The 57,671-nt window shown below is 70.5% G+C and carries 43 protein-coding genes and 3 rRNA genes (2 of these 46 only partly in view); 37 read left to right on the forward strand and 9 right to left on the reverse strand.

Features of this window, described 5'->3' with window-relative positions; translation table 11 throughout:
- Positions 1 to 3,062, reverse strand: partial view of a type VII secretion protein EccCa gene (eccCa, locus tag FHR36_RS17230; RefSeq protein WP_253798122.1) — the 5' portion only. The gene continues 886 nt to the left of window position 1, outside the view; only the first 3,062 of its 3,948 coding nucleotides appear in the window; its start codon is at positions 3,060 to 3,062; the stop codon falls past the left edge of the window.
- Positions 3,063 to 3,391: 329 nt separating this feature from the next.
- Between eccCa and eccD the strand changes: the two genes are divergently transcribed.
- The 17 genes from eccD to FHR36_RS17310 all read left to right on the forward strand — a co-directional run bounded on the left by eccD (position 3,392) and on the right by FHR36_RS17310 (position 23,736).
- Positions 3,392 to 4,846, forward strand: coding sequence for a type VII secretion integral membrane protein EccD (gene eccD, locus FHR36_RS17235; protein ID WP_253798124.1), 1,455 nt, complete (start codon positions 3,392 to 3,394; stop codon positions 4,844 to 4,846).
- Positions 4,847 to 4,933: 87 nt separating this feature from the next.
- Entirely contained in the window at positions 4,934 to 5,224 is a 291-nt protein-coding gene (gene rpsO / locus FHR36_RS17240) for a 30S ribosomal protein S15 (protein WP_030462697.1), read from the forward strand.
- A gap of 368 nt (positions 5,225 to 5,592) precedes the next feature.
- Positions 5,593 to 7,800, forward strand: coding sequence for a polyribonucleotide nucleotidyltransferase (locus tag FHR36_RS17245; RefSeq protein WP_253798126.1), 2,208 nt, complete (start codon positions 5,593 to 5,595; stop codon positions 7,798 to 7,800).
- A 114-nt stretch (positions 7,801 to 7,914) separates the two neighbouring features.
- Positions 7,915 to 9,282: a M16 family metallopeptidase gene (locus FHR36_RS17250; RefSeq protein ID WP_253798128.1), complete on the forward strand. Its 1,368-nt coding sequence runs from the start codon at positions 7,915 to 7,917 to the stop codon at positions 9,280 to 9,282.
- Positions 9,283 to 9,296: 14 nt separating this feature from the next.
- Positions 9,297 to 10,043 (forward strand): 4-hydroxy-tetrahydrodipicolinate reductase, encoded by a 747-nt coding sequence (gene dapB, locus FHR36_RS17255; RefSeq protein ID WP_253798130.1) that lies wholly within the window; start codon positions 9,297 to 9,299, stop codon positions 10,041 to 10,043.
- Position 10,044: 1 nt separating this feature from the next.
- Complete coding sequence (locus FHR36_RS17260) at positions 10,045 to 10,506, forward strand: tetratricopeptide repeat protein (protein WP_253798132.1); 462 nt, start codon at positions 10,045 to 10,047, stop codon at positions 10,504 to 10,506.
- Positions 10,503 to 11,234 carry an FAD-dependent thymidylate synthase gene (thyX, locus tag FHR36_RS17265; RefSeq protein WP_253798134.1) on the forward strand — a complete coding sequence of 244 codons (732 nt, stop codon included), beginning with the start codon at positions 10,503 to 10,505 and terminating at the stop codon, positions 11,232 to 11,234. The genes FHR36_RS17260 and thyX overlap by 4 nt, the downstream gene beginning before the upstream one ends.
- Before the next feature lie 217 nt (positions 11,235 to 11,451).
- Positions 11,452 to 12,351: a 4-hydroxy-tetrahydrodipicolinate synthase gene (gene dapA / locus FHR36_RS17270; protein ID WP_253798136.1), complete on the forward strand. Its 900-nt coding sequence runs from the start codon at positions 11,452 to 11,454 to the stop codon at positions 12,349 to 12,351.
- Between the two features lie 165 nt (positions 12,352 to 12,516).
- Positions 12,517 to 14,202: a ribonuclease J gene (locus FHR36_RS17275; protein WP_253798138.1), complete on the forward strand. Its 1,686-nt coding sequence runs from the start codon at positions 12,517 to 12,519 to the stop codon at positions 14,200 to 14,202.
- A 446-nt stretch (positions 14,203 to 14,648) separates the two neighbouring features.
- Positions 14,649 to 16,165, forward strand: a 16S ribosomal RNA gene (locus FHR36_RS17280).
- Between the two features lie 258 nt (positions 16,166 to 16,423).
- Positions 16,424 to 19,529: ribosomal RNA gene (locus tag FHR36_RS17285) — 23S ribosomal RNA — on the forward strand.
- A gap of 71 nt (positions 19,530 to 19,600) precedes the next feature.
- A 5S ribosomal RNA gene (gene rrf, locus FHR36_RS17290) occupies positions 19,601 to 19,717 on the forward strand.
- Together the 16S, 23S and 5S rRNA genes form the textbook arrangement of a ribosomal RNA operon.
- Positions 19,718 to 19,862: 145 nt before the next feature.
- Positions 19,863 to 19,949: a putative leader peptide gene (locus FHR36_RS40305; protein WP_407660842.1), complete on the forward strand. Its 87-nt coding sequence runs from the start codon at positions 19,863 to 19,865 to the stop codon at positions 19,947 to 19,949.
- Positions 19,950 to 20,141: 192 nt separating this feature from the next.
- Positions 20,142 to 21,155 (forward strand): ABC transporter substrate-binding protein, encoded by a 1,014-nt coding sequence (locus FHR36_RS17295; RefSeq protein WP_253798140.1) that lies wholly within the window; start codon positions 20,142 to 20,144, stop codon positions 21,153 to 21,155.
- Positions 21,152 to 21,958, forward strand: coding sequence for an ABC transporter ATP-binding protein (locus FHR36_RS17300; protein WP_253798142.1), 807 nt, complete (start codon positions 21,152 to 21,154; stop codon positions 21,956 to 21,958). The genes FHR36_RS17295 and FHR36_RS17300 overlap by 4 nt, the downstream gene beginning before the upstream one ends.
- Positions 21,955 to 22,809: an ABC transporter permease gene (locus FHR36_RS17305; protein ID WP_253798145.1), complete on the forward strand. Its 855-nt coding sequence runs from the start codon at positions 21,955 to 21,957 to the stop codon at positions 22,807 to 22,809. The genes FHR36_RS17300 and FHR36_RS17305 overlap by 4 nt, the downstream gene beginning before the upstream one ends.
- Before the next feature lie 39 nt (positions 22,810 to 22,848).
- On the forward strand, positions 22,849 to 23,736 hold the full coding sequence (locus FHR36_RS17310) for a TauD/TfdA dioxygenase family protein (protein WP_253798147.1): 888 nt from the start codon (positions 22,849 to 22,851) through the stop codon (positions 23,734 to 23,736).
- A gap of 82 nt (positions 23,737 to 23,818) precedes the next feature.
- Here the strand turns inward: FHR36_RS17310 and FHR36_RS17315 are convergent, their stop codons facing one another.
- The 3 genes from FHR36_RS17315 to FHR36_RS17325 form a co-directional block, all read right to left on the reverse strand.
- Positions 23,819 to 24,652, reverse strand: a complete 834-nt coding sequence (locus FHR36_RS17315; protein ID WP_253798148.1) for a patatin-like phospholipase family protein — start codon at positions 24,650 to 24,652, stop codon at positions 23,819 to 23,821.
- Positions 24,653 to 24,723: 71 nt separating this feature from the next.
- On the reverse strand, positions 24,724 to 26,040 hold the full coding sequence (locus FHR36_RS17320; RefSeq protein WP_253798150.1) for an LLM class flavin-dependent oxidoreductase: 1,317 nt from the start codon (positions 26,038 to 26,040) through the stop codon (positions 24,724 to 24,726).
- A gap of 56 nt (positions 26,041 to 26,096) precedes the next feature.
- A complete protein-coding gene (locus tag FHR36_RS17325; protein ID WP_253798152.1) occupies positions 26,097 to 27,311 on the reverse strand; it encodes an ROK family transcriptional regulator in 1,215 nt (404 codons plus the stop codon).
- A gap of 141 nt (positions 27,312 to 27,452) precedes the next feature.
- On the opposite strand from FHR36_RS17325, the gene FHR36_RS17330 reads away from it, so the two are divergent.
- From FHR36_RS17330 to FHR36_RS17345, 4 genes are all read left to right on the forward strand, one after another.
- The gene (locus FHR36_RS17330; RefSeq protein ID WP_253798154.1) at positions 27,453 to 30,032 is read left to right on the forward strand and encodes an ATP-binding protein; all 2,580 of its coding nucleotides are present in this window, start codon (positions 27,453 to 27,455) and stop codon (positions 30,030 to 30,032) included.
- On the forward strand, positions 30,029 to 30,709 hold the full coding sequence (locus FHR36_RS17335) for a response regulator (protein ID WP_253798156.1): 681 nt from the start codon (positions 30,029 to 30,031) through the stop codon (positions 30,707 to 30,709). The genes FHR36_RS17330 and FHR36_RS17335 overlap by 4 nt, the downstream gene beginning before the upstream one ends.
- Before the next feature lie 86 nt (positions 30,710 to 30,795).
- Entirely contained in the window at positions 30,796 to 31,206 is a 411-nt protein-coding gene (locus tag FHR36_RS17340; RefSeq protein WP_253798157.1) for an OB-fold nucleic acid binding domain-containing protein, read from the forward strand.
- Complete coding sequence (locus FHR36_RS17345; RefSeq protein ID WP_253798159.1) at positions 31,203 to 31,961, forward strand: DUF3159 domain-containing protein; 759 nt, start codon at positions 31,203 to 31,205, stop codon at positions 31,959 to 31,961. Before FHR36_RS17340 ends, FHR36_RS17345 begins: the two co-directional genes overlap by 4 nt.
- Before the next feature lie 58 nt (positions 31,962 to 32,019).
- Here the strand turns inward: FHR36_RS17345 and FHR36_RS17350 are convergent, their stop codons facing one another.
- Both FHR36_RS17350 and FHR36_RS17355 read right to left on the reverse strand, forming a co-directional pair.
- Positions 32,020 to 32,679: a potassium channel family protein gene (locus tag FHR36_RS17350; protein ID WP_253798161.1), complete on the reverse strand. Its 660-nt coding sequence runs from the start codon at positions 32,677 to 32,679 to the stop codon at positions 32,020 to 32,022.
- Positions 32,679 to 33,347 carry a potassium channel family protein gene (locus FHR36_RS17355; protein ID WP_253798163.1) on the reverse strand — a complete coding sequence of 223 codons (669 nt, stop codon included), beginning with the start codon at positions 33,345 to 33,347 and terminating at the stop codon, positions 32,679 to 32,681. Before FHR36_RS17355 ends, FHR36_RS17350 begins: the two co-directional genes overlap by 1 nt.
- Positions 33,348 to 33,591: 244 nt before the next feature.
- Here FHR36_RS17355 and FHR36_RS17360 point away from each other — a divergent pair, with 244 nt between their 5' ends.
- The 8 genes from FHR36_RS17360 to FHR36_RS17395 all read left to right on the forward strand — a co-directional run bounded on the left by FHR36_RS17360 (position 33,592) and on the right by FHR36_RS17395 (position 42,392).
- Positions 33,592 to 35,712: an APC family permease gene (locus tag FHR36_RS17360; RefSeq protein ID WP_253798165.1), complete on the forward strand. Its 2,121-nt coding sequence runs from the start codon at positions 33,592 to 33,594 to the stop codon at positions 35,710 to 35,712.
- A 479-nt stretch (positions 35,713 to 36,191) separates the two neighbouring features.
- Entirely contained in the window at positions 36,192 to 37,529 is a 1,338-nt protein-coding gene (locus FHR36_RS17365; protein ID WP_253799364.1) for a class I SAM-dependent RNA methyltransferase, read from the forward strand.
- Positions 37,530 to 37,756: 227 nt separating this feature from the next.
- On the forward strand, positions 37,757 to 37,999 hold the full coding sequence (locus tag FHR36_RS17370; protein WP_253798167.1) for a toxin-antitoxin system HicB family antitoxin: 243 nt from the start codon (positions 37,757 to 37,759) through the stop codon (positions 37,997 to 37,999).
- Complete coding sequence (locus FHR36_RS17375; RefSeq protein ID WP_253798168.1) at positions 37,996 to 38,427, forward strand: fic family toxin-antitoxin system, toxin component; 432 nt, start codon at positions 37,996 to 37,998, stop codon at positions 38,425 to 38,427. Before FHR36_RS17370 ends, FHR36_RS17375 begins: the two co-directional genes overlap by 4 nt.
- 115 nt (positions 38,428 to 38,542) lie before the next feature.
- Positions 38,543 to 39,379, forward strand: a complete 837-nt coding sequence (locus FHR36_RS17380; protein ID WP_253798170.1) for a putative RNA methyltransferase — start codon at positions 38,543 to 38,545, stop codon at positions 39,377 to 39,379.
- 116 nt (positions 39,380 to 39,495) lie between these two features.
- Entirely contained in the window at positions 39,496 to 40,875 is a 1,380-nt protein-coding gene (locus FHR36_RS17385; protein WP_253798172.1) for an AAA family ATPase, read from the forward strand.
- Positions 40,872 to 41,198: a nucleotide pyrophosphohydrolase gene (locus FHR36_RS17390; RefSeq protein ID WP_253798174.1), complete on the forward strand. Its 327-nt coding sequence runs from the start codon at positions 40,872 to 40,874 to the stop codon at positions 41,196 to 41,198. Before FHR36_RS17385 ends, FHR36_RS17390 begins: the two co-directional genes overlap by 4 nt.
- A gap of 165 nt (positions 41,199 to 41,363) precedes the next feature.
- Complete coding sequence (locus FHR36_RS17395; RefSeq protein ID WP_253798176.1) at positions 41,364 to 42,392, forward strand: DUF6099 family protein; 1,029 nt, start codon at positions 41,364 to 41,366, stop codon at positions 42,390 to 42,392.
- A 301-nt stretch (positions 42,393 to 42,693) separates the two neighbouring features.
- Here the strand turns inward: FHR36_RS17395 and dapD are convergent, their stop codons facing one another.
- Positions 42,694 to 43,686 (reverse strand): 2,3,4,5-tetrahydropyridine-2,6-dicarboxylate N-succinyltransferase, encoded by a 993-nt coding sequence (gene dapD, locus FHR36_RS17400; RefSeq protein WP_253798178.1) that lies wholly within the window; start codon positions 43,684 to 43,686, stop codon positions 42,694 to 42,696.
- Positions 43,687 to 43,788: 102 nt separating this feature from the next.
- Here dapD and FHR36_RS17405 point away from each other — a divergent pair, with 102 nt between their 5' ends.
- From FHR36_RS17405 to argF, 3 genes are all read left to right on the forward strand, one after another.
- Positions 43,789 to 45,492: a 3' terminal RNA ribose 2'-O-methyltransferase Hen1 gene (locus FHR36_RS17405; RefSeq protein WP_253798180.1), complete on the forward strand. Its 1,704-nt coding sequence runs from the start codon at positions 43,789 to 43,791 to the stop codon at positions 45,490 to 45,492.
- Entirely contained in the window at positions 45,489 to 48,119 is a 2,631-nt protein-coding gene (locus FHR36_RS17410; RefSeq protein WP_253798182.1) for a polynucleotide kinase-phosphatase, read from the forward strand. Before FHR36_RS17405 ends, FHR36_RS17410 begins: the two co-directional genes overlap by 4 nt.
- Positions 48,120 to 48,212: 93 nt before the next feature.
- Positions 48,213 to 49,214 carry an ornithine carbamoyltransferase gene (gene argF / locus FHR36_RS17415; RefSeq protein WP_253798184.1) on the forward strand — a complete coding sequence of 334 codons (1,002 nt, stop codon included), beginning with the start codon at positions 48,213 to 48,215 and terminating at the stop codon, positions 49,212 to 49,214.
- Positions 49,215 to 49,257: 43 nt separating this feature from the next.
- On the opposite strand, the gene FHR36_RS17420 is transcribed toward argF, so the two are convergent.
- Both FHR36_RS17420 and FHR36_RS17425 read right to left on the reverse strand, forming a co-directional pair.
- Positions 49,258 to 49,803: a superoxide dismutase family protein gene (locus tag FHR36_RS17420; protein WP_253798186.1), complete on the reverse strand. Its 546-nt coding sequence runs from the start codon at positions 49,801 to 49,803 to the stop codon at positions 49,258 to 49,260.
- A gap of 235 nt (positions 49,804 to 50,038) precedes the next feature.
- The gene (locus FHR36_RS17425) at positions 50,039 to 50,440 is read right to left on the reverse strand and encodes a type II toxin-antitoxin system VapC family toxin (protein WP_253798188.1); all 402 of its coding nucleotides are present in this window, start codon (positions 50,438 to 50,440) and stop codon (positions 50,039 to 50,041) included.
- Positions 50,441 to 50,793: 353 nt separating this feature from the next.
- On the opposite strand from FHR36_RS17425, the gene acnA reads away from it, so the two are divergent.
- From acnA to FHR36_RS17450, 5 genes are all read left to right on the forward strand, one after another.
- On the forward strand, positions 50,794 to 53,439 hold the full coding sequence (gene acnA / locus FHR36_RS17430) for an aconitate hydratase AcnA (RefSeq protein WP_253798190.1): 2,646 nt from the start codon (positions 50,794 to 50,796) through the stop codon (positions 53,437 to 53,439).
- Positions 53,440 to 53,508: 69 nt separating this feature from the next.
- Positions 53,509 to 54,138, forward strand: a complete 630-nt coding sequence (locus FHR36_RS17435) for a maleylpyruvate isomerase family mycothiol-dependent enzyme (RefSeq protein WP_253798193.1) — start codon at positions 53,509 to 53,511, stop codon at positions 54,136 to 54,138.
- Between the two features lie 142 nt (positions 54,139 to 54,280).
- Positions 54,281 to 55,582, forward strand: a complete 1,302-nt coding sequence (locus tag FHR36_RS17440; RefSeq protein WP_253798195.1) for a glycoside hydrolase family 18 protein — start codon at positions 54,281 to 54,283, stop codon at positions 55,580 to 55,582.
- Between the two features lie 381 nt (positions 55,583 to 55,963).
- Entirely contained in the window at positions 55,964 to 57,373 is a 1,410-nt protein-coding gene (gene ngcE, locus FHR36_RS17445) for an N-acetylglucosamine/diacetylchitobiose ABC transporter substrate-binding protein (protein ID WP_253798197.1), read from the forward strand.
- 79 nt (positions 57,374 to 57,452) lie between these two features.
- Positions 57,453 to 57,671, forward strand: partial view of a carbohydrate ABC transporter permease gene (locus FHR36_RS17450; protein WP_253799365.1) — the start only. It continues 714 nt past the right edge of the window; 219 of the gene's 933 nt are visible here — the first part of the coding sequence; the start codon lies at positions 57,453 to 57,455; its stop codon lies beyond the right edge, outside the window.

Here is a 57,671-nt window from a genome sequence, read left to right on the forward strand (position 1 = left end):
CCGGTGGTCAGACCGCGGCCGGGCACCGGCGGCACGTTGACCGCGACCTTGCGGTCGATCTCGGACTCCATCGAGTCACCGAGCTTGAGCTCGACGCGGTTCTGCAGCAGGTCCTTCAGCGCCGGGCGGACCTCGGCGTAGCGGGCCGCCGTGACGATCACGTGGACGCCGTAGCCGAGACCGCGCTGGGCGATGTCGGCGATGACCGGCTCCAGGACCTCGAACTCCTGCTTGAAGGTCAGCCAGCCGTCGATGAGGAGGAAGACGTCGCCGAACTGCTCGTCCGGCAGCTGACCGGCCGCCCGGCGGGTGCGGTACGTGGTGATGGTGTCGATCCCGGCCGCGCGGAACAGCTCCTCACGGCGGTTGAGCACGCCGTGCACCTCGCTGATCATGCGGCGGACCTTCTCGACGTCCAGACGTCCGGCCACCCCGCCGACGTGCGGCAGGTCGGCCAGCGAGCCGAAGCCGCCGCCGCCGAAGTCGAGCAGGTAGAACTGCGTCTCCACCGGGGTGTGGGTGACCGCGAAGCCGGCCACCATGGTGCGCACCAGGGTGGACTTGCCGGACCGCGGACCACCGACGATCAGACCGTGACCGGCGGCGCCGGAGTAGTCCAGCTCCATGATGTCGCGGCGCTGGTCGCGCGGCTTGTCGACGATGCCGACCGGCACCACCAGGCCGCCGTTCTTGCCGTGCGGCGAGGTGAGGCCGCGGTCCGCGGTCACCTGCAGCGGCGGCACCAGCTGGTCGATGCTGGGCGCGGCCTCCAGCGGCGGCAGCCACACCTGGTGGGCCGGCGGGCCCTGGCCGATCATGCGCTGCACGAAGACGTCCAGCATGGTGTCGAGCAGCGAGTCGTCGATCTCGGGCGCCTCCTCCACGACCTCCTCGATCACCGGCTCGATGACCGGCACCTCGGAGGCGGTGAACAGGACGGGCTGCACGGTGACGGTCCGCCCGCCGATCGCCCGCTGCTGGCCCGGCGGCCGGTACGGACCGGACACGTACGCGGCCCGGAACCGCTCCATCACGTCGGAGCCGAACTTCAGGTAGCCGACACCCGGGATGGGCGGCAGGTGGTACGCGTCCGGGACGCCGATCGCGGCGCGCGACTCGGCGGCCGAGAAGGTGCGCAGACCCAGGCGGTAGGAGAGGAAGGTGTCCAGACCGCGGAGCTTGCCCTCCTCCAGGCGCTGCGAGGCGAGCAGCATGTGCATACCGAGCGAACGGCCGATGCGGCCGATCTGGATGAACAGGTCGATGAAGTCCGGCTTCGCGGTGAGCAGCTCGGAGAACTCGTCGATGATCATCAGCAGCGAGGGCAGCGGGTCCAGCGCGGCACCGGCCGCACGCGCCCGCTCGTACTCGTTGATGTTGGCGTAGTTGCCCGCCGCGCGGAGCAGCTCCTGCCGGCGGTTCATCTCGCCCTCGATCGCGTCGCGCATGCGGTCGATCAGGGTGGCTTCGCCCTCGAGGTTGGTGATCACGGCCGCGGTGTGCGGCATCTCCGCCATACCGGCGAAGGTGGCACCACCCTTGAAGTCGGCGAGGACCAGGTTGAGCACCTCGGACGAGTGGGTGACCGCCAGCGCCAGCACGATGGTGCGCAGCACCTCGGACTTGCCGGAACCGGTGGCGCCGACGCACATGCCGTGCGGGCCCATGCCCTGCAGCGAGGCTTCCTTGATGTCCAGCCAGACGTACTCGCCGTTCTGGCCGACACCCAGCGGTACCTTGAGCTTCTCGGCGATCGGCTTCGGCCGCCAGTGCCGGGCCGGGTCGAACGAGCCCGGGTCGCCGGTGTGCATCATCTCGGTGAAGTCCATCGAGACCAGCGACGGGTCGCCGTCGTCCCCGCCGGCCGAGGCGCGGAACGGGGCGAGCTGGCGGGCCAGCGCCTCCGACTGCCAGCCGGAGAGCGTGTCCGGCTTGCCGGGGTAGGACGCGCCGGACGCGGCCTCCAGCAGCAGCTCGTTCTTGCCGACGGTGACCACCAGGTGGCCGTTGGGCTCGTCCAGGTCACCCGGGACGACCTCGATCACGGTCACGCCCTGGACGCCCTCCGCGCCGGCCAGCAGCGAGTCGTGCGGGACGCCCGCACCATCCATGATCACCACGATGTGCGGCTGGTCCGGGGTGGGGACCGAGTCGCGGGAGAAGCCCTTGCGGCCGGCCAGCTCGTTGGCCAGCAGCTCCTCCAGATCTCCGAGTTCGGTGGCGATGAGGCGGCGGCTGCCCGCGCCGTCGTTCTCCTTGCGGTGCTGGGTGTGCGGCAGCCACTTGGCCCACTCCCACTCGTCCACCGCACCCGGCGCGGCGGCCACCGCGATCATCAGGTCCTCGGGCGAATGCAGGGTGGCCAGCTGGGCGAGCATCGCCCGCACATTGCCGTACACCGAGTCCGGGTCGCCGCAGACCGTGATGTGGTAGAAGGCGCGCAGCGAGACCGCCAGCGGCAGGTCCTGCAGCGTGCCATGGGTCTTGATGAAGGTGCCCATCGCCTCGGCGCAGAGCGGCTCCAGCTCGTCCATCGGAGCGGTCTGCGGCGCCACCAGCGGGGTGGACAGCTGCAGCGGGCCCTGGCCCACCCGGATCTGGGCGAAGTCCGGGTCGGACGGGCGGCGCTCCCACAGCCGGCGGCCCTCGGCCACGATCGACCACAGCTGGTCCGGCTCCGGGTGGGTGAACAGCAGCGCCCCGCGCTGGCGTTCGGCCGTGCGGCGGACCTCACGGCGCTTCTGCTGCAGGTACTTCAGGTAGTCCCGGCGCTCGTCCGCCGTACCGGCGCTGCCGCCCTTGCGGGCCCGGACGATCTGCGCCACCGCCATCGCGGCAGTGGACGCGACCATCAGCACACCCATCATCTTCATCGGACCCTGGGCACCAGGGGAGAAGAAGAAGGCCGCGGACCCGCCCATGCCGAGCAGCGGCAGCAGGGACATCATCCAGTCCTCGCTGCCCGAGCGAGGCAGCTCCGGCGGCGGCACCAACTCCACCGGCTGGTCCGGCACCGGGGGCGGGTACGCCCGGGGTGGACGTTTGACCGTCACGACACTCATGCTTGCCCTCACGCATCTGGATACGTACGGGTGAGGGCGCCCCGTGTGATGACGCCGCCCCCGCTCCGCCGACCGCAGGCGCGGGGAGCCGTCGCATCGTGCCGCCCCCGTTACGCCTTGCGCAGGGGCAGATCCTACTGCGCACGGTCGGCCGTGCACCCACGGGGGCGGTGGCGAACCCGCCTTGGCTGTCGTGTGCACCGGGACGGTAGGGTAACGCCGCGCCAACTCTCGGTCGGACCGTGTCAGTTCCGGTCCGGTCCGGGCAGCGGGGTTCCAACGGGTCGCAAGCTGACCCATCGACAACAGCAACGAGGGGGAGAGGGCCGGTGAGCAACAACGCAACGACCGGTTTCTGCCGGGTCACCGTGGTGGCTCCGGACAGCCGGATCGACGTCGCCCTGCCGGAGGACGTCCCACTCGCGGACATCTACCCCGAGGTCCTGCGACTCACCGGACAGACCCAGGTCGACGGCACGCCCACCGGGTTCCACCTGGTGCGGCGCGACGGCACGGTGCTCGACAGCGGACTGCCGCTGGTCGCCCAACAGGTCCGCGACGGCGACCTGCTGAGCCTGCGTCCGTTCGCCGAGTCGCTGCCGCCCGCGGTGTACGACGACGTGGCCGACGCGATCGCCTCCGCGGTCGAGGCCGACCGCCGGTTCTGGAGCGCCGACCTGATGCGCTCCTTCGGCCTGATCGGCGCCGCGGTCCTGCTGGTGCTGCTCGGCTTCGCGCTCTGGTTCTCGGACCTGCGGCACGACATGCACAGCCTGCCCGGCATCCTGTCCGGCGTGACCGCGATCGTCCTGGTCGCCTACGCCGGCGTGCGGGCCCGGGTCTACGACGACCACACCGCCGCCCTGGCCCTCGGCCTCGGCGCGCTGCCGCACACCCTGATCGCCGGCTCCGGCGTCATCCCGGTCGCCCACCTCGGCGACGGCCCCGGCCGGCTGCAGTTCCTGGTCGGCTGCGTCGCCGTCCTGGTCGTCTCGGTGCTGCTGGTCGGCCTGCTGCCGGAGAAGGACTCGGTCTTCGTCGCCGCCGCCTTCCTGGCCGCCGCCGGCACCCTGGCGACCTTCACGGCCGTCCTGATGCCGGGCACCTCCGCCACCAACATCGCCGCCGTCACCGGTGTCGGCGCGGTCGCCGCGATCGGCTTCCTGCCCGCCCTGTCCGCCCGCTTCGCCCGGCTGCCCGTCGGCTTCAGCGCCCCCGGCCAGACCCGTACCCGCGGCAGCAGCTACAGCGAGGAGACCGACCGCTCCGAGGTCGCCCAGTACGAGCGGATCGCCGCCCAGGCCCGCCGCGGCCACGAGGTGCTGGTCGGCCTGGTCGGCGGCTGCGCCGCGACCATCGTCGGCGCCTGCGCGGTGCTCGGCTTCAGCGACCGGTCGCTCGGCGAGCTGCTGGCGCTGGCGATCGGCCTGGCGACCATGCTGCGCGCCCGACTGTTCCGCTACACCGCCCAGGTCTTCGCGCTCACCATCGCGGGCCTGGTCGGCCTCGGGCTGCTGATCCTCGGCCTGTCGCTGAACACCCCGAAGTTCCTGCTGACCGCCGGCACCACCGCGGCCGACCTGCGGACGGTCTGGCTGGCCGCCTCGATCGCGCTCGGCGCCGCGGTGCTCACCGGCATCGCGCTGATCGTGCCGAAGCTCGGCGTCTCGCCGTTCTGGGGCCGCATCCTGGACATGGTCGACAGCCTGACGCTGATCGCCCTGGTGCCGCTGACCCTGGCGGTGCTCGACGTGTACGACCTGGTACGCGGCGTGGCCCCCTGATCCACCCTGGTACCCTTGGTCAGTCCGAGTTCTGTCAGATCCTGTGCCGTCTACCAGGGTCACTCGGCCAAACCCGAAGGAGATGCTGTGGCTCTCGCCGCTGACGTCAAGAAGCAGATCATCGCCGAGTTCGGCCAGAAGGAGGGCGACACCGGTTCCCCCGAGGTCCAGGTGGCCATGCTCTCCCGCCGTATCTCGGACCTGACCGAGCACCTCAAGTTCCACAAGCACGACCACCACTCGCGTCGTGGTCTGCTGATCCTGGTCGGTCAGCGCCGCCGGCTGCTGCAGTACCTGGCCAAGAAGGACATCGAGCGCTTCCGTACCCTGGTCGACCGCCTCGGCATCCGTCGCGGTGCCGCGGGTGGCGCCCGCTGAGACCGCACGTGGGGCGGCTCCCCTTCCCGGGGGAGCCGCCCTTCGGCGCATTCGCCCACCGGGCATTTCCAGCGCGGAGACGCGCGGCGTAATGCCGTGCTCGGTAGGGTGTGAATTTGTAAGGTAAAGGGCATGCCCGCCCTTGCGGGCCAGAAGGCTTCAAACGGAAGCCGCCCGCACCCGGGAGCGTCCACACGCGACCGCCGACCGGAAGGCCGAGAGGCGCCGGTCCTCGGTAGTGGCCGCCGGGAATCCCGTCAGGGGACGACCCGGAGGCTTCGATCGAAGACCGGCCCAGCTGCCCGGGCCACAGGTAGGCAAGCGCAGGGGCGCTCCGCGGGACACGTACGAAAGAGGAGATCTTCCAGGTGGAAGAGAACGTGTTCTACGCCGAGGCCGTCATCGACAACGGCAGCTTCGGCACCCGTACCATCCGCTTCGAGACCGGCCGCCTGGCCCGTCAGGCCGCCGGCTCCGCCGTGGCCTACCTGGACGACGACACCATGGTGCTGTCGGCCACCAGCGCCTCCAAGCAGCCGAAGGAGCACTTCGACTTCTTCCCGCTGACGGTGGACGTCGAGGAGCGGATGTACGCCGCGGGCCGGATCCCCGGCTCGTTCTTCCGTCGCGAGGGCCGGCCCTCCGAGGACGCGATCCTCACCTGCCGCCTGATCGACCGCCCGCTGCGCCCGTCCTTCGTCAAGGGCCTGCGCAACGAGATCCAGGTCGTCGTCACCGTGATGGCGCTCAACCCGGACCACCTGTACGACGTCGTGGCGATCAACGCCGCGTCCGCGTCCACCCAGCTGGCCGGCCTGCCGTTCTCCGGCCCGATCGGCGGCGTCCGCGTCGCGCTGATCAAGGGCCAGTGGGTGGCGTTCCCGACCCACTCCGAGCTCGAGGACGCCGTCTTCGACATGGTCGTGGCCGGCCGCGCGCTGCCGGACGGCGACGTCGCGATCATGATGGTCGAGGCCGAGGCCACCACCCAGACGATCAAGCTCGTCGAGGGCGGCGCCGAGGCGCCGACCGAGGAGGTTGTGGCCGCCGGCCTCGAGGCCGCCAAGCCGTTCATCAAGGTCCTCTGCGCCGCCCAGGCCCAGCTGGCCGCCCAGGCCGCCAAGCCGACCGGCGAGTTCCCGGTCTTCCTGGACTACCAGGACGACGTGCTCGCCGCCCTGACCACCGCGGTCAAGGACGAGCTGGCCCAGGCGCTCACCATCGCCGGCAAGCAGGAGCGCCAGAACGAGCTGGACCGCATCAAGGCGATCGCCGCCGACAAGCTGCTCCCGGAGTTCGAGGGCCGCGAGAAGGAGATCAGCGCCGCCTACAACGCGCTGACCAAGAAGATCGTCCGCGAGCGCGTCATCAAGGACAAGGTCCGCATCGACGGCCGCGGTGTCACCGACATCCGCACCCTGGCCGCCGAGGTCGAGGCCATCCCGCGCGTCCACGGCTCGGCCCTGTTCGAGCGCGGCGAGACCCAGATCCTGGGCGTCACCACGCTGAACATGCTGCGCATGGAGCAGCAGCTCGACACCCTCTCCCCGGAGACCCGTCGGCGCTACATGCACAACTACAACTTCCCGCCGTACTCGGTCGGCGAGACCGGCCGCGTCGGTTCGCCGAAGCGCCGCGAGATCGGCCACGGCGCGCTGGCCGAGCGGGCGATCCTGCCCGTGCTGCCGACCCGCGAGGAGTTCCCCTACGCGATCCGCCAGGTCTCCGAGGCGCTCGGCTCCAACGGCTCCACCTCGATGGGCTCGGTCTGCGCCTCCACCATGTCGCTGCTGAACGCCGGTGTGCCGCTGAAGGCCGCCGTCGCCGGTATCGCCATGGGCCTGATCTCCCAGGAGATCGACGGTGAGACCCACTACGTGACCCTCACCGACATCCTCGGCGCCGAGGACGCGTACGGCGACATGGACTTCAAGGTCGCCGGTACCCGCGGCTTCATCACCGCCCTCCAGCTGGACACCAAGCTGAACGGCATCCCGGCGTCGGTGCTGGCCGCCGCGCTGAAGCAGGCCAAGGACGCCCGCCTGCACATCCTCGACGTGATGAACGAGGCCATCGACACTCCGGACGAGATGTCGCAGTACGCCCCGCGCATCATCACGATCAAGATCCCGGTGGACAAGATCGGTGAGGTCATCGGCCCCAAGGGCAAGATGATCAACCAGATCCAGGAGGACACCGGCGCCGAGATCACGATCGAGGACGACGGCACCATCTACATCGGTGCCTCCGACGGTCCGGCCGCCGAGGCCGCCCGCACCACGATCAACCAGATCGCCAACCCGACCATGCCGGAGGTCGGCGAGCGCTACCTGGGCACCGTGGTGAAGACCACGACCTTCGGTGCGTTCGTGTCGCTGATGCCGGGCAAGGACGGTCTGCTGCACATCTCGCAGATCCGCAAGCTGGCCGGTGGCAAGCGCGTGGAGAACGTCGAGGACGTGCTCGCGGTCGGCGCCAAGGTGCAGGTCGAGATCGCCGAGATCGACCCGCGCGGCAAGCTGTCGCTCGTCCCGGTGATCGAGGGCGAGGAGAGCGGCGAGACCGCCGCCGAGTAATGCGCTGAGCGCACCGACAGGGGCGCGAGGAACTGCGCGACCAGCCCGGCATCCCGCCACGGCTGGTCGGGCGCGCAGTTCCTCGCGCCCCTGGGCACTGCATGGCGAGCTTGTATGGAGGAAACCCCCGTGGCCCAAGTCCCGGCCGCGCGCCAGCGCCCCGGCACCACCCGGACCCTGCTGAAGGGCGTCGACGGCGCCGGAACCGTCCGCCGCACCGTCCTGCCCGGCGGCCTGCGCGTCGTCACCGAGACCCTGCCCACGGTGCGCTCCGCCACCTTCGGCATCTGGGTCGGCGTCGGCTCCCGGGACGAGACCCCGGTGCTGAACGGCGCCACGCACTACCTGGAGCACCTGCTCTTCAAGGGCACCGCCCGGCGCGGGGCGCTGGAGATCTCGGCCGCCCTGGACGCGGTCGGCGGCGAGATGAACGCGTTCACCGCCAAGGAGAACACCTGCTACTACGCGCGGGTGCTCGACACCGACCTGCCGCTGGCCATCGACGTGGTCTGCGACATGCTCACCGGCTCGCTGATCCGCCCTGAGGACGTGGAGGCCGAACGCGGCGTCATCCTCGAGGAGATGGCGATGGCCGAGGACGACCCGGGCGACGTGGTCCACGACCTGTTCGCCCGGACGATCTTCGGCAGCGGTCCGCTCGGCCGCCCGATCCTCGGCACCCAGGAGACCGTCACCGCGCTCACCCGGGACCAGATCGCCGGCTTCTACCACCGCCGCTACCGCCCCGAGAACCTGGTCGTCGCGGCCGCCGGCAACCTCGACCACCGCGCCGTGGTCAAGCTGGTCGAGCAGGCCTTCGCACCCGTCCTGGCCAAGTCCACCGGCCACCCCGCCGAGGTCCGCCAGGGCGTCAAGGCGGTCCGTACGGCCGGCCAGGTCGCCGTCCTCAACCGGCCCACCGAGCAGGCCCACCTGGTCCTCGGCACCCCCGGCGTGCCCCGGCACGACGAGCGCCGCTGGGCCATGGGCGTGCTCAACGCCGCCCTCGGCGGCGGCATGAGCTCCCGCCTCTTCCAGGAGGTCCGGGAGAAGCGCGGCCTGGCCTACTCGGTCTACTCCTACTCCTCCTCCTACGCCGACACCGGCCTCTTCGGCATCTACGCCGGCTGCCAGCCCAAGCGGGTCGAGGAGGTGCTCAAGATCTGCCGCGAGGAGCTCGCCCGGGTGGTCGAGGAGGGCATCACCGAGGAGGAGCTGCACCGCGCCATCGGCCAGCTCTCCGGCTCCACCGTGCTCGGCATGGAGGACACCGGCTCGCTGATGAACCGCATCGGCAAGGCCGAGATCTCCTACGGCCACCACCTCTCGGTGGACGAGATGCTGGAGAAGATGGCCGCGGTGACCCTGGACGACGTCCACGCCGTCGCCCGTGATGTGCTGGGTGCCCACCGGCCCTCGCTGGCCCTGATCGGTCCGATCACCGACCGGCGCGCCGCCAAGCTCGCCGACCTGCTGGTCTGAAGGGAAAACTCGACATGACGCTGCGTGTCGCCGTGATCGGCGCCAAGGGCCGGATCGGTGCCGAGGCGGTCCGGGCGGTCGAGGCCGCCCCCGACCTGGAGCTGGTCGCCGCCCTCGGGCGCGACTCCAAGCTCGGCGAACTCGTCGACGCGCGCGTCGACGTCGCCGTGGAACTCACCCACCCCGACTCGGTGATGGGCAACCTGGAGTACTGCCTGGCCAACGGCATCCACGTGGTCACCGGCACCACCGGCTGGACCGACGAGCGCCTGGCCACCGTCCGCGGCTGGCTGGCCGCCGCGCCCGCCACCGGCCTGCTGATCGCGCCGAACTTCTCCATCGGCGCCGTCCTCGGCATGCAGTTCGCCCAGAAGGCGGCCCGGTACTTCGAGTCGGTCGAGGTGGTCGAACTCCACCACGACCGCAAGGCCGACGCTCCCAGCGGCACCGCCACCCGCACCGCGCAGCTGATCGCCGCCGCCCGCGAGGAGGCCGGGCGCCCGCGCCAGCAGGACCCGACCACCCACGAGCTGCCCGGCGCCCGCGGCGCCGACGTGGACGGCGTCCCGGTGCACGCGGTCCGGCTGCGCGGCCTGCTGGCCCACCAGGAAGTCCTGTTCGGCGACACCGGCGAGACCCTGACCATCCGGCACGACTCGCTGCACCACAGCTGCTTCATGCCGGGCATCCTGTTGGGCGTCCGGAAGATCGGCGACCACCCGGGCCTCACCTTCGGTCTCGAGCACTTCCTGGACCTCTGAGATGACCTCGCGCACCGGCTTCTTCATCCTCGGCGGCGCCCTGCTGCTGGTCTCCCTGATCTGCATAGGGGAGGGCGTCCAACTGGTCGCCACCGGCAAGCCGCTCGGCATCGGCATGGGCCTCTCGGCCTTCGTCATCCCCCCGATCGGCGTCTGGTTCCTCCGCCAGACCGTCCGCTTCGGCCGGGCCAGCGAGCGCCTCGCCAAGCAGCTGGAGGCCGAGGGCGGCCTGCCCGTCGACGAGCTGAAGCGCACCGGCGGCGGCCGGATCGACCGGGCCTCCGCCGACGCCGTCTTCGCCCGCCGCAAGGCCGAGGCCGAGGCCGACCCGGGCGACTGGCGCAACTTCTTCCGCCTGGCCGTCGCCTACGCGGACGCCGGCGACACCCCGCGCGCCCGCAAGGCCATGCAGCACGCGATCAAGCTGCACGGCACCACCGAACCCGCAAGGAGCACCGCGTGACCGAGGAACCGACGACTCCGACCTTCCGCAGCGACGTCACGGTCGACCTGGTCCGCAGCGCCGCGGCCGACTCGGACGTCATCTGGGCCGCCCGGGTCTCCACCTCCGGCGAGCAGTCCCTCGAGGCGCTCCAGCAGGACCCGGAGAAGTCCAAGGGCCTGATCAACTACCTGATGCGGGACCGTCACGGCACCCCCTTCGAGCACAACTCGATGACCTTCTTCATCAGCGCGCCGATCTTCGTCTTCCGCGAGTTCCACCGCCACCGCAGCGGCTGGTCCTACAACGAGGAGAGCGGCCGCTACCGCGAGCTCGAGCCGGTCTTCTACGTCCCCGGCGCCGAGCGACGCCTGGTCCAGCAGGGCAAGCCCGGCCGCTACGAGTTCGTCGCCGGCACCCCGGAGCAGCACAAGGTCACCGTCGAGGCGATGGAGGACTCCTACCGGAAGTCCTACGAGTCCTACCGGGAGATGCTCGAGGCCGGCGTCGCCCGCGAGGTCGCCCGCGCCGTGCTGCCGGTCGGCCTGTTCTCCTCGATGTACGCCACCTGCAACGCCCGCTCGCTGATGCACTTCCTGTCGCTGCGCACCAAGCGCGACAACGCCGCCGTCCCCTCCTTCCCGCAGCGGGAGATCGAGATGGTCGCCGAGCAGATGGAGGAGCAGTGGTCCCGGCTGATGCCGCTCACCCATGCGGCCTTCGAGAAGCACGGCCGGGTCGCGCCCTGACCTGCGCCGATGGGCATCCGGGCTGACTGCCCGGCATGTCTGGATTGCGGCTTCCACGGCCGCTTCATACGCTCAGGACACGGATTCCGGTGCTGCTTGAACCCCCGAGCATGCAGCACCGGAATCCCATGTCCGGCCCGGTGCGCGGGGGTCATCGCTGTCCAAACCCTGGACCTGGGTGACTGTTCCCCACCGTCCTACGAGTAGTTTTGGACACATGGCTCCGACCTCCACCCCCCAGACGCCCTTCGGCCGGGTGCTGACCGCGATGGTCACCCCGTTCACCGCCGACGGCGCGCTCGACCTCGACGGCGCCCAGCGCCTCGCCGCGCACCTCGTGGACTCCGGCAACGACGGCTTGGTGCTCAACGGCACCACCGGCGAATCCCCGACCACCAGCGACGCGGAGAAGGCCCAGCTGGTACGGGCCGTGGTCGAGGCCGTGGGGGACCGGGCCCACGTGGTCACCGGGGTCGGCACCAACGACACCCACCACAGCGTCGAGCTGGCCCGCCAGGCCGAGGCCGCCGGCGCCCACGGCCTGCTGGCCGTCACCCCGTACTACAGCAAGCCCCCGCAGGAGGGGCTGTACCGGCACACCGTCGCCATCGCCGACGCCACCGAACTGCCGGTCATGCTCTACGACATCCCCGGCCGCAGCGCCGTCGCGCTCTCCCACGAGACCCTGGTCCGGCTCGGCGAGCACCCGCGGATCGTCGCCAACAAGGACGCCAAGGGCGATGTCGGCGCGGCCGCCTGGGCCATCGCCCGCTCCGGCCTCGCCTGGTACTCCGGCGACGACATCCTGACCCTGCCGCTGCTCTCGGTCGGAGCCGTCGGCGTGGTCAGCGTGGTCGGCCACGTGGTCGCGGGCGAGCTGCGCACCATGATCGACGCCTTCACCGCCGGCGACATCGCCAAGGCCACCTCGATCCACCAGGAACTGCTGCCGGTCTTCAGCGGTATGTTCCGCACCCAGGGCGTCATCCTCAGCAAGGCCGCGCTGAACCTCCAGGGCCACCCGGCCGGACCGCTCCGGCTCCCGCTGATCTCCGCCACGGACGAGGAGATCGCCCGCCTGAAGGAGGATCTCGCCGCCGGCGGGGTACACCTGTAACAACGACACACGTGCGCGTCCCGGCTCGCCGGACCCTCCCGGGTCTGCCGCTGGACCGGATCGTAGACGCGAAGCACTCGGTAGATGGGTAACAACGATGGACGCACGCCATATGTCGTCGGGGAGCACCCCCGGGCATATGGCGTGCGTCGTGAGGAGAGTCTTTTGAGTCACCCGCACCCCGAACTCGGCGCCCCGCCCGCACTGAAGGAGGGCGCCCTCCGCATCACTCCGCTCGGCGGCCTCGGCGAGATCGGCCGCAACATGACGGTCCTCGAGTACGGCGACCGCATCCTGATCATCGACTGCGGCGTGCTCTTCCCCGAGGACGAGCAGCCCGGCGTCGACCTGATCCTCCCGGACTTCACCTACATCCGGGACCGCCTCGACAAGATCGACGGCATCGTCCTGACCCACGGGCACGAGGACCACATCGGTGCCGTCCCGTACCTGCTCCGGGAGAACCCGGACATCCCGCTGATCGGCTCGAAGCTCACCCTCGCCCTGATCGAGGCCAAGCTCGCCGAGCACCGCATCCGCCCGTACGTCCTGGAGGTCGCCGAGGGCGACCGCGAGCGGATCGGCCCCTTCGACTGCCAGTTCATCGCGGTCAACCACTCCATCCCGGACGCGCTGGCCGTCGCCGTCCGCACCGCGGCCGGCATGGTCGTCGCCACCGGTGACTTCAAGATGGACCAGCTCCCGCTGGACGGCCGGCTGACCGACCTGCCCACCTTCGCCAAGCTGGCCGAGGAGGGCATGGACCTGCTGCTGGTGGACTCCACCAACGCCGAGGTCCCCGGCTTCATCCCGCACGAGCGCGACATCTCGGCGGCCCTGCGCAACGTCTTCGCCAACGCCGACCGCCGGATCATCGTCGCGTCGTTCGCCAGCCACGTGCACCGCATCCAGCAGGTGCTGGACGCCGCCCACGAGTACAAGCGCAAGGTCGCCTTCGTCGGCCGTTCGATGGTGCGCAACATGGGCATCGCGCGGGACCTCGGCTACCTCAAGGTGCCCGGCAACCTGATCGTCGACGTCAAGACCCTGGACGACCTCCCCGAGAAGGAGGTCGTGCTGATCTGCACCGGCTCGCAGGGCGAGCCGATGGCCGCCCTCTCCCGGATGGCCAACCGCGACCACCAGATCCGGATCGTCGACGGCGACACCGTGGTGCTCGCCTCCTCGCTCATCCCGGGCAACGAGAACGCGGTGTACCGGGTCATCAACGGCCTGACCCGCTGGGGCGCCAAGGTCGTCCACAAGGGCAACGCCAAGGTGCACGTCTCCGGCCACGCCTCGGCCGGCGAGCTGCTCTACTTCTTCAACATCTGCAAGCCGAAGAACCTGATGCCCGTCCACGGCGAGTGGCGCCATCTGCGGGCCGCGGCCGACCTGGGCATCGCCACCGGTGTGCCGCGCAATCGCGTGGTCATCGCCGAGGACGGCGTCTGCGTCGACCTCGAGAAGGGCGTCGCCCGGATCGTCGGCAAGGTCCAGGCCGGCTACGTGTACGTGGACGGCTCGTCCGTCGGCGACATCACCGAGGCCTCGCTGAAGGACCGCCGGATCCTCGGCGAGGAGGGCTTCATCTCGGTCTTCGTGGTGGTCGACTCGGCCAACGGCAAGATCGTGAGCGGTCCGACCGTCCAGGCCCGCGGCTCCGGCATCGACGACGGCGCGTTCGCCGCGGTGGTGGCCAAGCTGGAGGAGGCCCTGACCCGTTCGGCGAACGAGGGCGTCCTGGAGGTCCGTCAGGTGCAGCAGCTCGTCCGCCGCACCCTCGGCAAGTGGGTGGCGGACAACTACCGCCGCCGGCCGATGATCCTCCCGGTCGTCGTCGAGGTCTGACCGGCCCGATTTGACCTGGGGCAGCTCGGTGCGTAATGTTCTCCGAGTTGCCCCACGGTCGTGCGGCTTCGCTCCGGAAATCGAATTCGTTCGAGCGGGAGCGGGGAAAACAGGCCGAGAAACTCTGATAGAGTTCGGGAGCGCCGAAAGGCGAAAGCAAATCAGGGAAAAAGCGGAAACGCTGATCTGATAAGCTGGAAACACGGAAGAACGAAGCGCCCGGAGGGCCCGCTGGAAGGCGGTCCGAAGGAAGTGTCCGTTCCTTGAGAACTCAACAGCGTGCCAAAAGTCAACGCCAGATATGTTGACATCCCCGGCCCCGGATTTTCTGGGGTTGGAGATTCCTTTTGAAATAACACTAGCGAGGACGCAGTGCGCGGGGCCGCCCTATTCCGGTGGTTGCCGTGCCGCTCTTTCGCGGGTGTGGACCCGATTACGGGTTGACATTCACGGAGAGTTTGATCCTGGCTCAGGACGAACGCTGGCGGCGTGCTTAACACATGCAAGTCGAACGGTGAAGCCCTTCGGGGTGGATCAGTGGCGAACGGGTGAGTAACACGTGGGAAATCTGCCCTGCACTCTGGGACAAGCCTTGGAAACGAGGTCTAATACCGGATATGACCTTCCTCTGCATGGGGGTTGGTGGAAAGCTCCGGCGGTGCAGGATGATCCCGCGGCCTATCAGCTTGTTGGTGGGGTAATGGCCTACCAAGGCGACGACGGGTAGCCGGCCTGAGAGGGCGACCGGCCACACTGGGACTGAGACACGGCCCAGACTCCTACGGGAGGCAGCAGTGGGGAATATTGCACAATGGGCGAAAGCCTGATGCAGCGACGCCGCGTGAGGGATGACGGCCTTCGGGTTGTAAACCTCTTTCAGCAGGGAAGAAGCGCAAGTGACGGTACCTGCAGAAGAAGCACCGGCTAACTACGTGCCAGCAGCCGCGGTAATACGTAGGGTGCGAGCGTTGTCCGGAATTATTGGGCGTAAAGAGCTCGTAGGCGGCCTGTCGCGTCGGATGTGAAAGCCCGGGGCTTAACCCCGGGTCTGCATTCGATACGGGCAGGCTAGAGTGTGGTAGGGGAGATCGGAATTCCTGGTGTAGCGGTGAAATGCGCAGATATCAGGAGGAACACCGGTGGCGAAGGCGGATCTCTGGGCCATTACTGACGCTGAGGAGCGAAAGCGTGGGGAGCGAACAGGATTAGATACCCTGGTAGTCCACGCCGTAAACGTTGGGAACTAGGTGTTGGCGACATTCCACGTCGTCGGTGCCGCAGCTAACGCATTAAGTTCCCCGCCTGGGGAGTACGGCCGCAAGGCTAAAACTCAAAGGAATTGACGGGGGCCCGCACAAGCAGCGGAGCATGTGGCTTAATTCGACGCAACGCGAAGAACCTTACCAAGGCTTGACATACACCGGAAACTGGTAGAGATATCAGCCCCCTTGTGGTCGGTGTACAGGTGGTGCATGGTTGTCGTCAGCTCGTGTCGTGAGATGTTGGGTTAAGTCCCGCAACGAGCGCAACCCTTGTTCTGTGTTGCCAGCGAGTAATGTCGGGGACTCACAGGAGACTGCCGGGGTCAACTCGGAGGAAGGTGGGGACGACGTCAAATCATCATGCCCCTTATGTCTTGGGCTGCACACGTGCTACAATGGTCGGTACAAAGGGCTGCGATGCCGCGAGGCGGAGCGAATCCCAAAAAGCCGGCCTCAGTTCGGATTGGGGTCTGCAACTCGACCCCATGAAGTTGGAGTTGCTAGTAATCGCAGATCAGCATGCTGCGGTGAATACGTTCCCGGGCCTTGTACACACCGCCCGTCACGTCACGAAAGTCGGTAACACCCGAAGCCGGTGGCCTAACCCGTAAGGGGAGGAGCCGTCGAAGGTGGGACCAGCGATTGGGACGAAGTCGTAACAAGGTAGCCGTACCGGAAGGTGCGGCTGGATCACCTCCTTTCTAAGGAGCACATGGCCGAATGCGAGCGAATGCCTCGCACGGTTGCTCATGGGTGGAACGTTGACTATTCGGCACACTCGAGGATGACCGCCAGTACTGCCCTTCGGGGCGTGGAACGCGGGATCGGATTCGGTTGTGTCGGGCACGTTGTTGGGTCCTGAGGGAACGGAAGTTGCCTCATGGAGTGCCGGTCCCATGCCTGTTCGGGTGGGTGTCTGGTCGTTGTTTGAGAACTGCACAGTGGACGCGAGCATCTGTGGCCAAGTTTTTAAGGGCGCACGGTGGATGCCTTGGCACCAGGAACCGATGAAGGACGTGGGAGGCCGCGATAGGCCCCGGGGAGCTGTCAACCGAGCTTTGATCCGGGGGTGTCCGAATGGGGAAACCCGGCAGTCGTCATGGGCTGTCACCCATACCTGAACACATAGGGTATGTGGAGGGAACGCGGGGAAGTGAAACATCTCAGTACCCGCAGGAAGAGAAAACAACCGTGATTCCGGGAGTAGTGGCGAGCGAAACCGGATGAGGCTAAACCCGAGTGGTGTGAGACCCGGCAGGGGTTGCCACTTGGGGGTCGTGGGAGTGAGCTTGATCGGTCTGCCGGCCGGTCGGCGAGTCAGAAACCGTTGGTGTAGTCGAAGGACATGCGAAAGGTCCGGCGTAGAGGGTAAGACCCCCGTAGACGAAACATCAGCGGCTTGCTTGCTCATTTCCCAAGTAGCACGGGGCCCGAGAAATCCCGTGTGAATCTGGCGGGACCACCCGCTAAGCCTAAATATTCCCTGGTGACCGATAGCGGATAGTACCGTGAGGGAATGGTGAAAAGTACCGCGGGAGCGGAGTGAAATAGTACCTGAAACCGTGTGCCTACAAGCCGTGGGGGCAGTCTTCGGACTGTGACTGCGTGCCTTTTGAAGAATGAGCCTGCGAGTTTGCGGTGTGTAGCGAGGTTAACCCGTGTGGGGTAGCCGTAGCGAAAGCGAGTCCGAATAGGGCGTTTGAGTTGCATGCCCAAGACCCGAAGCGGAGTGATCTAGCCATGGGCAGGTTGAAGCGCGGGTAAGACCGCGTGGAGGACCGAACCCACCAGGGTTGAAAACCTGGGGGATGACCTGTGGTTAGGGGTGAAAGGCCAATCAAACTCCGTGATAGCTGGTTCTCCCCGAAATGCATTTAGGTGCAGCGTCGCGTGTTTCTTGCCGGAGGTAGAGCACTGGATAGGCGATGGGCCTCACCGGGTTACTGACCTTAGCCAAACTCCGAATGCCGGTAAGTGAGAGCGCGGCAGTGAGACTGTGGGGGATAAGCTCCATGGTCGAGAGGGAAACAGCCCAGAACACCGACTAAGGTCCCCAAGCGTGTGCTAAGTGGGAAAGGATGTGGAGTCGCAGAGACAACCAGGAGGTTGGCTTAGAAGCAGCCACCCTTGAAAGAGTGCGTAATAGCTCACTGGTCAAGTGATTCCGCGCCGACAATGTAGCGGGGCTCAAGCACATCACCGAAGTCGTGTCATTGCAGCAATAGGGCCAACGCCCGCTGTGATGGGTAGGGGAGCGTCGTGTGCCGGGTGAAGCAGCCGAGGAATCGAGTTGTGGACGGTTCACGAGTGAGAATGCAGGCATGAGTAGCGATACAAGAGTGGGAAACTCTTGCGCCGATTGACCAAGGGTTCCTGGGTCAAGCTGATCTGCCCAGGGTAAGTCGGGACCTAAGGCGAGGCCGACAGGCGTAGTCGATGGACAACGGGTTGATATTCCCGTACCCGCTTTGAAGCGCCAACGCTGAACCCTCTGATGCTAAGCCCGTGAAGCCGGCCCGGAGTCTTCGGACAAAGGGACGTGGTGGAGCCGGTGACCCAACGGGGTATTAGGTGAGCGATGGGGTGACGCAGGAAGGTAGTCCAGCCCGGGCGGTGGTAGTCCCGGGGTAAGGGTGTAGGACGAACGGTAGGCAAATCCGCCGTTCACATAGTCTGAGACCTGATGCCGAGCCGATTGTGGTGAAGTGGATGATCCTATGCTGTCGAGAAAAGCCTCTAGCGAGTTTCATGGCGGCCCGTACCCCAAACCGACTCAGGTGGTCAGGTAGAGAATACCGAGGCGTTCGGGTGAACTGTGGTTAAGGAACTCGGCAAAATGCCCCCGTAACTTCGGGAGAAGGGGGGCCATTGCTGGTGACGGGACTTGCTCCCCGAGCTGGTGGTGGCCGCAGAGACCAGCGAGAAGCGACTGTTTACTAAAAACACAGGTCCGTGCGAAGCCGTAAGGCGATGTATACGGACTGACGCCTGCCCGGTGCTGGAACGTTAAGGGGACCGGTTAGTCTAGTTTCGACTAGGCGAAGCTGAGAACTTAAGCGCCAGTAAACGGCGGTGGTAACTATAACCATCCTAAGGTAGCGAAATTCCTTGTCGGGTAAGTTCCGACCTGCACGAATGGCGTAACGACTTCTCGACTGTCTCAACCACAGGCCCGGTGAAATTGCATTACGAGTAAAGATGCTCGTTTCGCGCAGCAGGACGGAAAGACCCCGGGACCTTTACTATAGCTTGATATTGGTGTTCGGTTCGGCTTGTGTAGGATAGGTGGGAGACTGTGAAGCGGCAACGCCAGTTGTCGTGGAGTCGACGTTGAAATACCACTCTGGTCGTGCTGGATGTCTAACCTGGGTCCGTGATCCGGATCAGGGACAGTGTCTGGTGGGTAGTTTAACTGGGGCGGTTGCCTCCTAAAGAGTAACGGAGGCGCCCAAAGGTTCCCTCAGCCTGGTTGGCAATCAGGTGTTGAGTGTAAGTGCACAAGGGAGCTTGACTGTGAGACTGACGGGTCGAGCAGGTACGAAAGTAGGGACTAGTGATCCGGCGGTGGCTTGTGGAAGCGCCGTCGCTCAACGGATAAAAGGTACCCCGGGGATAACAGGCTGATCTTCCCCAAGAGTCCATATCGACGGGATGGTTTGGCACCTCGATGTCGGCTCGTCGCATCCTGGGGCTGGAGTAGGTCCCAAGGGTTGGGCTGTTCGCCCATTAAAGCGGTACGCGAGCTGGGTTTAGAACGTCGTGAGACAGTTCGGTCCCTATCCGCTGTGCGCGTAGGAGTGTTGAGAAGGGCTGTCCCTAGTACGAGAGGACCGGGACGGACGAACCTCTGGTGTGCCAGTTGTTCTGCCAAGGGCATGGCTGGTTGGCTACGTTCGGGAGGGATAACCGCTGAAAGCATCTAAGCGGGAAGCCTGCTTCGAGATGAGCACTCCCACCTCCTTGAGAGGGTAAGGCTCCCAGTAGACGACTGGGTTGATAGGCCGGATATGGAAGCCTCGTGAGGGGTGGAGTTGACCGGTACTAATAGGCCGAGGGCTTGTCCTCAGTTGCTCGCGTCCACTGTGTTGTTCTGAAACAACGACCGCCCTGCCGGCGGGTCGACAGTTTCATAGTGTTTCGGTGGTCATAGCGTGAGGGAAACGCCCGGTTACATTCCGAACCCGGAAGCTAAGCCTCACAGCGCCGATGGTACTGCAGGGGGGACCCTGTGGGAGAGTAGGACGCCGCCGAACAATTCTTCAGAAATAGCCCCTCCCGGGGAGACCCGGGAGGGGCTTTTCGCATTTCCGGGCCCCGCCGCAGGCGGTCGGCCGGGGGTTTCTTCCGCCGGGTGAAGATTCGTTGCCTCCGCCGGGCCGCGCTGGAACGCTTGTCCTCGTGAGCCAATTCGAGCGCCTTGTGGGCCGCCTGCACGTCGATCTGCGACGTGTGGCGAGCGCGATCTGTGCCGTCGCCGGTCGCTGACCTCCCCTGCCCTTCGCTCCGCTTCCTGCTCCGCTCCGTCTGAGTCCGATCGCCGCCCGTCCGGGTCGAGTCGCCGTGTCGCTCGCCCGCGGGACGGGTCGTGCGTTCCCTCTTCCCCGTTCACCGCCCGTCCGCGCTTCCTGTGCCCGGACGGGGGTTCCGTTGCCGTACCCGGACCTCCGAGGACCCGCCATGGCCGTTGCCACGTCCCGACGTCACTTCCTCTCCCTCGCCGCCGTGGGCGTCGCCGCTGCCGCCTGCGGGCAGGCGACCGCCTCGGGCGGTGGCGGGGGCGAGACCAGGAAACTCAGATACCAGGGGTGGGCGGGGCAGGTGATCCTGCCCGAACTGGCCGAGGACCTGGGCTACTTCGGCGATGTGAAGCTGGAGTGGGTCGGCAACACGATCAGCGGTCCGCAGGACATCCAGTCGGCGGCGACCGGGCAGATCGACTTCGGCGGGGCGTTCAACGGCGCGGTGGTGAAGCTGATCGCGGCCGGGGCGCCGGTGAAGGCGGTGATCAGCTACTACGGCGTCGACGAGCAGAGCTACAGCGGCTACTACGTGCTGGAGGACAGCCCGATCCGCTCGGCGCGCGACCTGATCGGCAAGAAGGTCGGGATGAACACCCTGGGCGCGCACTCCGAGGCGATGCTCGACATCTACCTGCAGCGCAACGGCCTGTCGGCCGCCGAGATCGGCAAGGTGGAGCCGACGGTCATCCCGCCGGTGAACACCGAACAGACCCTGCGGCAGCGGCAGATCGAGGTCGGGGTGCTGGGCGGGATCCTGCGGGACAAGGCGTTGGCCGCCGGCGGGGTCCGCTCGCTGTTCAGCGACTTCGACCTGTTGGGGCGCTTCAGCGCGGGCACGTACGTGGTCACCGAACGCTTCCTGAAGCAGAACCCGGGCACGGCCCGGACCTTCGTCACGGGGGTGGCGAAGGCGATCGAGTGGTCGCGGACCACGCCGCGGGAGGAGGTGATCGCCCGCAGTACGCGGATCATCGAGAAGCGCGGCCGCTCCGAGGACACCAGCTCGCTGAAGTACTGGAAGTCCACGGGTGTGGCGGAGACCGCGGGCCGGATCACCGACGAGGAGTTCCGGCTCTGGATCGACTGGCTGGTGCAGCACGGCGATCTGAAGGCCGGCCAGGTGAAGCCGGGGGACCTGTACACCAATGAGTTCAACGGGTACGCGGCATGAGCGCCGGGATCGAGTTCCGCGGGGTGTCCAAGGTCTTCCCGGTGCGTGGCGGCGACGAGTTGACGGCTGTCGACGGGATCGACCTGGAGATCGCGGCCGGCGAGTTCGCGGTGCTGGTCGGGCCGAGCGGCTGCGGCAAGTCGACGCTGCTCGACCTGGTCGGCGGTCTGACCGTGCCGTCCGCCGGCGAGATCCTGCTGGACGGGCGGCCGGTGCGCGGCCCGGGGCCGGACCGTTCGACGGTCTTCCAGCAGTACGCGCTGCTGCCGTGGCGGACCGCGCAGGGCAATGTCGAGTTCGGCCTGGAGGCGATCGGGGTGCCGCGCCGGCTGCGGCGGGCGCGGGCCCGGGAGTACCTGGAGCTGGTGGGCCTGGCCGGGTTCGAGGAGCGGCATCCGCACGAGCTGTCGGGCGGGATGCGGCAGCGGGTGGCGATCGCCCGCAGCCTGGCGTACGACCCCGAGGTGCTGTTGATGGACGAGCCGTTCGCGGCGCTGGACGCGCAGACCCGGGAGTCGCTCCAGGAGGAGCTGCTGCGGATCTGGCGGCGGACCGGGAAGACGGTGCTGTTCATCACCCACGGCATCGAGGAGGCGGTCTACCTGGGCCAGCGGGTGGCGGTGATGACCTCGCGGCCCGGGCGGGTGAAGGCGGTGGTGCCGATCGAGCTGCCGGACCGGGCGGCCGACCGCGACCTGCGCTCCAGCCCGGAGTTCGCCCGCTACCGGCACGAGATCTGGAGCCTGCTGCACGACGAGGTCAGCCGGGCGCAGCAGTGGGAGAGGGAGGTGGGTCGGGTATGAGCACGGAACTCGGGGTCCGCTCGGCGGTGGTGGTGGCGCCGCCGGTGGTGGACCGGAAGGTCCGGCAGCGGCGGTCGTGGCTGCCGGCGCTGCTGCGGACGGTGGTCGGCCGGAGTGCGGCGATCGTGGTGCTGCTGGCGGTGTGGGAGGCGGCGCCGCGGCTGGGGCTGGTGGACCGGACCTTCCTGCCGCCGTTGAGCGAGGTGCTGCGGGCCTGGTGGGGGCTGCTGGACGGGGGCCGGCTGGGGGAGAACGCGCGGGCGAGCCTGGTCCGTTCGTTCAGCGGGTTCGGTCTGGCGGTGGGGATCGGGGTGCCGCTGGGCCTGCTGATCGGCTGGTACCGGCCGCTGGCGGAGCTGTTGAGCCCGCTGTTGGAGCTGTTCCGCAACACGGCCGCGTTGGCGCTGCTGCCGGTGTTCGTGCTGGTGCTGGGGATCGGCGAGACCTCGAAGATCGCGATCGTGCTGTACGCGTGCCTGTGGCCGATCCTGCTGAACACCATCAGCGCGGTCCGCACGGTCGATCCGACGCTGTTGCGCCTGGCCCGCTCGCTCGACCTGTCGCCGCTGCGGCTGTTCCAGAAGGTGATCCTGCCGGCCTCGGTGCCGGTGGTGTTCACCGGGATCCGGCTGGCCGGGGCGGTGTCGATCCTGGTGCTGGTGGCGGCCGAAATGGTGGGCGCCAAGGCCGGGTTGGGCTATCTGATCAACGCCTCCCAATACAACTTCGCGATCCCGCAGATGTACGCGGGGATCCTCACGATCTCGGTGATCGGCGTGGCGTTCAACCAGCTGCTGCTGGCGATCGAGCGCCGTCTCACCGCCTGGCGGCCCGGGCCGCCGACTTCCTGATCACCTTCCGTCCATCTCCTGAGAAGGGACAACCACGTCATGACCGGTTTCGAACTGCACCGGATCGGCGGCCGGATCGGCGCCGAGGTCACCGGCCTCGACCTCGCGCAGCCGCTCGACGAGAAGACGGTGACGGGCCTGAACGAGGCGCTGGTCGCCCACAAGGCGCTGTTCTTCCGCGGCCAGCGGCTGGAGGACGAGGACCAGCTGCGCTTCGCCGGCTACTTCGGCCCGCTGACCACCGCCCACCCGACCGTCCCGGCGCTGGACGGGCAGCCCAACGTGCTGCCGGTGGACAGCGAGGAGGGCGGCCGGGCCAACCAGTGGCACACCGACGTCACCTTCGTGCGGACGCCGCCGAAGGCGTCCACGCTGCGCAGCCTGGTGGTGCCCCCGTACGGCGGCAACACGCTGATCGCCAACGCGCAGACGGCGTACGCGGACCTGCCGGAGGAGCTGCGCCGGTGGGTGGACGGGCTGTGGGCCGAGCACACCAACGACTACGACTACGCGCAGGGGAGGGAGTTGGACGCGGCGGAGGCCGAGCGGCGGCGGGTGTTCACCGCGAAGCGGTACCGGACGGCGCACCCGGTGGTGCGGGTGCATCCGGAGAGCGGTGAACGGGGGCTGTTCGTGGGCGGGTTCGCGCAGCGGATCGTGGGGCTGCCGAGCGATGCGTCGCGGGATCTGCTGCGGACCCTGCAGGGGTACGTGACCCGGCCGGAGAACGTGGTGCGCTGGCGCTGGCAGGTGGGTGACCTGGTGCTGTTCGACAACCGGGCCACGCAGCACTATGCGCCGGACGACTACGACGGCCTGCCGCGGCGGCTGCACCGGGTGACGGTCGCGGGTGATGCGCCGGTGGGCGTGTCGGGCGAGGCGAGCTACCTGATCGAGGGTGACGACGCCGGGCACTACACCGGCTGACGCCGGGACGCCGGAAGGGGCTCGGGGACCGCGCGGTCCCCGAGCCCCTTCCGCTTGCCGGTTACGGGTTACGAGTTGCGGGTTACGCGGTCCAGAGGTCCCGGACGGTGGCGGCGAGCTTGCGGCCCTGGGCGCGGCCGGCGTGGGCGGCCGGGGTGCGGACGGCCGGGTCGAGGCCGTTCGGGCCGAAGGCGGCGAGCGCGTCCTCGTCGGGGGTGATGGCGAGGGCCCGGCCGGTGCGCTCCAGCAGGGCGATCTGCTCGGCGAGGGCGGGGTCGGCGCCGGGGGCGACGACCAGGACGGCGTCCTGGCCGGTGAGCAGGTCGGCGTTGTTGGAGGTGCGCAGGGCGCCGTCCATGTAGGTGTGGCCGTCCAGTTCGACCAGCGGCCAGATGCCGGGGACGGCGCAGCTGGCGGCGACGGCCTCGACCAGGCCGACGCCGGAGCTGCGGTCGATGACGCGGTGCTCGCCGCTGTGCACGTCCACGGCGACCACGCCGAGCGGGCGCTCGGGCCACTCGTGGGAGGGGAGCCGGCCGGCGATGACCGCGAGCCGTTCGGCGGCGGTGGCGGCGGTGGGCGCGGTGAGGGCGAGTTCGCCGATCTTGCGGCGCAGGTCGAACGGGTCGGGGTATTCGGCCTGGAGCCGGGCCAGGGTCTGCATCAGCTCGATCATGGCGGTCGGCGAGGGCGCGGCTTCGTGGTTCTGCAGCGCGGGTTCGGCCTGCCGGCGGAAGAGTTCGGCGATCGGCAGGCCGCTGCCGATCTGGGCGGCGACGGTGGAGCCTGCCGAGGTGGCGAGCAGCCGGTCGGCGGTGGCCGCCACGTCCACGCCTTCTTCGGCGAGGCCGGCGAGGACGCCGGTCTCCCAGGCGATCCCCGCCAGCCCGCCGGCTCCGAGTACCAGACCCCGCATCGTGCCACCCCTCACGTCGTGGACGGTCGACTGTTGTCGACTCCGGGCAGCACGATAGTCGGGCCGGTGGGTCAGGCGGCTGCGAACTGCGAAGCGGGGCGGGGCAGTCCGTAGTGTTCACGCAGCGTCCGCCCGGCGTAGTCGGTGCGGAAGAGCCCGCGTCGGCGGAGGATCGGCAGGACGTGGTCGACGAAGTCGGTGAGTCCGTCCGGGAGGATCGGCGGCATGATGTTGAAGCCGTCGGCGGCGCCCTGGGTGAACCAGGTCTCGATGTGGTCGGCGACCTGTTCGGGGGTGCCGATGACGACCTGGTGGCCGCGGCCGCCGCCGAGTCGGCCGACCAGTTGGCGCAGGGTGAGCCGGTCGCGTTCGGCGAGGTCGCGGATCAGCTCGAAGCGGCTCTTGGCGCCGTTGATGGCGGTGACCGGGGGCAGTGGGGGCAGCGGCCGGTCGAGGGGGTGGTCGGTGAGGTCGATGCCGAGGACGCCGGAGAGCACCGAGACGGCCCGGGACGGGTTGATGAGTTCGTCCAACTCCCGGTCGAGGGTGCGGGCTTCGGACTCGGTGGAGCCGAGGACGGGCACCACGCCGGGCAGGATCCGCACGTCTCGGCCGTGGCCGGCGGCCTGGCGCTTGAGGTCGGCGTAGAAGGCCTGGCCCTCGGCGAGGGTCTGCTGGGCGGTGAAGACGGCCTCGGCCCAGCGGGCGGCGAAGGCCTTGCCGCTGGTGGAGGAGCCGGCCTGGACGAGCAGCGGGTGGCCCTGCGGGCTGCGCGGGATGTTGAGCGGGCCGCGGACCCGGAAGTGCTCGCCGGTGTGGTGGATCTCGTGGACGCGGTCGGGGTCGGCGAAGGCGCCGTCGGTACGGTCGAGGAGCAGGGCGCCGTCCTCCCAGCTGTCCCAGAGCGCGGTGGCGACCCGCAGGTACTCCTCGGCGCGCTGGTAGCGGACGGCGTGGGCCTGGTTGGCGTCGCGGCCGAAGTTCTGGGCGGCGCGGTCGCCGGCGGAGGTGACGATGTTCCAGCCGGCGCGGCCGCCGCTGATGTGGTCGAGTGAGGCGAACTGCCGTGCCAGGTTGTACGGTTCGGTGAATCCGGTGGAGACGGTGCCGATCAGGCCGATCCGTTCGGTGGCCACCGCGAGGGCGGTGAGCAGGGTGAGCGGTTCGAAGTGGCTGATCAGGCCCCAGCCGCCGTCGGAGCGGGCCTCGACGCCGTCGGCGAGGAAGACCGAGTCGAAGGCGGCGGCCTCGGCAGCCTGTGCGAGTCGCTGGAAGTGGGTGATGTCGGCGGCCTGCGCGGGGTCGGTGCGCGGGTGGCGCCAGGCGGCCTCGTGGTGGCCGACGCCCATCAGGAAGAGGTTGAAGTGGAGTTGACGGTTCTCGGGCATGGTTCGATCCTCACGGGGCCGGGCGGGGGCGACAACGATTGGCCGCGCCCGCGGAATTAATGCGGTGTTGACCCGCCCGCAGCAGCGGTGCGCAGCTCCATCGGGCGCCGGTAGACGCTGTCCAGGACGCCGGCGCAGGCGGCGACCGCGAGGGCGTCGGTGCCGAAGGAGCCGGCGGTCACCAGGTGGGCGGGCTCGGCCCTGGTGTGGCGCCGGATCTGCTGCCGGGCGTAGTGGCCGAGCTCGGGGGCGGCGGCGAGTCCGGCCTCGGTGAGTACCAGGACGTCGGGGCCGAGGATGTCGAGCAGCAGGGCGGCGGCCGGGGCGATCAGCCGCAGGCGTTCGCGGAACAGCTCCAGCACCCGGGGTTCGCCGGCGGCGGCAAGGGCCATCAGGCGTTCCAGGTCGGGGGCGGGGTGCAGGCCCTGCAGTCGGGCGCGGCGGACCAGGGCGTGGTCGGAGACGGTGGCCTGGAGGCAGCCGGTCCGGCCGCAGGGGCAGGGCTCGGTGGAGCCGGGGACGGGCAGGTGACCGATGTCCCCGGCGCGGGAGCGGCGGCCGCGCAGCACGGTGCCGCCCGCGGCGATGGCGGCGTCGACCACGTTGCCGACGAAGAGGTGGACCAGTTCGGTGGCGCCGGCGGGGGCACCGAACAGCAGCTCGGCGCGAGCCAGGGCGCGGGCGTGGCCGTCGAGGTGGACCGGGAGCCGGGTGGCGCCGGCCAGCAGGTCGCGGACGGGGACGTCGTGCCAGCCGAGCGGGGTGTGTTCGACCACGGTGCCGTGCTCGGTGTCGACCCAGCCGCCGGTGACCACGCCGAGGCCGAGGACGGGTCGTCCGGCGGCGCGCCGGGTGGTGAAGCCGGGCAGGTGGGCGCGGACGGTGCGGAGCACGGTGCGGGCGTCGCCCTGGCGGGGGAGCCGTTCCCGGGCGACCACCCGGCCGCGCAGGTCGAGCAGGGCGAAGGTGAGCCAGGGGACACCGATGTGGACGCCGGCGGCGAGGTGGCCGCGAGTGTCGATGTCGAGCGGGAGCCGGGGGCGGCCGGCCCGGGGCGGCCCGTTCGGGGGGAGGTCGCGGAGCAGGCCGAGGGAGATGAGTTCGGTGGTGTGGCGGGAGACGGCGGCGGGGCTGAGGCCGGTGGCGCGGCCGAGCGCGGTGCGGGTGAGCGGTCCGGTGGTGAGGACGGTGCGCAGCAGGGTGCCGGCCGCGCCGCCCTCGGGTGGCGGCGCGGTGGGCAGCGGGGTGGGGGCGGCGACCAGGGAGAGCATGCGGTCGATGCTCCCAAGGCTCTGTTGCACCGGGGTGGCGGCGGCGTGAAACGCCCGTCCGGCCGTCAAAATGCCGCCAAGAAGCCCGGGTGACCACCCTGATCAGCGGAAATTCCGAAAATACGCCGTAGTCTCGGTGCCATGGCGGACAGGGCACGCGGCAGGCTGCGCATCCACCTCGGGGCGGCCCCGGGCGTGGGCAAGACGTACGCCATGCTGTCCGAGGCACACCGCCGGGTGGAGCGCGGCGCCGACCTGGTGGTCGGCTTCGTCGAGCACCACGACCGGGCGCGCACCGCCGCCCTGCTGGACGGCCTGGAGACGGTGGAGCGCCGCACCGTCGTCCACCGCGGGGCCGCCTTCACCGAGATGGACCTGGACGCGGTGCTGGCCCGCCGCCCGGCGATCGCCCTGGTGGACGAGCTGGCCCACACCAACGTCCCCGGCAGCCGCAACGCCAAGCGCTGGCAGGACGTCGAGGAGCTGCTGGCCGCCGGCATCGACGTCATCTCCACCGTCAACATCCAGCACCTGGAGTCGCTCGGGGACGTGGTGGAGTCGATCACCGGCATCCGCCAGCGCGAGACGGTGCCGGATGAGGTGGTCCGCCGGGCCGACCAGATCGAGCTGGTCGACATGTCGCCGCAGGCGCTGCGCCGCCGGCTGGCCCACGGCAACGTGTACGCGCCGGAGAAGGTCGACGCGGCGCTCGCCAACTACTTCCGGCCCGGCAACCTCACCGCGCTGCGCGAGCTGGCCCTGCTGTGGACCGCCGACCGGGTGGACGAGTACCTCCAGCGCTACCGGGCCGAGCAGGGCATCAAGGGCACCTGGCAGGCCCGCGAGCGGATCGTGGTGGGCCTGACCGGCGGCCCCGAGGGCGCCACCCTGATCCGCCGGGCGGCCAGGATCGCCGCCCGCGGCTCCGGCGGCGAGCTGCTGGCCGTCCACATCTCCCGCTCGGACGGGCTGGCGGGCAGCTCCCCGCAGGCGCTGATCGAGCAGCGGCTGCTGGTGGAGAGCCTCGGCGGCACCTTCCACACCGTGCTCGGCGACGATCCGGCGGCCGGCCTGCTGGACTTCGCCCGCGGCGTCAACGCCACCCAGATCGTGCTCGGCACCAGCCGGCGCAAGCTCTGGCAGTACGTCTACGGCCCGGGCGTCGGCTACACCGTCACCCGCGACTCGGGCGACATCGACGTCCACATGGTCACCCACGAGCACGCCGCCCGCGGGCTCGGCCGGATCCCGATCCGCCGGGTCACCGACCTCGGCCGCACCCGGCGGGTGGCCGGCTGGCTGATCGGCGTGGCCGGACCGCTGCTGCTCGCCCTGGTGCTCACCCACTTCCGCAGCGTCGGCCTGCCGACCGACATGCTGCTCTTCCTGTCGCTGACGGTCTGCGCGGCCCTGGTCGGCGGGCTGTTCCCGGCGATCGCCTCGGCCCTGGTCGGCTCGACGGCGCTCAACTACTACTTCGCGCCCCCCATTCACGCCTTCACCATCTCCGAGCCGCAGAACATCGTGGCGGTGGCGATCTTCACCGCGGTGGGCATCGCCGTCGCCACCGTGGTCGACACCGCCGCGCGCCGCAGCCAGCAGGCGGCCCGCAGCCAGGCCGAGGCCCGGGCGCTCAGCGTGCTGGCCGGCACCGTGCTGCGCGGCGCTCCGAGCGGCGAGGGGCTGCTCACCGCCCTGCTCGAACAGGTCCGGGAGACCTTCCAGGAGGCGTCGGTGGCCCTGCTGGAGCGCCGCCACGAGTTCGAGCCCTGGCATCCGCTGGCGGTCAGCGGCCCGCACCCGCCGGAGCACCCCGACGACGGCCAGGTGGCCGTCCCGGCGGGCGCCACCCTCTCCCTGGTGCTGGCCGGCCGGGTGCTGCCCGCCGCCGACCGGCGGCTGCTGGGCGCGTTCGCCGCCCAGGCGGCCGTCCTGGTCGAGCGCGAACGCCTCGCAGCCGACGCGGCCGCCGCCCGGCGGGAGGCCGAGGGCAACCGGATCCGCACCGCCCTGCTCGCCGCGGTCTCGCACGACCTGCGCACCCCGCTGGCCGGGATCAAGGCGGCGGTCACCTCGCTGCGCGCGGTCGACGTGGAGTGGGACGAGCAGGACGAGGCCGAGCTGCTGGCCGGCATCGAGTCCGGCGCCGACCGCCTCGACCACCTGATCAACAACCTGCTCGACATGAGCCGGCTGCAGACCGGCACCGTCACCCCGCTGATCCGGCCCACCGACCTGGACGAGGTCGTCCCGTACGCGCTCGGCGGGGTGCCGGCCGGAGCGGTGCGCACCGACGTCCCGGAGAGCCTGCCGATGGTGCACGCCGACCCCGGGCTGCTGGAACGCTCCCTGGCCAACCTGATCGAGAACGCCGTCAAGTACAGCCCCGACGGGGTACCCGTTCTGGTGAAGGCCGACGCGCTGCGCCGTCCCGGCGAGGGCGGCCGGGTGGAGCTGCGGGTGGTCGACCGCGGCCCCGGCGTCCCGGAGGAGGCGCGCGAGCGGATCTTCGCGCCCTTCCAGCGTCACGGCGACGCGCCGCGCGGCGCGGGCGTGGGCCTCGGCCTCGCCGTCGCCCGCGGCTTCGCCGAGGCGATGGGCGGCACCGTCACCGCCGAGGACACCCCGGGCGGCGGCCTGACCATGGTGGTCTCGCTGCCCGCCGTCGACCTGCCCGACCCGCACACCACCGACCGAGACCGAAAGGCGGAGCCCGTATGACCCGGGTCCTCGTCGTGGACGACGAACCGCAGATCGTCCGCGCCCTGGTGATCAACCTCAAGGCCCGTTCGTACGAGGTGGACTCCGCCCACGACGGGGCGAGCGCCCTGGCGGCGGCCGCCGCCCGCCACCCCGACGTGGTCGTGCTCGACCTGGGCCTGCCCGACATGGACGGGGTCGAGGTGATCAGGGGCCTGCGCGGCTGGACCCGGGTGCCGATCATCGTGCTCTCCGCCCGGCACGCCTCCGACGAGAAGGTCGAGGCCCTCGACGCCGGCGCCGACGACTACGTCACCAAGCCCTTCGGCATGGACGAGCTGCTGGCCCGGATGCGCGCCGCCGTCCGCCGCGCCGAACCGGTGGCCGGCGAGGACGACGCCCAGATCGCCACCGCGACCTTCACCGTCGACCTGGCCGCCAAGAAGGTCAACCGGGACGGCGTCGACGTCCGCCTCACCCCGACCGAGTGGCACCTGCTGGAGGTACTGGTCCGCAACCCCGGCCGGCTGGTCAGCCAGACCCGGCTGCTCCAGGAGGTGTGGGGCCCGGCCTACCACAAGGAGACCAACTACCTGCGGGTCTACCTCGCCCAGCTGCGCCGCAAGCTGGAGGCGGACCCCTCGCACCCGCGCCACTTCATCACCGAACCGGGTATGGGCTACCGCTTCGAGCCCTGAGCGGAGGCCGCCCGGCGGCCCGTTCCGCGGCCCGTTCGGACCTGCGGCTCTGCCGCCCGGGGGCGCGGAGCCGGTACCCTTCCGGCATGAGTGGTGATACCAGCAGCGCGCCGACCCGCGGCCGCCTCCGCCGCATGCTCGACCGCCTCACCTCCTCCTCCGAGGAGCTCGCCGCCGAGGAGTTGCGGCAGGACACGGCCGAGTCGGGCTGCACCCCGATCGCCCGCTGCGGCGACCGCGAGGTGGTCACCGTCGCGGGCACCCTGCGCACCGTCACGCTCCGCCCCCGGGCCGGCGTCCCCGCCCTGGAGGCGGAGCTGTTCGACGGCACCGACGCGCTGGACGTGGTGTGGCTGGGCCGCCGCTCGATCACCGGCATAGAACCGGGCCGCCGGCTCATCGCATCGGGCCGGATCAGCCACGCACGCGGGCGCCGCGTGCTGTTCAACCCCCGCTACGAGCTGCGTCCGGTTGGACACGGGAGCGAATCAGCGTGACCCACGAGGCCGAGGCCGCCCACCGGGCCGCCGCCCAGCCCATCGCCGACGAGCGGACGGCCGCCGAGCCGACGGCCGCCGAACGCGCCGCCGCCGAGCAGGCCGCCTCCAGGGAGGCCGCGGACACCGTCCTGCAGGCCTTCGGCGGCGTCCGCGGCATGATCGACATCACCCTGCCGGGCCTGGTGTTCATCGTCGCCTTCAACATCACCCACCAGGTGGCCACCGCCGCCTGGTCGGCGCTCGGCCTGAGCGCCCTGTTCGTGGTGGTCCGGCTGCTGAAGCGGGAGACCATCCAGCACGCCTTCAGCGGCGTCTTCGGCGTCGCCATCGGCGCCTGGATCTCGATGAAGACCGGCAAGGCGGAGAACTTCTACCTCCCCGGCCTGCTGTGGAACGTCGGCTACTGCATCGCGCTGGCCGTCTCCGCGCTGGTCCGCTGGCCGATGATCGGCGTGATGCTCGGGCCGGTCACCGGCGAGATGTTCACCTGGCGCACCAAGAACCCGGGCCGGCTCGCCGCGTACACCAAGGCGACCTGGGCCTGGGTGGCGATCATGGGCATCAAGCCGCTGATCCTCTTCCCGCTGTACTTCACCCACAACGTCAACCTGCTGGGCTGGCTCAAGGTCGCCCTCGGCATCCCGCCGCTGCTGCTGGCCATGTACGTGACCTGGCAGATCCTGCTCAAGGCACCGCCGCCGATCAAGGCGGAGATCGAAGAGGACGAGGAAGAGGCCGAGGCCGAGAAGTGACGAAGGGCCCCACCCGGCGGGTGGGGCCCTTCTCCGTTCTCTGCCGGGCGTTGCCGGATCAGCCTGCGGAGAGCAGGCGCTCCAGCTCCTCCTCGCGCTCCTGGGCGGCCACGAACAGCAGCTCGTCACCGGCGTCCAGGGTGTCGTCCTTGCCCGGCACCAGCACCCGGCCCTCGCGGATGATGGTGACCAGCGCGGTGTCGACCGGCCAGACCACGTCCCCGACCCGGGTGCCGACCAGCTCGGCTTCGGAGGCCAGGGTCAGCTCGACCAGGTTGGCGTTGCCCTGGCTGAAGCGCATCAGCCGGACCAGGTCGCCGACGGACACGGCCTCCTCGACCAGCGCCGACATCAGACGCGGGGTGGAGACGGCGACGTCCACACCCCAGGACTCGTTGAACAGCCACTCGTTCTTCGGGTTGTTCACCCGCGCGACCACCCGGGGCACCCCGTACTCGGTCTTGGCGAGCAGCGAGACGACCAGGTTGACCTTGTCGTCACCGGTCGCGGCGATGACCACGTGGCAGCGCTGCAGGGCGGCCTCGTCCAGCGAGGTGATCTCGCAGGCGTCGGCCAGCAGCCACTCCGCCATCGGGACCCGCTCCACCGAGATGGAGTTCGGGTTCTTGTCGATCAGCAGGACCTCGTGGCCGTTCTCCAGCAGCTCACCCGCGATCGAACGACCGACCGCGCCGGCTCCGGCGATTGCGACGCGCATCAGTGACCAGCCTCCTCGGGGCCCTTGGCGAACGCGGCCTCGACCGTGGTCAGCTCGGAGCGGCGCAGCATCACGTGGACCAGGTCGCCCTCCTGCACCACCATCTGCGGCGTGGGCAGCACACCCTCGCCGAGCCGGGTGACGAAGGCCACCCGCACGCCGGCCGACTCCTCCAGCGCGCTCAGCCGATGCCCCACCCACGCGGCGGCGAAGGGGACCTCGGCGAGCTGCACGGCGCCCGACGGGTCCTGCCACAGCGGCTCCCCGCCGCTCGGCAGCAGCCGGCGCAGCATCTGGTCGGCCGTCCAGCGCACGGTGGCGACGGTCGGGATGCCCAGGCGCTGGTAGACCTCCGCGCGACGCGGGTCGTAGATCCGGGCCGCGACGTGCTCCACACCGAAGGTCTCGCGGGCCACCCGGGCCGCGATGATGTTGGAGTTGTCGCCGCTGGAGACAGCCGCGAAGGCGCCCGCCTCCTCGATGCCGGCCTCCTTCAGGGTGTCCTGGTCGAAACCGACGCCGGTGACCCGGCGACCGTTGAACCCGGAGCCCAGACGGCGGAACGCGGTCGGGTCCTGGTCCACCACGGCGACCGAGTGACCTTGTTTCTCGAGCGCTCTCGCGAGGGCCGAGCCCACGCGCCCGCAGCCCATGATGACGATGTGCACCGGATTACCTCACCCTGTCCGTCGGGCTCATGACCTGCGCAATCACCGATCATCTTCCTTCCGCGCCCCCGGTTTCGGGGGCGATTCGTCGTCCGCGCCTGTGATCCGACGCGAGGGGCAACTGGGGTGCTGCCCACTTGGCCTACATCCGACACGCTAGCCGGTCCGCCGAACACAGTCGCGACGGAGGGGGCACCGGGGATCGGGGCCGGAACGGGTGCCCCTACGATTCCTTAACGTGCCTATGCCTGCCGACCTACCGAAACGCATCCTGATCGGGCGCGCGCTGCGCAGCGACAAGCTCGGGGAGACCCTGCTACCCAAGCGGATCGCCCTGCCGGTCTTCGCCTCCGACGCGCTCTCCTCCGTGGCGTACGCCCCCGAGGAGATCCTGCTCACCCTCTCGCTCGCCGGCGCCTCGGCGATCCACTTCTCGTGGCAGATCGGCGTCGTCGTCGCCATCGTGATGCTCGCGGTGGTCGCCTCGTACCGGCAGAACGTGCACGCCTACCCGAGCGGCGGCGGCGACTACGAGGTCGCCACCGTCAACCACGGCCCGAAGTCCGGGCTGGTGGTGGCCAGCGCCCTGCTGGTCGACTACATCCTCACCGTGGCGGTCTCCACCACCTCGGGCGTGGCCAACGTGGTCTCCGCCGTCCCCGCGCTGCGCGGCCACGAGCTGGGGCTGTCGGTGATCCTGGTCATCGTCCTGATGGGCATGAACCTGCGCGGCGTACGAGAGTCCGGCAGCGCTTTCGCCGTCCCGACCTACGCCTTCATGTTCGGCGTGATCGGCATGGTCGGCTACGGTCTGGTCCGCCACTTCGTCTTCGGCTCCGACATGCCGGCCGAGAGCTCCGGCTTCCACCTGGCGGCCACCCCCGGCAACGAGTCGCTGGCCGGCTTCGCGCTGGTCTTCCTGCTGCTGAAGGCCTTCTCCTCCGGCTGTGCGGCGCTCACCGGCGTCGAGGCCATCTCCAACGGTGTCCCGGCCTTCCGCAAGCCGAAGAGCAAGAACGCCGCCACCACCCTGCTGATGATGGCCACCATCGCCGTCGCGATGTTCATGGGCATCATCTACCTGGCCCACCTCACCGGCACCCAGATGGCCGAGGAGACCTCCCAGCTGGTCGGCGCCCCCGCCGACTACCACCAGAAGACCGCGCTGGCCCAGATCTCCGAGGCCGTGTTCTCCAACTTCACGCCGGGCTTCTACTTCATCGCCAGCGTCACCGGCCTGATCCTGGTGCTGGCCGCCAACACCGCCTTCAACGGCTTCCCGGTGCTCGGCTCGATCCTCGCCCAGGACCGCTACCTGCCGCGCCAGCTGCACACCCGCGGCGACCGCCTGGCGTTCTCCAACGGCATCATCCTGCTGGCCGGCGCGGCGATCCTGTTCATCGTCGCCTTCGATGCCGACCCCAACCGGCTGATCCAGCTGTACATCGTCGGCGTCTTCGTCTCGTTCAACATGAGCCAGTCCGGCATGATCCGGCACTGGACCCGCCTCCTGAAGACCGAGACCGACCCGAAGCAGCGCGCCCACATGCAGCGCAGCCGGGCGATCAACACCTTCGGCCTGATCATGACCTCGGCCGTGCTCATCGTCGTCCTGGTCACCAAGATCGGCCACGCCTGGATCGCCATCGCCCTGATGGTCGTCCTGTTCGTGATGATGAAGGCGATCCGCCGCCACTACGACCGGGTCTCCACCGAGCTCATCGCCGCCGAGGAGCCCGACGACAGCGTCCTGCCCACCCGGGTGCACGCCATCGTCCTGGTCTCCAAGCTGCACAAGCCCGCCCTGCGCGCCCTCGCGTACGCCAGGCTGGCCCGCGCCCACACCCTGGAGGCGGTGACCGTCAACGTCGACCCGGCGGACACTGCGGCCCTGCGTGCGGAGTGGGACGAGCGCGGCATCGAGGTGCCGCTCAAGGTTCTCGACTCGCCCTACCGCGAGATCACCGGCCCGGTCCTCGACTACGTCAAGAACCTGCGCCGCTCCAGCCCGCGTGATGTGGTGTCGGTGTACATCCCCGAGTACGTGGTGGGCCACTGGTACGAGCACCTGCTGCACAACCAGAGCGCGCTGCGGCTCAAGGGACGTCTGCTGTTCAAGCCCGGGGTGATGGTGACTTCCGTACCCTGGCAGCTGGAGTCCTCCGAGCGGCGCAAGCCGCAGAAGGCCTGGTCCGCGCCCGGCGCCGTGCGCCGCGGCGAGCCCCGGCACCGGCCGTCGGGAGCCTCCGAGAGCAGCACCGGGAGCACGGCGGGCACGGTCGGCGAGTCCGCCGGTGTGCCGGCCGGAAACTCGGGTGGCTCGGCGTCCGGCCCCGCCGGCGACGGCCCCACCCCGCTCCCGTAACGATCCCGCACCGCTCCGCACCGCTCGCGTAAGGAACCCGTCCCGTGACCCGCAACAACCCGCCCCGTTCCTCCGGCTCCGGCCGCTCCGGTCGCTCCGGCCGGTCGTCCGGCAACCAGCCGGGGCAGGTGGCCCGCCCGCGCTGGGGCGCCCGCCCCAACCGGCCCGCGGCCACCGACCGGGAGGGCCTGACCGCCCAGACCGCGCCGATCGTGCCGGCCGAGCGGCCGGACACGCCGCCGCCGGGGCGCGGCGGGGCGGGTGCGGGTGCGGGTGCGAAGTCGCGTGACGGCGGCTCGCGCGAGGGTGGCTCCGGCGAGCGGCGGGGCAAGGGGGCGGGTTCCGGGTCCGGGTCTCGCTCCGGGTCTCGTGCCGGTGCGGGCGCTGGTGCCGGCGCTGGTGCCGGTTCCGCTGCCGGTGCAGGGGCGGGTGGGCGCAAGGGGGCGCGCAAGCAGTCCGCCGTCCGCCCCCCGAAGGCGCTGCGCACCGTCCAGCCCGCTCTCCGCGCTCCCTCCGGCGACCCGCTGGTCGGCGAGCGCTACGAGGTCGAGGTCGGCCCGGTCGCGCACGGCGGCGGCCACTGCGTGGCCCGGCACGAGGGCCGGGTGCTGTTCGTCCGACACGCGCTGCCGGGCGAGCGGGTCGTCGCCCGGGTGACCGAGGGCACCACCACCTCCCGCTTCCTGCGGGCCGACGCGGTGGAGATCCTGGAGCCCGCCAAGGAGCGGATCGAGGCGCCCTGCCCGTTCGCCGGCCCCGGCAAGTGCGGCGGCTGCGACTGGCAGCACGTCACGCCCGGCGGGCAGCGCAAGCTCAAGGGGCAGGTGCTCACCGAGCAGCTCGCCAAGCTGGCCGGCCTGACCCCCGCCGAGGCGGGCTGGGACGGCTCGGTCGAGCCGGTCGGCGCCAAGCTGCCGGCCGGCGAGGTGCCCGCCTGGCGCACCCGCGTCCAGTACGCCGTCGCCGAGGACGGCTCGGTCGGCCTGCGCAAGCACCGCTCGCACGACGTCCAGCCGATCGACCGCTGCCTGATCGCCGCCGAGGGCGTCACCGAACTCGGCATCGAGTCGCGCAGCTGGCCCGGCGTCGCCTCGGTCGAGGCGGTGGCCGCGACCGGTTCCTCGGACCGGCAGGTCATCCTGCGGCCGCGGCCCGGCGAGCAGCTGCCGCTGGTCGAGCTCGACCGTGAGGTCTCCATCTCCCGGATCGACGAGCAGGACCTGTTCCACCGCGTCCACGGCCGCACCTTTGTCCGCGAGCGGGCCGGCGACCGCACCTGGCGGGTCTCCAACGGCGGCTTCTGGCAGATCCACCCGCTCGCCCCCGACACCCTGGTCGGCGCCGTCCTCGACGGCCTCGACCCGCAGTGGGGCGAGAACGCCCTCGACCTGTACTGCGGCGTCGGATTGTTCGCCGGCGCGCTCGCCGAGCGGGTCGGCGAGGAGGGCGCGGTGCTCGGCATCGAGTCCGCCAAGCAGGCCGTCGTCGACGCCCGGCACAACCTGGCCACCCTCGACAACGTCCGGATCGAGTGCGACCGGGTGGAGACCCTCCTCCCGCGCACCGGCATCACCGAGACCGACCTGATCGTCCTCGACCCGCCGCGGGCCGGCGCCGGCCGCGACACCGTCGCCCACCTCGCCGGCCTCGGCGCCCGCCGGATCGCCTACGTCGCCTGCGACCCGGCCGCCCTCGCCCGCGATCTCGCCTTCTTCCGTGAGGGCGGCTACCGGCCGGTCTCGCTGCGGGCGTTCGACCTCTTCCCGATGACCCACCACTTCGAGTGCGTCGCCATCCTGGAGCCGATCGCGGAGTGACCCCCGCGGGGTTGATCACCCGCACGTAGCGCAGCGGGCGCCGGAGCACGTCTTCCGGCGCCCGCTGCGGTGTTTCCGGATGGCGTGGTGGTGGCCGTGGGGTGAGCGGTGGGTTTCGGCCGGGGGTGGCTGGTTTCCGACGGGGCGTGAGCGGACATCTGTGGGGGAGCGGGGGGCGACCCGAATGCGCCCTTGTTGTGCTAGCGCTACAGCGCTAGCTTTGATGCATGGCCAAGAAGCAGCTCAACGTCCGGGTGGATGCGACCACCGCCGAGATCGCCCGCGAGCGGGCCGAGCAGCAGGGGATCAGCATGAACCAGTACATCGAAAGGCTCGTCCAGCAGGACATGGGCGAGGCGGGTCGGACCTTCGTCGACACCGCGGCCCAGTTCATGAAGGAGTTCGAGACCGCCTTCCTCGCGGAGTTCGGCGAGGGCCCGGCCGGTGAGCTCCAGGACGTGCGGCGTTGAAGCTCGAGGTCGACCTCTCGTGGCTGCTGATGACCGCGGAGCAGTACACCCCTGGTGATCCGCAGGTCACCGACTACGGATCCATGCTCGCTGCGGTCACCCGCCACCAGGCGGAGATCTTCGACATCGCCGTCTACCCGGAGCCGCAGGACCGTGCCGCGGCCCTGATGCACCAGCTCATCCGGGTCCCGGCGCTGGAACGCAGCAACGAACTGTTCGCCACCGCCGTCGCGTACGCCTACCTGGTGGCCAGCGGCTGCAGCGTCGCCACCACCGCGCGCGAGGTGCGCAGCCTGGCCCGGGCCATCCGGGAGGGCAAGATCGGCGTGAGCGGGGTCGCCGACCGGCTCGCCATGTGGGTCGTCGACGAGCCGGAGGAGGAAGAGGTCGGCGACGACGGCGACGACGAGGGCAACGAGGCGGACTGACGGCGAGCGCCGCGAGGCGGGTTGAGAGCGGCCCGCGAGGCCGACCGGCGGGGGGTCGCGAGGGCCGACTGAGTACGCTGGGGCTGCCCCGCCCCTGACCGTACGAGGACGACCGTTGCTGCAGGACATCGAGCGCTACCTGGCCTGCCCGCACTGCGCCCAGCCGCTCGCGCTCACCGACCGCACCCTGCGGTGCCCGGCCGGCCACAGCTTCGACCAGGCGAAGCAGGGCTACGTCAGCCTGCTCGCCGGTGACGCGCACACGGGCACCGGCGACACCGCCGGGATGGTCGCCGCCCGCGCGGACTTCCTGGCCGCCGGCCACTACCGGCCGATCGCCGACGCCCTGGCGGAGGCCGCCCGGGGAGCCGGGACGGCCGGCGGGGGCTTGGTGGCCGACCTCGGTGCCGGGACCGGCCACTACCTGGCGCAGGTGCTGACCGCCCTCGGCGGGGAGCGCCCGGGGGCGGCCCTGGACATCTCCAAGTACGCGCTACGGCGCGCCGCCAAAGCCCATCCGCGGATCGGCGCGGTGGTGTGCGACGCATGGCGCCCGCTGCCGCTGCTGGACGGCTCCGCGGACCTGCTGCTCAACGTCTTCGCCCCGCGCAACGGTCCGGAGATCCGGCGGGTGCTGCGGCCGGGCAGCCGGCTGCTGCTGGTCTCGCCGACCTCCCGTCACCTGCGCGAACTGGTCACCGGTCTGGGCCTGCTCTCGGTGGACGAGGAGAAGGAGCGGCGGATCGACGAGAAGCTCAGTCCGTGGCTGACCCGGGTCGACCGGACCGAGGTCGAGTTCACCCTGCGGCTCTCCCGGGCGGACGCCGCCGCGGTGGTCGCGATGGGGCCGAACGCCTGGCACACCGACCCGGCCCGGCTCGCCGCCGCGCTGGACGCGCTGCCGGAGCCGGTCGAGGTGACGGGCTCGGTGCAGCTGGCGACGTACCGCTGAGCCCGAAACCCTGTCGGGGGTGAGACGGTCCGGGGCGGCCGGGCCGTCCACACGTTGGGGTGAATGGCCCCGGCCGACACGTTTCTGCAGCTCAGCGGCTGGCTAGGGTGCTCGGGGTGACCAGCGAAGCCGTGCAGTCCGTGGCGTCCGCGCCGCCGGCGCAGCCCTCTCCCCGCCCCGTCCAGCGCCCGACCGTCGAGGAGCTGAGGCTCACCTCGTTCAAGTCGTACCGCCGGACGGTCCTGCCGCTCGCGCCGCTCACCCTGCTCCACGGCCCGTCGGGCGCCGGGAAGTCGAACGCCCTGGACGCGCTCACCGTGCTCTCCCGGCTCGCCCTGGGCGAGGAGATCCGGCCCTCGCTGGACGGCATCGGCGGCCCGTCCGGCCCGCTGGCCGTGCCGGTCCGCGGCGGGCTGATCGGCTGCGTGCCGCACGGCCGCAACGCGATCATCCTCGGCTGCACGGTGCGCTCCGGCGCCGGATCGATCCGCCTGGAAGTGGTGGTGCGCACCGACGAGCGGGTCCGGATCGCCCGCGAGCAGCTCACCCTGAACGGCCGGACGCTGATGGAGACCGGCGAACAGGACGTCACCCGCGGCCGGGTCAACGTCACTTGGCACAACGACACCCGGCAGGGCGACATCCGGGCCCCCTTGCCCAGCGCAAGCCTGATCACCGCTCAGCTGCCGCTGCGGGTGGCCGGGTCCTCGCCCGGCGAGCTCAAGGTGCTCGCCGCCGCCGAGCAGCTGCTGACCGCGCTCCGCGAGATCTTCCCGCTGCACCCGGTACCGGCCGCGATGCGGGGCTGGGCCCGTCCCGACCCGCAGGCCCGGCTGATCGGCTCGGCGGCCAACATCTCGGCCGTGCTCGGCCGGCTCAAGCTGGAATGCAACCGCCGCTGGGCGCGGCTGCTGCGCGCCGTCCAGGCGGCCGCGCCGCACCCGCTGCTCGGCCTGGACGTCGCCCGGCGCGGCACCGGCGGGCAGGAGCGGCTGCTCGCCGTCTTCGACGAGGGCGTGCTCGGCCGCACCGGCGCCGACCAGGCCTCGGACGGCATGCTGCGGCTGCTCGCCTTCGCCGCGGTGCTGCTCACCGGGGCCGGAGTGCTCGACGTCGACCCGGCGCTCGAGGTGCCTGACGCGCACCGCCAACTGACCGTGCTGGCCGAGGACCTGGGGGCCGGTCTGGCGCAGGAGCAGACCGCGTCGCTGCTGCGCCTCGCCCGTGACGTGTGCGCCAAGGAGGACATCCGGCTGCTCGGTGCGCTGCAGGAGCCCTCGGCGGCCCTGGACCTGCCGGAGGCGCGGCTGGTGGAGTGCCGCCGCGACCCGGCCACCGGGCACAGCGTGCTGCTGCGGCCGGAGGACTCCCGGGTGCCGGTGCAGGGCGGGCGCCGGGAGGCACCGGACCCGCACGAGGCAGGTGTGGCCCAGGAGGCGGTGTACGGGCCGGGCGGGGATGCCGTGGCCGGGGATGCGGTAGACCTGGGGGAATGAGTGACGATCCCACCGTGGCGGCCCTGCAGCAGCGGCTGAGCGCGTTCGCGGCGGCCCGCAGCTGGCAGCCCTTCCACACCCCGAAGAACCTGGCGGCCGCGCTCAGCGTGGAGGCCGGCGAACTGCTGGAGATCTTCCAGTGGCTGACGCCCGAGCAGGCCGGGGCGGTGATGGACGATCCGCAGACCGCGCACCGGGTGCGGGACGAGGTCGCCGATGTCCTGGCGTACCTGCTGCAGTTCTGCACCGTGCTCGGGGTGGACCCGTTGGTGGAGCTGGCGGCGAAGATCGACCGGAACGAGGTGCGGTTCCCGGTGGAGTGAGAAATCCTCCGGTTTTCGCTCGGACGGGTGACACAGGTTGTCCACAGGGCGGGGTTGTCCACAGCTTTCGGGACGGCGCTGGGCGGGGGTCCGGCGACTCGGCACGCTGTGCGTCCAGACCCACCGCCGACGACGGCGGTCCTGCGAGCGAGGGGAGCGGCGGGCATGGACGCGCTGCGATTGATCAAGACCGCCCGGCATGCGCTGGCCGAGGCCAGGTCGGTGCCGGACACGCTGCACGAGGCCTGGCAGGCGGGCCTGCTGACCGAGGCGATCGGTGCCCGGATCGCCGAGCGGGAGGGCGAGGAGTTCGGGACGCTGGGGCAGCTGCTGTGCGATGCCGGTGGGCACGCGGCGAGCTGTCTCGACCAGCCGCCGGAGGCGGACACCGGCGACCCGGTGGCGGACTGGTCGGGCGGTGGTGGGCGGGCCGAGCGGCTGGACGGGCTGGGTGAGCTGGAACCGCTGCTGCTCGAACTCGGTGTGCTGCTCAACGAGGTGTCCGAGACGCTGGTCGTCCTGGCCTGCGGCGCCGACACCGAGAGCCTGTACTGGTGTTGCATCGACGGCGTCGACGCGGCCGCGGAGTGCAAGGACCTGGTGGCCGAGCTGCTGCGCCTGGCCCGGCGACGGTCGGAGGCCGAGGAGTCGGACGGCGTCGCGGTGCCGTCCGACGGCGCGGCGGTGGTCGGTGACGTCGCGTCGGCGGCCGGATGTTTCGGTGCCCCGAGCGGCGGCCGCGCTTCGGTGGCCGGCGGCCTCGACGGGGCCGGAGTGTCGGCGGCGCACGGCGCGGAAGGTGCCGCCAGGGCGGCCCGGCGGGCGGAGCGGGTGCCGGCGATGCTGGTCGTCCCACTGGGCCCGCCGGTGGTGGCGGCCTGCGGTCAGCCCCGTACGGGCCGCTCGGTCGGCTCGGCCTGCTCGGTCGACCCGGTCGGCTCGGCGGGACCGTCGGCCCGGGCCCCGGAGGAGCGCAGGTCGGAGTCGAGTCCGGCCAGGTCGGTGCTGATCGACGCGAGCAGCTCCTGCATCTGCTCCAGCAGCGTCTTGGGGAGGGCGAGTGCACCGCCCATGGGTGCCCCCGTGGCGGTGGCCTGCGCGCCGGCGGCCTGCGTCGCGATGGGTGGCTCGGTCCAGGGCTCGGACATGAAAGGGCCCCTTCAGCTCGGTGGTCGGCTCGGTGGTGCGGTGTGAGGCGACGGATGTCGGCGCCGCCGGTCCAACGAGCCCCCGGGGCGGCCGGTCACCGTGGACCACCCGATGCGGGCCAACCCCCGTCGCCGCTAAGCCCCACGGGTGAGGCCGGTTTGCGGCGGGCCACCCGGCTCGGCTAGAGCGCCGACCGCTCAGCCCGGCGGCCACTCGGCTGGGCCGGAGCCCGGGCTGGCACCCGGCCCGGCCAGGGTGCGGCCGTCGGCCGGGCACCACCCCGGGCAGCCGAAGGCCCCGGCGCCGTCGATCGAACGACGGGGCCGGGGCCCGGAACCACAGGAGGTCAGTTGTGCGCGTGCAGCTCCGCGTTGAGACCGCCCCACGAACCGCTGCGGGCGATCACCTCGACCGCGCCGCTCTGCGAGTTGCGGCGGAACAGCAGGTTGTCCTGGCCGGACAGCTCGACCGCCTTGGCGATCTTGCCGTCCGGGGTGGTCACCCGGGTGCCGGCGGTGACGTACAGGCCGGCCTCGACCACGCAGTCGTCGCCCAGCGAGATGCCGATGCCCGCGTTGGCGCCCAGCAGGCAGCGCTCGCCGACCGAGACGACCTGCTTGCCGCCGCCGGAGAGGGTGCCCATGATCGAGGCGCCGCCGCCGATGTCGCTGTGGTCGCCGACCACGACGCCCGCGCTGATCCGGCCCTCGACCATCGAGGTCCCGAGGGTGCCGGCGTTGAAGTTGACGAAGCCCTCGTGCATCACGGTGGTGCCCTCGGCCAGGTGGGCGCCGAGGCGCACCCGGTCCGCGTGGGCGATCCGCACGCCGCCCGGGGCGACGTAGTCGGTCATCCGCGGGAACTTGTCGATGCCGTACACGGCCAGCTGGCCGCCCTGGGCACGGACCGCGAGGCGGGCCTGCTCGACGTTGGCCACCGGGACGGGGCCGATCGAGGTCCAGGCGACGTTGGCCAGCAGACCGAAGATGCCGTCCAGGCTCTGGCCGTGCGGCTTCACCAGCCGGTGCGAGAGCAGGTGCAGGCGCAGGTACGCGTCGTGCGCGTCCAGCGGCTTCTCCTCCAGCGAGGAGATGACAGTCCGTACCGCGACCACCTCGACGCCCCGGCGGGCGTCGGCGCGCAGCGCCTCGGCGGCGCCGGCGCCGAGGGCCTGCTCGGCCTCCTCGGCGCTCAGCCGGACGGTGCCGGCCGGGCCTGGGGCCGCGGCGAGCTCGGGGGCGGGGAACCAGGTGTCGAGGACGGTGCCGTCGGCGGCGATGGTCGCCAGACCGGCGGCGACGGCGCCGCTCGCGAGGGTGGAGGAGGTTTCAGCAGTCACACCAGGCACGTTAACCAATACCCGGGGTGGGTGACGAACGCGCTCACCGTCCGGACAAAACCCGGGTGCCCGGCCGCCGGGACGTGGGCGATACTCGGGCGGGTGTTCATTTCGATCTCCACCACCGGTACGGCCGAGCGGCCTGCCACCGACCTGGGCTTTCTGCTGCACAAGCACCCCGAGAAGGTGCAGCGCTTCTCCACCGCCCACGGCGTGGCCCATGTCTTCTACCCCGAGGCGACCGAGCTGTCCTGCACGGCCGCGCTGCTGCTGGAGGTGGACCCGGTGGCGCTGGTCCGCCAGGGCCGCGGCAAGGGCCGGGGCGGCAGTCCCGACTTCGCGCTCGCCCAGTACGTCAACGACCGGCCCTATGCCGCGTCCTCGCTGCTCGCGGTGGCGCTGCGGACGGTCTTCCGGACGGCGATGAAGGGCGTCTGCGAGCACCGGCCCGACCTCGCCGGGCAGCCGCTGCCACTGCGGGTCGAGCTGCCCGCCGTGCCGGTGGGCGGTCAGGGCGACGGGGGAGCGGTGGCCCTGGTCGGCCGCCTCTTCGAGCCGCTCGGCTGGAAGGTCGACGCCGAGGCCGTCCCGCTGGACGACGCCTTCCCGGAGTGGGGCGACTCCCGGTACGTCCGGCTCGTGCTGACCGGCACGCTCCGGCTGGCCGAGGCCCTGCAGCAGCTCTACGTACTGCTGCCGGTGCTCGACGGGGCCAAGCACTACTGGGTCGCGCCGGACGAGGTGGACAAGCTGCTCGACGCCGGCGAGGGCTGGCTCGGCGACCACCCGGAGCTCGGCCTGATCACCCGCCGCTACCTGGCCCGCCGCTGGTCGCTCACCCGGCTCGCGATGGAGCGCATAGCGCTCGCCCGGCTGGCCGAGGCCGACGACCGGGAGGCGGAGGACTTCGACAACGCCGTCCAGGACGTCGACTCCGCCGACGCCGCCGACTCCGTGGGCGCCGCCGACGCCGCCGATGGCGCGCCGAAGGGTGCAACCGGTGCGGACGCCTCGGTCGGGCCCGCCGGATCGGGGCAGCCGGGTGAGCCGGACGGGTCGGCCGAGAAGGCGCAGCCGCTCGCCGTCCAGCGCCGGGAGTCGATCCTGGCCGCCCTCGCGGAGACCGGGGCCACCCGGGTGCTCGACCTGGGCTGCGGTCAGGGCGAACTGGTCGCGGCCCTGCTCAAGGACGGCCGGATCACCGAGGTCCTGGGGCTGGACGTCTCCTCCCGGGCCCTCGCCGCGGCCGCCCGCAAGCTCCGGCTGGACCGGATGCCGGAGCGTCAGGCCGCCCGGGTCCGACTGGTCCAGGGCGCGCTCACCTACACCGACGCCCGGCTGAAGGGGTACGACGCGGCCGTGCTGTCCGAGGTGATCGAGCACCTCGACCTGCCCAGACTGCCCGCCCTGGAGTACGCGGTGTTCGGCGCCGCCCGCCCCGGTGCGGTGGTCGTGACCACGCCCAATGTCGAGTACAACGTCCGCTGGGAGACCCTTCCGGCCGGCCACGTCCGCCACTCGGACCACCGCTTCGAGTGGACCCGGGAAGAGTTCACCGGATGGGCGGAGAGAGTGGCGGGCCGGTACGGGTACACCGTCACCGTACGGCCGGTCGGACCGCTCGACGAGGAGGTCGGTGCGCCGACCCAGCTCGCCCTGTTCCGACTGGCCGCCGACGACCCGACGTCAAGCACCGCCGCCACAACCCACAGCACCGCCGTTCCAAGCGCCGCTGCTTCGACCACCACCGCATCGATCACCACCGCTTCGACCACCACCGCCTCGGAAGGGAGCGAGACCCGATGACCACCGACGCACAGCCCGCTGCCCGTCGTCTCCCCGTCACCGATCTCTCCCTGGTGGTGCTGATCGGTACCAGCGGGTCCGGCAAGTCCACCTTCGCGCGCCGGCACTTCCTGCCGACCCAGGTGGTCTCCTCCGACTTCTGCCGCGGCCTGGTCTCCGACGACGAGAACGACCAGTCGGCCTCCGCCGACGCCTTCGACGTGCTGCACTACATCGTCGGCAAGCGTCTGGCGGCCGGCCGGCTCACCGTGGTGGACGCCACCAACGTCCAGCCCGAGGCCCGCAAGCAGCTGATCGCCCTCGCCCGGGAGCACCACGTGCTGCCGATCGCCATCGTGCTGGACGTCCCCGCCGAGGTCTGCGCTGAGCGCAACCGGACCCGGCCCGACCGGCAGCTGCCCAAGCACGTCATCCCCCGCCAGCAGCGCGAGCTGCGCCGCTCGCTGCGCGGCCTGGAGCGCGAGGGCTTCCGCAAGGTCCACCTGCTGCGTGGTGTCGCCGCGGTCGAGGCCGCCGAGATCGTCCCGGAGAAGCGGTACAACGACCTGTGCCACCTCACCGGCCCGTTCGACGTGGTCGGCGACATCCACGGCTGCCGCTCCGAGCTGGAGACCCTGCTGACCCGGCTCGGGTACGCGGTCGAGCGGGACGACGAGGGCCGGGCGGTCGGCGCCGCCCACCCCGAGGGCCGGACCGCGGTCTTCGTCGGCGACCTGGTCGACCGTGGCCCGGACACGCCCGGCGTGCTGCGCCTGGTGATGGGCATGGTCGAGGCCGGGCACGCGATCTGCGTCCCGGGCAACCACGAGAACAAGCTCGGCCGCTGGATGGACGGCCGCAAGGTCACCATCTCGCACGGCCTGCAGGAGTCGATCGACCAGCTGGCCGCCGAGCCGGAGGAGTTCCGCGCCCGGGTGCGGGAGTTCATGCGCGGCCTGGTCAGCCACTACCTGCTGGACGGCGGCGCACTGGTGGTCTGCCACGCCGGCCTGCCGGAGAAGTACCACGGCCGCAACTCCGGCCGGGTGCGCTCGCACGCCCTCTACGGCGACACCACCGGCGAGACCGACGAGTACGGCCTGCCGGTCCGCTACCCCTGGGCGGAGGAGTACCGCGGCAAGGCGCTGGTGGTCTACGGGCACACCCCCGTGCCGACCGCGAGCTTCGTCAACAACACCATCTGCCTGGACACCGGCTGCGTCTTCGGCGGCAGCCTCACCGCCCTGCGCTACCCCGAGCGGGAGATCGTCTCCGTCCCGGCCGAGCAGGAGTGGTACGCCCCGGTGCGTCCGCTGCGCACCGACGCTCCGGGCGCCCGCGAGGGCCGTCCGCTCGACCTCGGCGACGTGGCTGGCCGACGGATCGTGGAGACGGCCCAGCACGGCCGGATCTCCATCCGCGAGGAGAACGCCGCCGCCGCGCTGGAGGTGATGAGCCGCTTCGCGCTCGACCCGCGGCTGCTCGCCTACCTCCCGCCCACCATGGCACCCTCGGCGACCTCGCGTCGCGAGGGCTACCTCGAGCACCCGGAGGAGGCCTTCTTCGCCTACCGGCACGACGGCGTGCGGGAGGTGATCTGCGAGGAGAAGCACATGGGCTCCCGGGCCGTCGTCCTGGTCGCCCGGGACGAGGAGGCGCTGGAGAAGCGCTTCGGCCTGGCCGGACCGGGCGCCATCTGGACCCGCACCGGCCGTGCCTTCCTGAACGACGAGGAGCTCACCGGCGCGGTGCTCGACCGGGTCCGCGCGGCGGCCGAGCGCTCCGGGCTCTTCGACGAGCTCGGCACCGGCTGGCTCCTGCTGGACGCCGAGCTGATGCCCTGGTCGCTGAAGGCCGCCGAGCTGCTGCGCCGTCAGTACGCCGCCGTCGGCGCGGCAGCTGGTGCCGCCCTGCCGGAGGTGCTGGCCGCGCTGGACCGGGCCGGCGGCCGCGGTCTGGACGTGGCGGAGCTGACCGCCCGCCAGCGGCAGCGCGCGGCGGACGCGGAGGCGTTCACCGACGCCTACCGCCGGTACTGCTGGCCGACCGAGGGCCTGTCGGGCATCCGGCTGGCGCCCTTCCAGGTGCTGGCCGCCGAGGGGGCCAACCTGGCTGTCCAGCCGCACGACCGGCACCTGGCCTGGATCGACCGGCTGGTCGCTGCCGACGACCCGGACGCTCCGATCCTTCGCAGCACCGCCCGGCTGGTGGTGGACACCACCGACGAGGCGTCGGTGGCGGCCGGCATCGCCTGGTGGGAGGAGCTCACCGAGGCGGGCGGCGAGGGCATGGTGGTCAAGCCGCTGGCCTCGCTGCTCCGCGGCGGTCAGAACGGAAGCCAGAGCGGTGGCCAGAACGCCGGTGAGAACGCCGGCCACGGCGGCCACGGCGGTCCGCTGGTGCAGCCCGGGGTGAAGGTGCGCGGGCGCGAGTACCTGCGGATCATCTACGGCCCCGACTACACCAGCTACCTGGACCAGCTGCGCCAGCGCTTCCTCGGGCACAAGCGCTCGCTCGCGCTGCGCGAGTACGCGCTGGGCCTGGAGGCGCTGGACCGGCTGGCCGCGGGCGAGCCGCTGTGGCGGGTGCACGAGGCGGTGTTCGCGGTGCTGGCGCTGGAGTCCGAGCCCGTCGACCCGCGGCTCTGAGTCGGGGCCGCGGCGAGGGAATCGACTGCATAGTAATTCGAATACTCGTATAGACTTCCCGTCTCAGTCCGCATGACGACCCAGGAGACCGGCATGGCGTTCAACCTCCGGAACAGGCACTTCCTCAAGGAGCTCGACTTCACTCCGCAGGAGTTCCGCCACCTGGTCGACCTCGCGGCGCAGCTCAAGGCGGCGAAGTACGCGGGTACCGAGCAGCCCCGGCTCCGGGGCAAGAACATCGCCCTGATCTTCGCGAAGACCTCGACGCGCACCCGCTGCGCGTTCGAGGTCGCCGCGCACGACCAGGGCGCCACCACCACGTACCTGGACCCGAGCGGTTCACAGATCGGCCACAAGGAGTCGATCAAGGACACCGCTCGGGTCCTCGGCCGGATGTACGACGGCATCCAGTACCGGGGCCACGGGCAGGAGATCGTCGAGGAGCTGGCGTCCTTCGCGGGTGTCCCGGTGTGGAACGGCCTGACCGACGAGTGGCACCCCACCCAGATGCTGGCCGACATCCTGACCATCACGGAGCACGGCACCAAGCCGCTCACCGAGACCACCCTGGTCTACCTCGGCGACGCCCGCTTCAACATGGGCAACTCGCTGCTGGTGACCGGCGCGATGCTCGGGATGGACATCCGGATCGTGGCGCCGGCCGAGCTCTGGCCGGCCGAGGAGGTGCAGAAGGCGGCCCGGGCCCTGGCCGAGACCACCGGCGCCCGGATCACCCTGACCGACGACGTGGCGGCCGGCGTGGCCGGGGCCGACTTCCTCTACACCGACGTCTGGGTGTCCATGGGCGAGCCCAAGGAGGTCTGGGCCGAGCGGATCGCCCTGCTGAAGCCGTACCAGGTCTCGATGGACACGGTCCGGGCCACCGGCAACCCCGCGGTGAAGTTCCTGCACTGCCTGCCGGCCTACCACGACCTCGGTACCGAGATCGGCCGCCAGATGTACGAGCTGACCGGCATGGCGGAGTTGGAGTGCACCGACGAGCTCTTTGAGTCGGCGCACTCGGTGGTCTTCGACCAGGCGGAGAACCGCCTGCACACCATCAAGGCCGTTCTGGTGGCGACCCTCGGGTCGTGAGGCCCCGGATTCGTAGCGGTCCCCCGGGGGTCCGACCGGGGTTCTAGAAGTCGACGTTGACGCAGGCTGCCCGATCGGTCGACTGGTACGCGCGGGTCGGCTGGTGCCCACCCGACTGCCGGCCGGCGTGCAGGACCAGCGAGTGCGCCTCGTCCGGGCGGAACGTCCACGGGACGGTGGTCTGCGTGCGGCCGGCGCCGTCGGCGTTGGTGCGCAGGGTCAGCCGCAGCTCGTTGTCGCCGTCGGCGTACGCGGAGTCGGCGGAAGGCTGCGCCGCGTCCACCCGGTCCTGGTAGTGCGGTCCGGACGCGGCCGGGTCGAGCCCGCAGCGGCCGGTGTGCACGTGCGCCGGGAACTCGTGGCGCGGCGCCAGGCCCTCGACGGCCAGGGCGACGGTGGTCCGCCCCGGTCCGCGGGTGACCGTGACACGCACATGCGAGCCGTACGGGACGAGGTCGGTGACGTGGCTGACCGCTGCGGCCGGGGCGAAGCCGTCCGCCCGGTCGAAGCGGGCGTCCACCACCATGGGCGGCGAGAGGACGGGTACCAGCACGAGCGGCAGCAGGGACGCGGCGGGCGGGAGGGGCATCGCGGGCTCTTCCGACGGACCGGGCGGCGGACACCGCCCACCGTGGCGGTCCGCCGGCCCCGACGGGTGCCGCCGTGCCGGGAAGTCACCCGAAAGGGGATGCCCCTGCCCGCGGCCCCGCCCTACCCGTGGGCCCGCCCCGCCCGGCCGCGGCCCACGCTCCTCGCGCCCCAGCCCTCCCTGCGCCTTGCGCCCCCGCCGGCCTCGCGCTCCCGCCGGCCTCGCGCTCCCGCCCTCAGCGCGCCCCGATGCCCCGGATCTCGCAGCGCGGACCGCTGGCCCGCATCAGCCGCAGGTCGGCGGTGACCAGGGGCGCGCCGAGCCGTTCGGCCACCGCGACGTACGCGGCGTTGTCGGGGGTGAGGTTGTCCTTGAGTTCCCAGACCCGGCCGAGCAGCGGGGCGAGTTCGATCTTGTCGAAGACGACCGTCGGGAGTTCGGCGGCCAGTTCCGCGGCGCGCTCTGCGGTGATCTCCTTGGCGAGGAAGAGGCCCCGCACCGACTGCATCACCTCGATCAGCAGGTGTTCGGGTGCCGCCCACTCGGGGTCGGCGGCCAGTTCGGCGCGGGCCTCGACGCCCCGCTCGCCCTCGTCGGCCAGCGCCAGTACCAGCGCGGACGCGTCCACCACGATCATCTGAGCAGCCCCCGGCCCGTCCCTGTGCACCGCCGCTCTGGCGGTCCCGGGCCCACGGTAGTCGGAGCTCCCGGGGCGCCTCTCCGAAGGTCCGGTCCGCGGCCGGCAGAGGGCAGAGGCACCGGCGCGGGCGACACGGCGGGCCAGCGCTTGCGCGGAGCCATCCGCGGGTGAAGTTTGGACGCAGCCATGCACTATGGTTTATCTCGACATCGAGATAACTTCACGCTACGATTTATCTTGACGTCAAGATACTTGCCGAGAGGCGCACGCCTTCCATCATCGGCTCGGTAAGCGAAGGCGGCTTAGCTAAGGCTTACCTTACCACCGGGTGGACCCAGAAGGAGTCAGTCGTGTCCGCGAACAGCTTCGACGCCCGCAGCTCGCTGCAGGTGGGCGACGAGTCGTACGAGATCTTCAAGCTCTCCGCCGTCGAGGGTTCCGAGCGGCTGCCGTACAGCCTCAAGGTCCTGCTGGAGAACCTCCTCCGCACCGAGGACGGCGCGAACATCACCGCCGACCACATCCGCGCCCTGGGCGGCTGGGACCCGACGGCCGAGCCGTCGGAGGAGATCCAGTTCACCCCGGCCCGCGTGATCATGCAGGACTTCACCGGCGTGCCGTGCGTGGTCGACCTCGCCACCATGCGCGAGGCCGTGAAGGAGCTGGGCGGCGACCCGTCCAAGATCAACCCGCTGGCCCCGGCCGAGCTGGTCATCGACCACTCCGTCATCGCGGACAAGTTCGGCACCCCGGACGCCTTCGTCCAGAACGTCGAGATCGAGTACGGCCGCAACAAGGAGCGCTACCAGTTCCTGCGCTGGGGCCAGACCGCGTTCGACGAGTTCAAGGTCGTCCCGCCCGGCACCGGCATCGTGCACCAGGTCAACATCGAGCACCTGGCCCGCACCGTCATGGTCCGCGGCGGCCAGGCGTACCCCGACACCTGCGTCGGCACCGACTCGCACACCACCATGGTCAACGGCCTGGGCGTGCTGGGCTGGGGCGTCGGCGGCATCGAGGCCGAGGCCGCGATGCTCGGCCAGCCGGTCTCCATGCTGATCCCGCGCGTGGTCGGCTTCAAGCTCAACGGCCAGCTGCCGGCCGGCACCACCGCCACCGACCTGGTGCTGACCATCACCGAGATGCTGCGCAAGCACGGCGTGGTCGGCAAGTTCGTCGAGTTCTACGGCGAGGGCGTCACCGCCATCCCGCTGGCGAACCGCGCCACCATCGGCAACATGTCGCCGGAGTTCGGCTCGACCTGTGCGATCTTCCCGATCGACGCCGAGACCATCAACTACCTGAAGCTCACCGGCCGCGACGCGCAGCAGCTCGCCCTGGTCGAGGCGTACGCCAAGGAGCAGGGCCTCTGGCACGACCCGTCGGTCGAGCCGGTCTTCTCCGAGTACCTCGAGCTGGACGTCTCCACCGTCGTCCCGTCGATCTCCGGCCCGAAGCGCCCGCAGGACCGCGTGATCCTGGCCGAGGCCGCGACCAAGTTCGCCGAGGCCCTGCCGACCTACTCGGAGCAGGCCTCGAAGCCGACCACCGTCACCGCCCCCGACGGCTCGGCCTACGAGATCGACAACGGCGCGGTCGTGATCGCCTCGATCACCTCCTGCACCAACACCTCCAACCCCTCCGTCATGCTGGGCGCCGCCCTGCTGGCGAAGAAGGCCGTGGAGAAGGGCCTGCACGTCAAGCCCTGGGTCAAGACCACCCTGGCGCCCGGCTCCAAGGTCGTCATGGACTACTACGAGAAGGCCGGCCTGCTCCCGTACATGGAGAAGCTGGGCTTCAACCTGGTCGGCTACGGCTGCGTCACCTGCATCGGCAACTCGGGCCCGCTGCCCGAGGAGGTCTCGAAGGCCGTCAACGACGCCGACCTGGCCGTCGTCTCGGTGCTCTCCGGCAACCGCAACTTCGAGGGCCGGATCAACCCCGACGTCAAGATGAACTACCTGGCCTCCCCGCCGCTGGTGGTCGCCTACGCCCTCGCCGGCAACATGAACGTCGACATCACCCGCGACGCCCTGGGCCAGGACGCCGACGGCAACGACGTCTTCCTCGCCGACATCTGGCCGTCGGAGCAGGAAGTCGCCGCCGTCGTCGCCGGCTCCATCGACCAGGCCATGTTCGACAAGGGCTACCAGGACGTCTTCGCCGGCGACCACCGCTGGCAGTCGCTCCCGGTCCCGACCGGCAACACCTTCGAGTGGGACGCCGAGTCCACCTACGTCCGCAAGCCCCCGTACTTCGAGGGCATGGCCAAGACCCCGAGCCCGGTGACCGACATCGCCGGCGCCCGCGTCCTGGCCAAGCTGGGCGACTCGGTCACCACCGACCACATCTCCCCGGCCGGCAACATCAAGCCGGGCACCCCGGCGGCGCAGTACCTCACCGAGCACGGTGTGGAGAAGCGTGACTTCAACTCCTACGGCTCGCGCCGTGGCAACCACGAGGTCATGATCCGCGGCACCTTCGCCAACATCCGCCTGCGCAACCAGATCGCGCCGGGCACCGAGGGCGGCTACACCCGCGACTTCACCCAGGCCGACGGCCCGGTGTCGTTCATCTACGACGCGTCGCAGAACTACCAGGCCGCCGGCATCCCGCTGGTCGTCCTGGCAGGCAAGGAGTACGGCTCCGGCTCGTCCCGCGACTGGGCCGCCAAGGGCACCGCGCTGCTGGGCGTCAAGGCCGTCATCGCCGAGTCGTACGAGCGCATCCACCGCTCGAACCTGATCGGCATGGGCGTCCTGCCGCTGCAGTTCCCGGCCGGCCAGACCGCCGACTCGCTGGGCCTGACCGGCGAGGAGACCTTCTCCTTCGAGGGCGTGACCGAGCTGAACGAGGGCCGCACCCCGAAGACCGTCAAGGTCACCGCGGGCGACGTCACCTTCGACGCGGTCGTCCGCATCGACACCCCCGGTGAGGCGGACTACTACCGCAACGGCGGCATCCTGCAGTACGTGCTGCGCAGCCTGATCGGCTGACCCACCACGTAGGACCGAAGGCCGGACCGCTTCCGAGCGGTCCGGCCTTCGGCGTGCTACGACGGTGGTATGGCGACCAAGACGGACGCGTGGCCGTTGATCCACGCCGAGCGGCGGGCCCTGCTGGCGGACGTCCAGGACCTCGCCCCGCAGGAGTGGGCCACGCCCTCGCTCTGCCCGGGCCGGACCGTCCGGGACACCCTCGCGCACATGACCGCGACCGCCCGGATGACCCCGCCCGGCTTCTTCCTGAAGATGGCCAGGGCGGGCTTCCGCTTCGAGGTGATGGCCTCCCGGGAGATCGCCGAACTGAACCGGGGCACTTCGCTGGACACTCTGAACCGCTTCGCCGAGCAGCTGGACTCCACCGACCACCCGCCGGGCCCGGTCGACTCCTGGCTGGGCGAGACCGTGGTGCACGGCGAGGACATCCGCCGCCCGCTCGGCATCGTGCACGCCTACCCGGTGGAGGCACTGACCCGCTGCGCCGACTTCTACCGGAGCTCCAACCTGCTGATCGGCGGCAAGCGCCGGGTGGCCGGGCTGACCCTGCGGGCCGTGGACGCCGACTGGTCGGCCGGGAGCGGGCCGGAGGTGAGCGGGCCGATGCTCGACCTGCTGCTGGCCGTCACGGGCCGCCCCGCGGGCCTGGGAGGCCTGTCGGGAGCCGGGCTGCCCACCCTGACCGCCCGCATGTAGCCGCCCGAACCCGCCCCGAACCCGACTGCACCGGTCCGCACCGATCCGGTCGTTCCCCTTGTGTCGCCCCGCCCGGGTGGACTAAACCTCTGATCAGCACATGGTCCAGACCAATTGACGCTGAATCGGAGAGATTCACGGAATGACCAGACGCATCTCGGCCGCGCTCGCGGCCGCCACCCTGGGCGCACTGCTCGTCGCGCCGACCACCGCCGAGGCGCACCAGGGCCCCAAGGGGCAGCGGGTCGGGTACTTCACCCAGTGGGGCATCTACAGCGGCTTCTCCGCCCGGAACGTCCAGGAGAGCGGCCAGGCGGGCAAGCTCACCGTGATCAACTACGCCTTCGGCAACGTCTCCGCCGACGGCACCTGCTTCGAGGCCAACGGCGCCGGCGTGGGCGACGCCTGGGCCGACTATCAGCGCCCGGTGGGCGCCGCGGAGTCGGTGGACGGCGTGGCCGACACCGCCGAGCAGCCGCTCAAGGGCAGCTTCAACCAGCTGCGCAAGCTGAAGGCGAAGAACCCGCAGCTCAAGGCGGTGATGTCGCTGGGCGGTTGGAGCTGGTCGAAGTACTTCTCGGACGCGGCCGCCACCGACGCCTCGCGCCGGAAGTTCGTCTCCTCCTGCATCGACCTCTACCTGCGCGGCAACCTGCCCCAGCTCGGCTCCCTGGAGGGCGGCGCGGGTTCCGGCGCCGGGGTGTTCGACGGCATCGACATCGACTGGGAGTACCCGGGTGGTGGCGGTGACGCCGGCAACGTGGTGCGCCCGGAGGATGGCCGGAACTACACGCTGCTGATGCAGGAGTTCCGCCGCCAGCTGGACGCGCTGAGCGGGAAGAAGGGGCCGCACTACCTGCTCACCGCGGCCGTCCCGGCGGGTGAGGCCAAGGCCGATCAGCTGGAGATCCCCAAGGTCGCCAAGGCGGTGGACTGGCTCAACCTGATGACCTACGACCTGCACGGCCCCTGGGAGTCGCTCGGCCCGACCGACCACCAGGCCAACCTCTACTCGGACCCGGCCGACGTGGCCGCCGACAACCGCGGCTACAGCGCGGACCGGGTGGTCCGGCACTACCTCGACCGCGGCCTGCCGGCCAGGAAGGCCGTGCCCGGCGTGCCGTTCTACGGCTACGGGTGGACCGGCGTGGCGGCCGGCGACAAGCACGGCCTCTACCAGGCGGCCACCGGCCTGGCCCGGGGCGGGAACCTGCCGTACAACCAGATCAAGGACCTGCCCGGCACCGTGTACTACGACCGTGAGCACGGTGCCAGCTGGAAGTACGACGGCACCGAGTTCTGGTCGTACGACACCCCCGAGCTGCTGGCCCGGAAGGCCGAGTACACCCGTTGCCAGGGGCTCGGCGGCGTGATGATCTGGGCACTGGACAACGACGACAGCGGCGGCTCGCTGGTCTCGGCGTTGGACCGCGGCCTCCGGTAGCCCCCGGTCGCCGAGCAGCCCGCAGCCCCCCGTGCGCGGCTTCGCGTATCACGATTTGAGTGTCGTGGTGCGCGAAGCTGCGCATTTCTATGTTCAAACGAACATTATCGCGCTACATTCTCCGTCGTTGGTGGCGCGGACACGCAATGTGCAGGGTCCCTGCACATTGCACATGCTGCACCGCCGACAACGCTTTGGCTGTCACGACTGGCATCGGGCGGGCTGACTATTGCCGCCAGGTGAACAGTGGACTATACCTTTGCGCATCATCAAAACCGCCTCTGACCGGCAGCTTCGCCGCTGGGCACGTATGGCCAACAGGACTTGACGCTCCGTCAGGTCTGGTCCGCAATCTCTGGACACCGAGGGGTTAGGGCACTCATGGGCTCTGCAACCGAGTACAACCGTCGTGACATCTTCAAGCGAGCAGCGGGTGTCGCCGTGCTCGCCGCCGGCGGCGGTTCGCTGCTGGCCGCCTGCGCCGGGGGTACCGGTGGCAGCTCCGACAAGGGCTCCAAGGGGGCCGGCGGCTACAACCTGACCGACGCCAAGAACCCGTTCGGCGTCAAGGACGCCGACGGCCTCGAGGTCTTCATCTTCGACGGCGGTTACGGCAACGAGTACGCCAAGGCCTTCGAGGCCATGTACTCGAAGCAGTTCCCGGGCGCCAAGGTCAACCACCAGGCGGACAAGGACGTCACCGGCAAGCTGCAGCCGCGCTTCAACGCCGGCTCCCCGCCGGACGTCATCGACGACTCGGGCGCCAAGCAGATGAAGCTCGACGTCCTCGCCGACTCCAACCAGCTCACCGACCTGGCCCCGCTGCTGGACGCGCCGTACCTGGACGACCCGACCAAGAAGGTCCGCGACGTCCTGATGCCCGGCACCATCGAGTCGGGCACCGTCAAGGGCAAGGTCTACAACCTGTCCTACGTCTACACCGTGTTCGGCTTCTGGTACTCCGGCAAGCTGTTCAAGGACAACGGCTGGACCGCGCCGAAGACCTGGGCCGAGTTCATCGACCTCTGCGGCCAGATCAAGGCCAAGGGCATCGCCCCGGTCGCGCACCAGGGCAAGTACCCGTACTACATCAACGTCGTCATGATGGACATGATCGCCAAGCAGGGCGGCCTGGACCTCATGAAGCGGATCGACGCGCTGGACGCCACCGCGTGGGACGACCCGGCCATCAAGACCGTCCTCGACGCCTTCTTCCAGATCGTCGACAAGGACTTCCTGCTCCCCGGCACCAACGGCATGACCCACACCGAGTCGCAGACGGCGTGGAACCAGTACAAGGCCGCGTTCATCCCCTCCGGCTCCTGGCTGGAGAACGAGCAGCTGGCAACAACCCCGGCCGACTTCGACATGAAGTTCCTGCCGATGCCGTCGCTGCCCGGCGACAAGCTGCCCTTCGAGGCCATCCGCGCCGGTGCCGGTGAGCCCTTCATCGTCCCGGCCAAGGCCAAGAACGTGGCCGGCGGCCTGGAGTTCCTGCGCAAGATGCTGACCAAGGAGGCCTCGGGCAAGTTCGCCCAGACCGCCAACAGCCTCACCTGCCTCAAGGACGGTGTCGGCCCCGAGGTCCAGCTGAAGCCGGGCACCGCCTCGACCGTCGTCGCGCTGAAGGCGGCCGGAGCCAACACCTTCAACTTCCAGTACCCGAACACCGCCTCCAAGTTCGACGAGGACCTGCAGAACGCCTCGGGCGAGCTGATGGCCAAGCGCATCACTCCGGCGGAGTGGATCAAGCGCGCCAAGGAGTCGGCCACCAAGAACAAGACCGCCTGACCGGTCGGAATCACCACAGCGCCCCGGGGGACCCGAACCTCCCCCGGGGCGCCCGCCTGACGGACAGGAGAAGGTGACCATGCGTCACGGCAAGTACCCCTTCATCGTGGGGTTCCTCTTTCTTCCGATCGTGCTGTACGTGGGCCTGGTGCTCTGGCCCTACGCGCAGACCTTCGGATACTCGCTGACCGACTGGTCCGGGGCGAGCCAGGACATGAACTTCATCGGCCTGGACAACTACACGAGACTCCTCGATGACGAGGTCTTCGGCACCGCGCTCTGGCACAACCTGCTGCTG

Origin of the sequence: Kitasatospora cinereorecta (genome assembly GCF_024172095.1) — a bacterium.
GTDB classification, from domain to species: Bacteria; Actinomycetota; Actinomycetes; order Streptomycetales; family Streptomycetaceae; genus Kitasatospora; species Kitasatospora cinereorecta.

What these genes read in the sequence shown, in the direction of transcription:
- FHR36_RS17250 (WP_253798128.1), top strand. Translation starts at nt 7,915, where the DNA reads ATGGAGGAAACCCCCGTGGCCCAAGTCCCGGCCGCGCGCCAGCGCCCC.
- dapB (WP_253798130.1), top strand. Translation starts at nt 9,297, where the DNA reads ATGACGCTGCGTGTCGCCGTGATCGGCGCCAAGGGCCGGATCGGTGCC.
- FHR36_RS17260 (WP_253798132.1), top strand. Translation starts at nt 10,045, where the DNA reads ATGACCTCGCGCACCGGCTTCTTCATCCTCGGCGGCGCCCTGCTGCTG.
- dapA (WP_253798136.1), top strand. Translation starts at nt 11,452, where the DNA reads ATGGCTCCGACCTCCACCCCCCAGACGCCCTTCGGCCGGGTGCTGACC.
- FHR36_RS17295 (WP_253798140.1), top strand. Translation starts at nt 20,142, where the DNA reads ATGGCCGTTGCCACGTCCCGACGTCACTTCCTCTCCCTCGCCGCCGTG.
- FHR36_RS17300 (WP_253798142.1), top strand. Translation starts at nt 21,152, where the DNA reads ATGAGCGCCGGGATCGAGTTCCGCGGGGTGTCCAAGGTCTTCCCGGTG.
- FHR36_RS17305 (WP_253798145.1), top strand. Translation starts at nt 21,955, where the DNA reads ATGAGCACGGAACTCGGGGTCCGCTCGGCGGTGGTGGTGGCGCCGCCG.
- FHR36_RS17310 (WP_253798147.1), top strand. Translation starts at nt 22,849, where the DNA reads ATGACCGGTTTCGAACTGCACCGGATCGGCGGCCGGATCGGCGCCGAG.
- FHR36_RS17315 (WP_253798148.1), bottom strand. Translation starts at nt 24,652, where the DNA reads ATGCGGGGTCTGGTACTCGGAGCCGGCGGGCTGGCGGGGATCGCCTGG.
- FHR36_RS17320 (WP_253798150.1), bottom strand. Translation starts at nt 26,040, where the DNA reads ATGCCCGAGAACCGTCAACTCCACTTCAACCTCTTCCTGATGGGCGTC.
- FHR36_RS17325 (WP_253798152.1), bottom strand. Translation starts at nt 27,311, where the DNA reads ATGCTCTCCCTGGTCGCCGCCCCCACCCCGCTGCCCACCGCGCCGCCA.
- FHR36_RS17330 (WP_253798154.1), top strand. Translation starts at nt 27,453, where the DNA reads ATGGCGGACAGGGCACGCGGCAGGCTGCGCATCCACCTCGGGGCGGCC.
- FHR36_RS17335 (WP_253798156.1), top strand. Translation starts at nt 30,029, where the DNA reads ATGACCCGGGTCCTCGTCGTGGACGACGAACCGCAGATCGTCCGCGCC.
- FHR36_RS17340 (WP_253798157.1), top strand. Translation starts at nt 30,796, where the DNA reads ATGAGTGGTGATACCAGCAGCGCGCCGACCCGCGGCCGCCTCCGCCGC.
- FHR36_RS17350 (WP_253798161.1), bottom strand. Translation starts at nt 32,679, where the DNA reads ATGCGCGTCGCAATCGCCGGAGCCGGCGCGGTCGGTCGTTCGATCGCG.
- FHR36_RS17360 (WP_253798165.1), top strand. Translation starts at nt 33,592, where the DNA reads ATGCCTGCCGACCTACCGAAACGCATCCTGATCGGGCGCGCGCTGCGC.
- FHR36_RS17370 (WP_253798167.1), top strand. Translation starts at nt 37,757, where the DNA reads ATGGCCAAGAAGCAGCTCAACGTCCGGGTGGATGCGACCACCGCCGAG.
- FHR36_RS17390 (WP_253798174.1), top strand. Translation starts at nt 40,872, where the DNA reads ATGAGTGACGATCCCACCGTGGCGGCCCTGCAGCAGCGGCTGAGCGCG.
- FHR36_RS17395 (WP_253798176.1), top strand. Translation starts at nt 41,364, where the DNA reads ATGGACGCGCTGCGATTGATCAAGACCGCCCGGCATGCGCTGGCCGAG.
- FHR36_RS17410 (WP_253798182.1), top strand. Translation starts at nt 45,489, where the DNA reads ATGACCACCGACGCACAGCCCGCTGCCCGTCGTCTCCCCGTCACCGAT.
- argF (WP_253798184.1), top strand. Translation starts at nt 48,213, where the DNA reads ATGGCGTTCAACCTCCGGAACAGGCACTTCCTCAAGGAGCTCGACTTC.
- FHR36_RS17420 (WP_253798186.1), bottom strand. Translation starts at nt 49,803, where the DNA reads ATGCCCCTCCCGCCCGCCGCGTCCCTGCTGCCGCTCGTGCTGGTACCC.
- FHR36_RS17425 (WP_253798188.1), bottom strand. Translation starts at nt 50,440, where the DNA reads ATGATCGTGGTGGACGCGTCCGCGCTGGTACTGGCGCTGGCCGACGAG.
- FHR36_RS17435 (WP_253798193.1), top strand. Translation starts at nt 53,509, where the DNA reads ATGGCGACCAAGACGGACGCGTGGCCGTTGATCCACGCCGAGCGGCGG.
- FHR36_RS17440 (WP_253798195.1), top strand. Translation starts at nt 54,281, where the DNA reads ATGACCAGACGCATCTCGGCCGCGCTCGCGGCCGCCACCCTGGGCGCA.
- ngcE (WP_253798197.1), top strand. Translation starts at nt 55,964, where the DNA reads ATGGGCTCTGCAACCGAGTACAACCGTCGTGACATCTTCAAGCGAGCA.